This window comes from Streptomyces sp. ITFR-6 (assembly GCF_031844725.1).
In the GTDB taxonomy this organism is placed as follows: Bacteria; Actinomycetota; Actinomycetes; order Streptomycetales; family Streptomycetaceae; genus Streptomyces.
The window spans coordinates 57672-114526 of record NZ_CP134613.1; the positions used below are offsets into that span (position 1 = coordinate 57672).

The following is a 56855-nucleotide window of genomic DNA, read 5'->3' on the forward strand; positions in this document are numbered from 1 at the left end:
CCGCAGCCAGGCGGGCCTGCTCTACCGCCTCGACGAGACGGACACCACCAGCACCCTCCTCGTCCAGGCGAACCGCCTCGACTCCGCCCGCCTGCCGACCGGGTACGGGCAGGCAGACATCAAGAGCCTCACCCCCATGTTCACCGCCCTGCGCAAAGGGCTGGCCGTTCGCTACCGCATCGTCCTCAACCCCGCCAAGCGCGAACGCCTCCCGCTGGAGGCAAAGGGCAAACGCGGCCGGATCACGCCACTGTCCGGCGCGGACGCCGACCAGTGGTGGCTACGCCGCGCCGCCGACTCAGGCCTGCACGTCCACATCCTGACGCCCAGTAACATGCCGCCGATCCGCGCCCGCAAGCAGGACCTCGACGGCATGCGGCACAGCCTGATCCGCTACGACGGCACCGCAACGGTCACCGACCCCGAAGCCCTCCACGAGGCCGTCCTGGCCGGCATCGGACGCGGGAAACCGTACGGAGCCGGACTGCTCAGCCTGGCCCCCGCACCGTCCGCATGAGCGCGCCGAGGAGAGGAGGCGATGCCCGGCGGCGCCTCGCCTCACCCACCCTCGCCATGCTGCCCCGCGTCGCCGACTCCCTGTCATTCCTCTACCTGGACATGGTCCGCGTCGTCCAGGACGACACCGGAGTCTGCGCCCAGATCCAGGTCGACGCCCAACGAACCGAACTCGTCTACATCCCCACCGCAGCGCTGTCCTGCCTTCTCCTCGGCCCGGGCGTCTCCATCACCACACCCGCCCTGAACACCCTGGCCCGCCACGGCACCAGCGTCATCTCCGTCGGATCCGGCGGAGTACGCGCCTACGCCGGCATCCTCTCCGACTCCCTCACCACCCACTGGCTGGAACAACAAGTCGCCTGCTGGTCCGCCCCCGAACGACGCCTCGACGTCGCCGTCCGCATGTACCGCATGCGCTTCCAGGACGCCGACCTTCCCGAGGCCGTCGACCTCGACAAGCTCCGCGGACTCGAGGGTCAGCGGATGAAGGCCTTCTACAAGATCCTCGCCCAGCAGCACGGCATCGGCCGCTTCCGCCGCAATTACCATCCCGACCAATGGGACTCCCAGGACCCCGTCAACCTCGCCCTGTCCGCAGCCAGCGCCTGTCTCTACGGCATCGTCCACGCCGCGCTGCTCGCGCTCGGCCTGTCTCCCGCCCTCGGATTCGTCCACACCGGCAAGCAACACTCCTTCGTCTACGACATCGCCGACCTCTACAAGGCCGAAACCACCCTCCCCCTGGCCTTCGCCCTCCACAACTCCGACAACCCCGAACAGGAAGCACGCCGCCGCTTCCGCGAAGACCTACGGCTCCTCAAGCTCCTCCCGCGCATCGTCCGCGACGTCCAAAGGCTCCTGACACCACGCTCCACGAACGCCACCGACGGAGCGGCCGACGAAGAAGAGCCGCAGGAGAAGCGCGACGTCAAGATGGTCCACCTCTGGGACCCCAAGGCCGGCGTCCTGCCCGCCGGCGTCAACTACGCCGCCCGAGGTGAATGATGCCGACCATGCTCGTCATCGCCACCACGGCCGTTCCGGACCACCTGCGCGGAGCACTCAGCCGCTGGACCAGCGAGGTCGTCCCCGGCATCTTCGTCGGGAGCGTCTCCGCCCGCGTCCGCGACAAGCTCTGGCAAGCCGTCACCGACACCGTAGGCAACGGCGCCGCCGTCCTCGTCCACCCCGCCCCCACCGAACAGGGCTACGCCATCCGAACCGCCGGCACCCGACGCCGCGTCCCTACCGACTTCGACGGCCTTACCCTGATCCGTATGACCGCCGCACCAAAGGCAAAGGAAATGCAAAGCCCCTCCTAAGGTGCAGGTCAGCAAGTGTCCTCCCCGCCGACGCGGGGGTGCTCCGACGCCGGGGCGGCTGACGACCGGATGCTGCACGTCCTCCCCGCCGACGCGGGGGTGCTCCCCGGACGCGAACTTCACGGCGGGCCGCATCGCCGTCCTCCCCGCCGACGCGGGGGTGCTCCGTAGAGGTCGAAGGCGAGGGTGCGACGGCCTTCGTCCTCCCCGCCGACGCGGGGGTGCTCCGTTGTCGCCGTCGTCGATCCGGAGGGAGGCGCTGTCCTCCCCGCCGACGCGGGGGTGCTCCGGTCCTGCGGCTGTCGTGGGTGATCGTGTTCGGGTCCTCCCCGCCGACGCGGGGGTGCTCCGAAGTTCGGCCACCGAGTGGCCGACGTCTTCGCGTCCTCCCCGCCGACGCGGGGGTGCTCCGGTGGTCCTGGCCGTATGAGTGCAGCACGACCGGTCCTCCCCGCCGACGCGGGGGTGCTCCGCCACCCCTTCTCGGACGCGGCGGCAGGGTCGGGTCCTCCCCGCCGACGCGGGGGTGCTCCGGTCCACGACCTCCCCCCGGACGTGCACGTCGGGTCCTCCCCGCCGACGCGGGGGTGCTCCGCCGTGGGGGACTCCGACGCGGGCGCGGAGGGGGTCCTCCCCGCCGACGCGGGGGTGCTCCGTACTTCGCGGCCGGGCCCGCTGTTGAGGTAGCGTCCTCCCCGCCGACGCGGGGGTGCTCCGGATCACCACAGGTTCGGTGCCCCTTCCGGCTCGTCCTCCCCGCCGACGCGGGGGTGCTCCGGCCCGCCGCTGGGTGCTCACCCACGACGACGAGTCCTCCCCGCCGACGCGGGGGTGCTCCGATCGCGGCCGCCCTCCTGGACGACCCCGAGAAGTCCTCCCCGCCGACGCGGGGGTGCTCCGTACTCGGCGACCGGCGCGAGGTCGTTGACCCGGTCCTCCCCGCCGACGCGGGGGTGCTCCGTCGTCGGCTGGAGCACCGGCCGGGTGTACCTGGTCCTCCCCGCCGACGCGGGGGTGCTCCGTCCGGATGTACAGCGCGCGGCGGTCGGCCTGCGTCCTCCCCGCCGACGCGGGGGTGCTCCGCGGCCGAAACCCTGGAGGAGGGCGACGTCAACGTCCTCCCCGCCGACGCGGGGGTGCTCCGGCGCCCACGATAGTCGTCACCAGGCCGACGCCGTCCTCCCCGCCGACGCGGGGGTGCTCCGCAGCAGATGGAACGCGGGTCGCTCATCGCGGCGTCCTCCCCGCCGACGCGGGGGTGCTCCGCGTGTGGAGGCGATCAACTGGGAGCACAGGGCGTCCTCCCCGCCGACGCGGGGGTGCTCCGCCTTCGGTGCAGGCGCGTTCCGGCGCGGGAGCGTCCTCCCCGCCGACGCGGGGGTGCTCCGATCTGCCCGACGACGCCCCGGAATTTCATGGCGTCCTCCCCGCCGACGCGGGGGTGCTCCGGCGCCGAGGCGGTCGTCGCCGTGGTGGCGTGCGTCCTCCCCGCCGACGCGGGGGTGCTCCGCCCGTACTTGGCCGACAGGATCAGCACCCGCCGTCCTCCCCGCCGACGCGGGGGTGCTCCGGCTCACCGCCAGGAGCGGCTAACTCCTGGAACGTCCTCCCCGCTGACGCGGGGGTGCTCCGGTGTACCACTTGCCCTTGTAGGTGCTCAGCACGTCCTCCCCGCCGACGCGGGGGTGCTCCGGTGGCCAAGGATCTGCGGTGGGCCCAGCTCAAGTCCTCCCCGCCGACGCGGGGGTGCTCCGGCCATCGGATTCGAGGGCCTGCGCCGGTTCTCGTCCTCCCCGCCGACGCGGGGGTGCTCCGCCGTCGTCCGAGGTGAGGACGTGACCCTGGATGTCCTCCCCGCCGACGCGGGGGTGCTCCGATGAAAGGCGGCACGGCGCTGCCGGCGGCCAGTCGTGGAATTGCCATGGTCCCGGCCACGGAACAGGACAAGCAGGGGGGCCGGATCATCGGCTTCTACAAGCAGGAGCGCGTCATGGACAAGGATGGCTTCTGGGTCGCGGTCTGACGCGACACGCGTGTTTCATGCCGCAGTCCCACGCACCGGTTCGGGTGTGTGGGACCGCAGCATGGTGTCCGAGGTGGAGGATCGGGGAGTGATGGCGGTTCAGGGGCCAGGCCGAGTGCGGGTTTCGCATCATCAGTACGTCATGGTCGACACGGATGCCGAGGCGCCGGAGCAGGGCATCGACGTCAGGCTCGAAGGAAATGGGTTGGTCCGCGTCAATGACGAATCGACCTACGCCTCGGTCCTGACCGGCACCTCCTATGGCGACGTCGATGTCGTTTTCGACGTGACCGGCGTCGAGCCGCCGCTGGACTGCGAAGGCTGGGACGAGGTCGTCGAGGTCAGTCTGTATTTCCCGGCTGAGGGCCCCCTGGTGGGCGATCCCCTCTCCGACGACCTGGACGAGGTGCCCCTCCTCGGAGATCCGGAGGAGTACCAGTGGTGGAGGTTCCGGATCCACGCACGCGGCCGGGACACGGCAGCCGCCGCCGGCGACGTCTACGCGGATGAGGGCGACACGGTCCTGGAAGAGCACCTCGTCCAGATTTGGGCCGCCCCGAAGAGAGCCGAGATCCGGCACCGGCTCACCGACCAGGCCGGCCGTCGAAGTCGTAAGGCCGACACCGATAAGTACGCCGAGACAAAAGCCGCGGAGACGGACCACGCGGCGCTGCCGCCCACCCCGGACCAGTACAAGCACCTCACCCCGCAGCACACCGAACTGAACGCTGACACCCCGGACGGCACCGACAGTCCCGCGTAACCCCGACACCCGGCCGTTGGCAGCTCTTCCCCGAGCCCGAGAAGGGCCAGGGCCGGATCGAGCTCCAGCTCTGGATCGATGAGCCGAGGCAGGCCGACCGGTGGGACACCGACGGCACCACCGTGAGCTTCCCGGCCCCGCTCCGTACACCTGGCGCCCTCACCGCGCACCGCGTTGGTCGAACCGCCGGGCCCGGCAGGGAGCCAAGGCTCGCGCTTCGTGCGGCTCTTGCTGTCACGGGTGGAGGTTGCCGGTTCCGGCGCGGTTCAGAGCATGGTTGAGGGCTTTGACGGTCGTGGGTGGTGCTGCGGTGTCAGTGATCACGGTGCGGCATAGTGCGGTGGTCTCCTGCATGCGGGTGCAGGCGCGGGCGAAGTACTCCGCTGTTTCGGCAGGGTGGGGGCCGGGTTCGAAGCTGGTGCGGTTGATGGTCAGGGTGTCGCGGTGGCGGGTGAGGTCGGCGCGTGCGATGAGTCGGTCGCCGGCGAGGAGCGGGCATACGTAGTAGCCGTGAACACGGCGGTCGGCGGGTTTGTATGCCTCGAGTGTGTGGGTGAAGTTGAAGAGGCGTGTGGTGCGTGGCCGGTGCCAGATGAGGTTGTCGAAGGGGGCCAGGAACATGGCTTGGCCGGGGTCGTGTGGTTGGTCGGCGGTGGGCAGGGTGTGGGGGTGGGTCCATGCCGGGCTGTTCCAGCTTTCGACCCGGGTGATCAGGAGTGGGGTGTCGGGCAGGAGGCGTCGTGCGGTGGCTGTGGTGATGCGGAGGTAGTCGGCGAGGTCGTCGCAGGTGGCCACTCCCAGGGCCCGGCCGGCATGGGTCAGCAGTGTCGTCAGGCAGGCCTCGTCCGTGAGGGCGTCGGTGAGGAACTCTGCTGGGATCGTGCGCTCGGGGAGGTTGAACCGGCGTTGCCAGCCGGTGCGGTGGGTGCAGGCGAGTTCTCCGGACCAGAGCAGGAATTCGACGGCGGTTTTGGTGGGTCCCCAGTTCCAGCCGGTCGGCTCGTGTTCCGTGCGGAGCTCGCGCAGGGTGAGGGGCCCCTGGGTGTTGATCTTGTCGAGGATGGTCTTGCGGAGTTCGGGGGTGGGGTATTCGTGACGGTTGCGGCTCGTGCGGCGGCGGAAGGCCCACAGCGGCCAGTGGTGGAGCGGGACGAGCGCGAGGGCGTGTGCAGGGTATTCGAAGGCGATCGGATCCGTGGTGTCCCAGAGTGCGGTGTCGATGTCCGCGGTGGTGGTCCCGGTGCGTGTGGCGAGGGTGAGTTGGTGGGCGCGGGCCAGGGTGTTGATGGTGTCGAGCTGTACGGCGTTCAGGCGTGTCAGGACGGCGGCGGTATCGGTGTGTGTGGTGGTGGGGCCGGCGGCGGCGACCGCGATTCGGCGGGCCTGTGCCAGGGACAGGGAGACTTCGGGCGTCTCGGGGCGGGTCATGAGGGGCTGGGGGCGTGGTCGGTGGCGGGGCCGGCGAGCGGTGGTTGAGGTTCGGCGTGTGCTGGGGGGTGGTCGTGGCGGGGTGAGGTGAGGGCGATGAGGACGCCGGCGGTGGCGCAGCTGGAGAGCAGGAGTAGGGCGGTGTTGAAGTTCTGGTGGGCGGTGAGGGTGCCGATGATGATCGCGATGATGCCGTTGGCGATGTCGGTGGAGGCTCCGACCCAGGTGTTGGCTTCGATGCGGATGTCGTCGGTGGCGGTGGCGTCCAGGAGGAGGAAGGCGTTGATGAAGAGCGGGGTGACGAAGAGGCCGCAGAGCAGGAGGAGGAGTGCGAGGAGCCAGAGGGGGTGGGCGAGGACGAGGAAGCAGGCCGGCAGGGCGAAGCCGAGGGTGAGGAGGCGGTATTTCTGCCAGAGGGGTTGGTGCCAGGGGGTGGTGGCGTAGAGGAGTCCGCCGATGACGCCGCCTGTGCTGGTGGCGGCGAGCAGGGGGCCGATCCATGTGGTGGCGTGGTGGGCTTGGGCGTAGGCGGGGAGGAGGACGCCGGTGCCGCCGAAGACGGTGCCCATGACGAACAGCGGCAGCATGATGGCGAGAATGCGGGGCTGTGCGAGCGGGCCGAGCCAGGCCTTCCGGCGTCGTCGGCCCGGATCGTACAGGGCGTCGGTGTTGGTGGTGGGTTGGCGGGTGAGGTTGTAGTGGTGTGCGGCGGTGAGGTAGGCCGTGACGACCAGGAGGTAGCAGGCGACGGTCGCTTCGTAGGCGCGGGTGGGGCCGAGGAGGGCGATGGCGGCTCCGGCGGTGAGGGGGGCGAGGACGAAGCCGGCTTCCTCGAGGATCGAGTCGGCGGAGTGGACTGCTTTGAGCTGGTCGGGGCCGGTGGTCAGTCGTCGCCAGGATGCGCGTAGCGCGGCGTTGAGCGGGGGAGTGGTGGAGCCGGCGGCGATGGTCAGGAGCAGGGTGGTCCACCAGGGCCAGCGGGCTGCGGCGCTGATCGCGACGAGGGTCATCAGGGTCATGGTGGTGGCGCCCATGAGGACCAGGGCGCGGCCGGTGCCCCAGCGGTCGAGGATTCTGGCGCGCAGGGGTGCGAGGAAGGCGAGGACGAGGGTGTAGCCGCCGTTGACGGCGCCGGCCCGGGCGTATCCGTAGGTGTGGGCGAGGGTGAGCAGGAGGGTGATGGGCAGTGCGGCGACGGTGACGCGGGTGAGGAAGGCGATGGTGAGCAGGGGCAGTACCGGCATGCGTGTCAGCAGCCGGCGCGTGCCGGCCGGTGGGGGAGTGGCGGCGGTCTGGGTCTGGGTCATGAGGCTTCACCGGGCTGGGTGTGGGTGGCGTTGGCGCGCAGCGTGTCGGGGTGCAGGAGGACGATGCGGGCGAGTGGGTCGCCGCGGTGGAGGGTGACGGGGGCGGTGGGCCGTACGGCGATGCTGATGCCGCCGGGGCCGTTCATTGCGTTGAGGGTGTGGGCGGCGATGATGCCGACGGGCACGTCGAGGTGCGGTCGTGGGGTGGGCGGTGGCATGACCATGAGGAAGCGCTGGTCGGGGATGCGGGCGCTCCAGCCGAGCCGCCACTCGACGGTTCCTGCCCCGTTGGGCAGGAACATGGACTCCCAGCCGTGGGGGGTTCGGTAGTCGTGCAGCCGCAGCCAGGTGGTGTTCGCGGTGGCGATCCAGGCCCGGCCGTGTTTCCACATCTGGGTGCGCTGGGCCCTGCGGGCCACATCGGGCACGTTCTCTTCGTCCGGGACGCCGAAGTCGGTGTCGTCCAGCGGGGTCAGGGTCGCGGTGATGGGTGAGCGGACGGTCCAGCCGAGTTCCTGTCCCAGGACCCAGGGCGGGCAGTCCGCGGGGAGGCGGGCGATGCGTTTGTGCCGGAAGCCGGCCTCGTAGGCGTCCCGCTCGGCCCGTGCTGCGGCCCGGTCGACCCGTAGTTTGTCAGGGGGAAGGGCCCACGGTTGCTGCGGGCAGAAGGTGATGTCGGCCATCGGCACGAAGGGTGCGCTTTCTGTCGGGGGGCATGGGCGTGTCCGCCCCCGCCGCACGGGGCGGGGGCGGACACGGTCATACAGGGGGTCAGGCGTCGGTGCTGGCGTGCTCCGCCCGGCGTGCCCGTTCCTCGGCGGAGAGGGTGTCGAGGTCGAACAGCACGACGCTGCAGGGTCCGTACCCGACGTGGACCTCCTCGTAGGTGAACGTTCCCTCGTCCCGGTCCAGCGGGGCGGAGGTCAGGTCGACCATGGTCAGGGTGTTCGGGCCGTACAGGGGATGGTTGTCCCCGCTGTGCATCATGTTGGCCCGGGCGAAGTTGGTGATGTAGGCCGTGTCGTCGCCGGGGTCGATGACCAGGCCGCGCGGACCCGGGCCGACCGGCACGTGCCGCACCACCTGCAGGGTTTCCACGTCGATGACGTAGACCCGGCTGATCGACTCCACCGTGACGAGTGCGTGGCGCCCGTCCGGGGTGAAGGCGACCGCGCGGCCGCCGATGAACCCGACATCGACCCTGTGGGTCTCGTCCGTCTCGGCGTCGATCACGGTGACGAAGGTGGCCTGGGTGTTGGCGACGAACACCTTCCGGCCGCTGGGGTCGATGGCGAGGCTGTAGGGGTGTGCCTCGCGGTCGACGGGGATCCGGCTGATCTCGGTGATCGCGGCCGGGTTGTCCGAGCCCAGCGCGCTGATGTTGAGCTTGCTGACGTAGCCCTCGCCCCACACGCACACCCAGGCGGTCTTTCCGTCGGCGCTGATGCCCATGTGCCGCGGGTCGCGGCCGGTCGGGATCTGGTGGACCTCGGTGTTCAGTTCGAGGTCGACGACCGAGATGGTGTTGGACCCGGAGTTCGACACCAGCAGGTAGTGGTCGCCGGGCACCATGCCCTGTCCTCGGGGCCCGTGCCCGACCTCGATCCGCCGCACCTCGGTCAGGGCGACCGCGTCGATCTCCGAGATGGTGTTCTGACTGGTGTTGCAGACGAAACCGCGCCCATCCTTGGTGAACTTGACGCCGCCGCGCGGAGCGTTGCCGACCGGGATCTGCGCGACCCTGCGGTGCTCGCCGGGGCCTGTCTTGGCGACGACGGAGACCACACCGTCATCGGTGTCGGTCGAGAAGAACTGAATGTTGCGCATGGTTTCTCCCTGTGATGGTGATGCGGATGGAATTCAGCCGTGGACGGCGTAGTTGAGGTTCCAGGAAAGCGAGATCCTCTCGCCGTCGCCGGTGTAGGGCGGGACGCCGTGACGGAGCCAGCCGGGAAAGATGACGAGTTCTCCGGGCAGGCAGCTGATCCGCACGCGGTGACGATCCCCGGCGAACGAAATCCCCGAATCGAAATAGTCGACGTACGGGCGCGGGTCCAGCAGATCGAGCTCGCACGTTTTCGGGGCGCTCACGTAATAGATCGCGGCGAGAGCGGTGTTCGGATGGAAGTGGGCCTCATGGTCGTCGCCCAGCCGGTAGACGCTGGCCCAGCTGCGGGAGACCGCGACCCCCACCCGCGCCTCCCGCTCCGTGCCCACCTCCGCGGCGCCGGCCTCCCGGTGCAGGGACTCCGTGTACGCGGCGGCCAGGGTCTTGCCGGTGAGGGCCTCCACGACCTGGTGGGCCGCGCGGGCCACCCAGCGGGTCAGACGGTCCACGGACGGATCCCCCCACGAGGTCAGCTCACCCGACGTCTCCGCCTTGTAGCTGAACGTCTTGCCCGACCCGCCGGCCCGCTCCACCACCAGTTCCGCGAGCAGGGCATTGATGTCCGCAGCGAAAGGGCACACTATTCTCGCCACCGGAGTGCTGAACATCTGCGAAATAGTCGCAGTGCCCGCCTGGGAATTTGCCGTTCTGCCGGTATCAGTCACGGACATGACTGTCCCCTCGAATCAGTAACTGCCCTGCTGCAAAAGCCTATTGCGGGAAACGCTCATCAGTGTGCAGGCACGATTTCAGGGCCGCAAGCTATTCGATCCTGCTCGAATTCGGCACACCCTGCGGCAATACGCAAGAGGCAACGCCCTTTCGCTCCTGCCCCATCCGTCCTGCCCCGGACCAACCATCCCGCCAGCCCCACATACCGCACGTCCTCACAGTCCCGGGACAACCGTGCACGGCGCCAGGAGTGCCTGGTTCCCGCGACGTCAGACGTCCTGGCCCCGCTGACCGAGAAGGCTCTCGCCCAGCGGGGCCAGCCGGTGATGCACGCTCCCGCCGCTGCGCTGCGTGGTGATCAGGCCAGCCTGCCGCAGCACACCGGTGTGGTGAGACGCCGTCGCAGGAGCGACCCTGGTCGCCCGCGAAATCTCCCCCGTCGTGCTGCCCGGCCGCTGGGCGACGGCACGCAGCACTATGGCCCGGGTCGCCCCCAGCAGCGCATCGAGTGCACGGGCATGCGCCGTACTGCCGAGGGAGCCGGGCTCCTGCCCGGGTCCGGAACTCTCGCGCATCGTTCTTCCTGCCGTCGCTACCGCTGGCCAACTCCCGCGAAAGGCACAAACGGTCCGGCGCGCCGGGCACCTGGCCCGCGGGCGTCAGACCGGCCAGGGTATGGACGAAGGCAGCCCGGCGAGACAGGCACCGCCGGGGCCCGTAACGACGTCCAGGTACTCGTACTGAGGTGCACCGTCCTCGTTCGACACGACTCCCAGCCCGCGAGGACCCCGGCCGACACGGATCCGCTCCCGCTCCCGCTCCCACCCGAAGACCCAATCCAACTCGGAGACACGGCTGCCCGTGCTGCCGTTCGCCGCAAAGCCCCGCCGACCCAAGGCCGGGAGCGCACCGTGCGGGCCGTTCCCGGCACGGACGGACGCCCAAGGCCAGCAGGCGCAAGGCCCGTGCTTGAGGACGAGGGGCACCTGGCCGGCGGCCGTGTCAGTGGAACAGAGCAGAACCGGCACAACGCCCCCAGCCTCGGGCGCAGCTCGGGCCTTGCGCGGTACGCCACCGGACGCGAAGTGCCGGTGCCCTGGCACCCGTACAAGGCATACTGCCCGCCATGACCCTCCCCGCGAGGAATATCCCTGAAGCGTCTCTTTTGCAGCCTTAAATGACTGAACCGGCCGTCTAGACCGGAACCACACGATCCGGTATACGCTGCCGACCCGCCCAGACCGCCAGCAGCCGAATTCAGGAGGACAGAATGCCCAGCGACACCCAGGACGAACAGGCCCCGAAACACGGATCACTCCATCACGTGGAAATCTGGGTCCCCAACCTGGACCGCGCCATCGCCGACTGGGCCTGGCTCCTCGAAACCCTCGGATACACCCTCCACCAGACCTGGGCCAACGGGCGCAGCTGGCGACTGGACACCACCTACCTCGTATTCGAGCAGTCACCCGCTCTCACCCAGCACCACCACGACCGCCTCGCCCCCGGCCTCAACCACCTCGCCTTCCACATCGACACCCCCGACACCGTCGATCTACTCACCGCCAAAGCCCAGGAAAACGGCTGGACACTGCTCTTCCCCGACGCTCACCCCCACGCCGGCGGCCCCCAGCAGCACGCCGCCTACCTGGAGAACACCGACCACTTCGAAATCGAACTCGTCGCCTCACCCCAGCCGGCCGGCTGACAGCGTCACTCTCTCGACCGCGAGGACCTCCGACATCCCCGCTGGAGAGCGGGCAGTGCACCGGCCGTCCGGAAGGTATTGACCGCGCCAGTGCCCGTACAGAACGGCACCACCACCGACAGCAGCACTCCGGTCACCAACGCTCACCGGCCTGACGGGAGTCGACAAGATCGCGACGGCGACCAGCGGCGGCTTCAGCCTCGCCAACTGACACGCCCTCTGACCTGGTCCGGTGCCCGCGCAGCCCCGTGACCAGGTCAGGCGGCCACTCCCGAGCTCACATATATCCACCGGAGCCCACACCCCAACGGTTCTCCGGATAGTGCAGTTAAGGGTGAAGATCCGACGACTCGGACACCACCGACGCGCGCCGTCGGTACGCCGAGTACCGGGCCCCGCTCTACCTCCTCGTCGTCCGGATCGAGGGCAGCATCACATGTGTTCCAGGGCGTTGTGCTCGGCGGGAGCTGACCAGGAACGGGCGGAGTGCGCGCCCGCGGCTGACGCTAACGCAGTCCGTCAGGCACTGGGATGCGAGGAATGCGGGCAGCAGCAGGCCGGTGGGCTATGCGAGGCGTGCGGCTACCGAGGCCCTGATCGTGGCCGTTGTCAACGACCGTGCGGGACTGGGGATATGCCACGATCCGACGGTCACCCTCAGTATCGGCACCGACTACCTCCTGGCTGCCATCCGCGAGGCGCCCGTCACTCTCGATCCCGCAGCTCGGGACCGCGCCGCTGCCCTTGTACGCCGCGATCACGTCTTCCAGAGCAACCGCCGCCGCACGCGCGAGTGAGGACACCCGTCGAGGCGCCGGCAGCCTCATCCAAGGGGTCGCAGTCCCCACTTTCACACACATCGCCTACCGCTCGGCTGACCGGGACCGCGAGCCGCGCGGCTCGTCGCGGTTACCAGGTCTACAACAAGACAGTGTGCTGTTGGACCGACGAAGACCGACCGACCGTAGCCGCCGGGCCGGAAGCCGGCCGGCCGGACCTCGCTTCGCCTGCCGCCGAGGAGAGCGGTCTGCTGCGACGAACGACTCAGCCGCAGTCGTTGCGGTTGATCCGCAGGGAGCGGGTCTGGTCGTTGAGGTTGTAGCCGCGCAGGTCGTGGATGGAGCCGCCGCCCTTGGTGACGCACACCCAGCGTCCGGAGTAGCTGCGTTTCTCGTACACCCGGGCGGTGCGCCCGGAGTTGTTGCGGATCGAGCTGCCCCGGTCACGGATCGCGGAGGGCAGCTCCTTCACGCTCCCGTCGACGGCGCGCTTCACCCACGGCTGCCCCCCGAAGTTGATCTCCGGGTAGATGCACACGTATCCGTCCGGGCAGTCGATCTCGGCGGCGGCCGGCGTGGAGTGCACCACGGCGGCCATCGAAGGGGCGGCCAGCCCGGGCGTGCCCAGGGCGAGCAGGCCGAGTGCCAGGACGGCGGTGGTCATGCTGCGTTTCGATGTGGTCATGAAGGCACGAAACCGCAGGACAACGACCTACGAACCTGAGACGACCCCCTGCTCACCCTCACGTGTACCGGCCCGCCCGGCAGAAACGATGCCCCCGCCCCAACGGGTTTCGCTGGGTACGGCACGCCTGCGCAGAGCCAGCGCTCGGCTGCTTCCAGCCCAGCGGACCCAGGTGGAATCGCCGGTGCACTTCGTGGCGTTCGATCTGCTGCGGCTCTCGAGTACGGACAGCGCCTCCTTCCGCTGGAGCTCTGGTTCGGCTCGGGGCAGACGTGCTGGCATCGGTGTTGGACTGCTTCGGGCGTTGGGCCGGACGGGGGTATTTGCCCGCGGAGAAACGATCATGCGTGCCGGGGACAATCCGGGACGCTGTGAGGGGCACCGTATTCGCTGTGCCAACGGGGTCTTTAACGAGTGAAACCCGTCATGCGGAGACCATCGCAGCCGAGCTCGGGGATCACCGCCCAGGCGGGTTCGTCCGGCGTGACGTCTCCACCGGATACCACGCGCGACCTGCGTCTGCGGGGTGCTGATCTACAACGGTCAGCACCTCGCGGTCGTCGCCGCCAGGATCCCTATCGGTCGAATTGTCAAGGAATACGAGCTTCTACGCGTGCCGGCATCTCAAGCGAGAGGGTCGCCCCCCTGACCAGCATTACGCCGATCGCCGTGGTGTTAGGGAACGTGTTGGTAGGTAACCGTGGTGCCGGTGCAGTCTTCCGCTGTACCGAGGAGGGCCTGGCGTTCAGCGTCGTCGACGGCAAGGTCCCAACGCAGTTTTGTAGCCACCCAGGTTGCGGCGTAGGCGCAGTGGTAGGTCCCGTCCGCGGGCATCCAGTCCGCCGGGTCCTTGTCACTCTTGGACCGGTTGGAAGCTGCCGAGACCGCGATCAGGGTATCCGCAGACCCCTGGTCGTTCGCGTATGCCTCACGCCGCTCGGCACTCCACGGCGTCCGCTCGGAGTCGAACACCTCTGCGAGCGGTACGAAATGGTCGACGTCGAGCTTCGCCGCGTCGGTCACCACCAGGCTGTCGTATGCGCTGCGCCACGAACCGCCCGACAGTTTGCAGCCGGCCTCGACAAGAGGATCTTCAACGGCCTCGGCCAGGATGACCTCCTTCCGCGTGTTACACCCGTCTGCGGCGTTCAGCCCGGGGTTCCAGTGCTTGTACAGGGTCCGCTGGTAGCCCTCGCGGTGCTCCTCGGCGACCGGAAGCCGGTCGATAGCGTCGAACAGCGCCAGCACCACCCGGGAGCCGGGGGCGCCGGCGGGAGCCTGGGGCGGGGCATAGGAGGTAAAGGGCAGCTCGTTCGTCGGGACGGGGGTCGTCGGAGTACCGGCGGAGGCGGGGGACGCGAGCAGAGGCAGAGCGGCGAGGACGAGCGCGGGCAGTCCACGTCGCATCAGGGAGATCATCACGTCCTGTGATGTAGCAGCCGTTCTCTGCTCGCAGCGAGGATGCTGGCATTCCGTCATCCGATCGAGGGCACGGATTTACCTCAAGAAGAGCACAGCGGCCGCCGTACAGCGCTCGGACGGCGACCCGACTCTCAGCCCCTGAGCCGGGTTGTCGTGGCTCTTCCCAGAACGGGGAGCGCTCTGCCGGGCTCGCCTCGTACGCCCATGCAAGGGCTGTCACTACGACACCGCCCAGCACAAGCCGCAGCCGGGCGCTCGGACCGAGGTCAAGTGAGTTGCCGTTTTCAGTTTCGGTCCCTGCCTTCAGTCCCTGTGTAAATGACCAGGTCACAGTGGGTTCGGCGACCTGAACAGGGACTGAAGGGACTGAAGTTAAGGGTTATAGCCTGAGTATGGGCGCGTATGTGCGGGCGCATGAATCATTCCTTCTCGATACTCAGCTGGCTGATAATGAGGAAGTTGAGTCCCTTCAGTCCCTGTCTAGCTGCTGAAGGAGCTTTGACCTGCGGAAACGCTAAGGGACTGAAGGCAGGGACTGAATGGCTGGCGCACCCTTCAGGCCCTCTTCCCTTTTGGACAGCTCCACCGAGGGTCGGTTAGTTCCCCCGGCCCACCCTGGACGGTGCCCCTCCTCCGGGCAGGGGCAGACAGGGACTGAAGGGACTCAGTAACGAAATGACGGCGCGCGGGGGGATACGTCGCGGGAGATCCGGTGACGACGGCCTACACTCATTCCGAAAGAGAGTCCCTTCAGTCCCTACCTCGCGGGGTGTGACGTCGCTGACCTGCTCTTTTGCAGGTTCGTCGCTGAGGGTCTGAACTGGCATGCAAACTTGACGGACGAGGAAAACTACGTGCGGCGCCGCAGTGAGACGACCCCAGAACCGGGTCAAGCAGTGCCGCCCCTTGCGCTCGCCCGCTGGTGTGCAGGAAACGGCTGGCCAGTTCCCCCGCTGGCCCCTGACCGGAAGACGCCAGCCAGGAACCACGCGGCCCGCCCCCAGGACACTTCCCGGAACGAGAAGATCATTCACGACGGTCTCGCAGCAGGGGCCGCCCAACCGCTTCACCTCAAAGGACGCTCATGAGCAGCAGCGCCGAAAGCCCGCGCTTTGACGCAACTGCCGCCGCTCAGCAGATGCTGGCCCTCGAATCCGCTGCTGAACCCGTCACAGCTCCCACACCTCCCTTTCCCACCCAGACCGGTGCTGCCGAGGCGGCCCCCACCCCGGCAGCATGGCTCCCGCCCGGCGAAATCCCGGGAACCCTCACGGACCGAGGCAACGCCAAGCTGTTCGTCCGTCTCTACCGCGACCGGTTCCGGCACGTGGAGGGCCTTGGCTGGTACTCCTGGGACGGCTACCGCTGGAAGCGCACCGGGGGCGAGAAAGCAGCTTTGTGGGCAGCAGGGGAGATGGCCGAGGAGATCCCCGACACCGACCCCCGCGGCCTGTTCAGCGAGCGGGAACTCCACCATCACAAGAAGCGCACTATGTCGACTACTGGCATGAAGGCACTCCTCACCCAGGCCAAGGCGTCCCCCGACCTCTCTGTGGATCCAGACACTCTCGATGGTGACCCCTACGCTCTGTGCACACCCGATGGCGTGGTCGATCTCCGCACCTGCCTCATCCGCAAGCCCGACCCCACCCGTGACTTCCACTCCCGGGCCACCAGCGTCGCCCCACAGGAGATGCCGACCCCTCGCTGGCACCGCTTCCTCAACGACACCTTCGGCGAAGATCCCGAAGGCCGGGAGATGATCGACTTCCTCCACCTGCTGCTCGGCTACTCCATCACCGGAGACGTCGGAGCCCAGGTCCTGCCCTTTCTCCACGGCCAGGGCAAGAACGGGAAGTCCGTCCTGCTCGATGTGATGATCCAGATCCTCGGTGACTATGCCGACGCCGCTCCGCCCGGCTTCCTGATGGACCGGGGCGCTTTCTCCGAGCACTCCACCGAGCTCACCGAACTCCACGGGCGACGCCTGATCGTGTGCAGCGAGCTCAAGCCGAACGACCGCTTCGACGAAGCCCGCGTCCGGCTCCTCACCGGGGGAGACAAGATCAAGGCCCGCCGGATGCGGCAGGACTACTTCTCCTTCACGCCCACCCACAAGCTGTGGCTCCTGGGTAACCACCGCCCCGAGGTTTCCACCGGAGGCTTCGCGTTCTGGCGCCGCATCCGCCTGCTCCCTTTCGAGCGCATCGTTCCCGACGAACGCAAGATCGACAATCTCGCCGTGGAACTCGTCAAGGACGAAGGGCCCGGCATCCTGCACTGGCTCACCGAAGGTGCCCGCCGCTACCTCTCCACCCGAGATACCCTCGCCGGCCCGGACCGCGTCCGTATCGCGACCACGGCCTACGCGAACACCGAGGACCACATCGGCCGCTTCCTGACCGAGTGCTGCATCCACGACCCGGACAACAACGATCTCCGCGCCGAGCAGGGCCTCCTCTACGCCTCCTACAGCAACTGGTGTGCGAACAGCGAAGGCATCCGTCCCGGCACTGCGCGCGCCTTCGCTACCCGGGTCCGACAGGAGGTCGGACTGGCTTCACCGGCCGACATGATCAAATCGAACGGCCGCAAGTTCTACCCCAACCTCGCTCTGGCGGCAGAAGAATGAACAACCAGCACGCTGCCCCGCCTGCGCGGGCGCAGAGCCCTCTGCTGCTGGATACCGATCCGTTTTACGATGGCAGGACGCTCCGCCGCCTGACGCCCCTGCCTTCAACCCAGGACGCCCTCCGAGCCCCGAGCCCCCAAGGCGGCGAGCACGACTGCTCTGCCCCGTCTCAGGGAACAGATACATCACGCAGGCGCCAGCCCACTCGGTGCACGCCGACGAAGGAGAGGTCGCGGCCATGAGCTCGCTACTGACCGACAGTGACCTCATCCACGAGGCGAACGTGGTGTGGCTCGAAGACCTCGAACACCTCGACTACGTCCGCCAGGCCCTGGACAAGACACCTCGTCGCAAAAACAAGCCCCGCTACGCCCGCGACGGCAGGATGATCGGTTACATCGAGCTCGGCGCCGAGGCTGAAGCCGACCCGGACAGCGGGTTGTACAGACGCAGGGTGTTCTTCCTCCTGCCCCACGACCGGGACTCCGACCCCGAAGGCGTCTACCGGCAGGGCGCCCCCGGAGAGGCCGTCGACCCCCGGACCATTGAGCCCAGCCACGTAGGCGTAAAGACGCCCCGCTCTCAACAGGGCAGCGCCGCCATAGCGGCTGCTGGCTCGTAGAGTAGCCCGGGCCCGCGCGGCCGCCGACACAAGGCTGCTCCTAGCCTGTTCGCAGCGCGCGGTCTTGTGGAGCTGGACGGCGACAAGTATTGGCCGCTGCTCCACCAACTCCCGCTCCCCGTCGTAGAAGAGATCCCTCGAACAGAGCCCCGGCTGTCAGTGCAGACCGCTACATTTCGAATGATTGCTGCCGTGCCCGGGGCCACGGGGGTCTTCCGGGGGAGAAGCAGTGGTCAGGAAGGACCGGAATGACCGAACGGTCCGATGGGGGAGGCGACACTTGCGCCTACCGCAGGATGGGCGCCTATCCGGTACGGGGGGCATGGAAGCTCAAGAAGCTGACGGTCCGCGAAAGGGAAGTGCTTCTTCTGGTGGGCACGGGTGCAGGGAATCGCGATCTTGCAAAGGAGTTGGGGATCTCGGAGCGCACGGTGAAGGCCCACATTGCACGGATCGTGGAGAAGCTGGAACAGCAGACGCGTCTCCAGATCGCGGTGCTGGCCGTGCTGGCCCACGAGAGGATTTGCTCCGATCTTCTGTGCGAGTGCCGTGAGGCCAGCGTCTCACCGGTGTTCTGAGAAGGGGTGCCGTGCCCGTGAGGACCGGTTACGGGCCGCCACCGCGTTCGGGGGACTGCCGGCGTAGGGGGCCAAGGCGATCTGCATGTTCCTGTCCCTGGATTGTCCGGGGATATCCCATTGTGAACAGTTAGATCATCGATACCGGCCGGGCCTGGGGCCGGCCGGTATATGGCTGCCCCAGGGGATTGCAGGTGGATGACAGTTGTGGGGCGCGTATCGGCGTACGCCGATACGCGCCCCACAACGCTGTCAGTAGTGCTCTTCACGGTAGACGCCGTCGGAGTCGGCTCCGTGGCTCCAGTCAGCGAAGTTCGTGTTGCCCAGTTCCGTGTTGACAGCGAGGGATCCGGCCGCTGCGAGGGTGATCCTGAACGGCTCGTCGTTGTCGTCGGGCAGGTTGTTCACGGCCAGGAGCGGAAGCTCTGCGGAGGCCAGTGCCCGCTCGTCGGCTATGAGGACGAGAGTGCTGTCGGGCCAGCCTTCGTTGTCGTGTCCGATCCGTGCCTTGATCTGGTCCGCTGTGAAGTCCGCGTAAGCGCGGTTGTCGATGACGGCGAGCGAGTCGTATGCGTCGCTGCCTCCTTCGAGGGCTTGGAGCAGACGTGCCCACCCATCTGGGTGTGAGAAGGACGTCCGCACCAGAAGCGGGCCGGTGAACTCCTCGATCGTGGGGCAGGGCGGCTCAGGTTCGGCCCCCGTACGCTCGCCGGGGATGACCTGGATGAGGAAGCGGGGCTTTCTGCCGTCTACCGACCGGTCACTGGCGTGGACGCGGATCAGGTAGGGGCCGGTGCCTGCGGTGGCTAGATTCATTTTGCGCAGTGGCTTGTATCCGCTGTCGCACAGGGCGAGGAACCCGGTCGTGGAGGTCACGGTGATCTCCTCGACCGTGTCCCAGCTGCTCTCCACTTCCGGGTCATCTCCGGCATAGAGGGTGACGATGGGGTTCTCCAGGGCGTCGCCAGCGTCGATGCGCAGCCAGTCCTTCTCGGCCGCCAGGAACCCGCGTCCGCGCGGCTCCTTGCCGGCGTCGGGGTCCATGACGGTCAGGTCGCCCCACTCCTTTGTCTTGAGAGGCCGCGTTCGGCCTTCAAGGAGCGGCCAGTCGGAACGCTGCATGGAGAACCCCCATCGTGCTTGCCGTGCCTGCCGATTACATCTCGGAAGGGTAGACGGGACCTGCGAAGCACGTTGCGCGATCTAGATCTACTTGATGCCGACGTAGTAGCCGTCGCCGTTGAGGACACGCTGGGCCTTGTAGAAACCGCCGAGGCGGGCGCCGGCGCTGCGGTTGTCACCTGCCGAGATGATACGGGTGCTGCCGCGGGCCGGGTTGCCCCCCTCCTTGCTTGCGGCGAACGGGTACTCGTCGCAGTCGTACTTCTTGGGGTCGGGGTTGCGCACCTTGGCACACATGGCCTTGCGGTGGGCGCTGATGGTCTTCTCGTTCGTGATGCGGTGCAGCGGGGTAGAGGCGCCCGGGTGACCAGCGATCTTGCGCTGGGCATCGAGGATGTGATTGGCGGACTGCTTCACCTTCGCGTCGCTGCGGGAAAGGCTGAACACAGGAGAGGCGGACGGGAAGACACAGCCGGGGTTCTTGGTGCGCTTCTTGGGTCCCCAGAACGTGTCGTCGCAGCGGTACTTCCCGGAGTTGTAGGTGAAACCGCCGGTCGTGTAGCCGGGCTTGGTGAAGGTGAACCGGTAGGAGGCCGGGCTGGTGAGCTGCTTCTTCTTCCCGACCGTGGCGGCGTACCCGATGGTTCCCTTGTGGGCGGCGCCGAGGGTGGACCCTTGCGGGAATTTGACGGCGGTCTTGACGCCCTTGCCGCCGCCGACGGACAAGTTCATGCGGATGCCCCCGGCATTGGCGAGCTTTGCCTTGCCGACGGTGAAGCTCTCCGTCCACTTCAGCTTGCTGGTCTTCAGCGTCATGGAGTGCTTGATGTCGAAGGTCGCTGAGCCGACCGGCTTGCCGTTCTTGAGCAGGTCAACGCGGGCGCCGACATCCATACACATGCTGGTGCGTGTGAGGGTGATGGTGTTGATCTTGCAACTCGCGGCCGCGAGCGTGTTGACGTAGACGTTCTTGACTGCCGGGGCCTGGACGACGGTGACCCTGTACTCCGCCGGTGCGGCCTGGGCGGTCGCGGTGCTGATGCCTGTGAGGAGAAGGGTGCCGAGCGTGGCACCGATGACGGCCTTTCTGGGCGCGCTGATGCGCATGGTTGTATCCCCCTTGTTCGTGGACGGGCGGGACCTGGTCCTGGGTTCCGCCCGCAGAGGGAGCACGATATGTACTTCAACGATCGTGTATCTATTGGCTGTTGGGACACTGCCTGTTGGGACAAGTCGGTTTCCGGACCCCAGGGCTGGTGCCCGAGGTACCCGATCGGCTCGCTTTGCTGGCACAGCAGCCGCTGGTGATGGGACCCGGTCGGCCGGGGCGAAATGAAGCTGTTCCTCTACCGTCTGATGATGGTGATGACGGCCGCGATGGCGGCGACGACCGTGACGATCCCGCCGACTACTGCTCCTGCGGTGGTCAGGGGTGTCGCGGTGGAGGGATGCTCGTAGGCCATGTACAGCGTGCCGACGCCGACTAGCATCAGGACGATCAGGCCACCGGTGATCAGCGAGATGATGCCCCACAGGGGGATCGCCGGGCGCGGCTCGGGCGCCGGGGCCGGCAGGTCGGAGTCTGGCCGGTTGGTGGTGGACAACGGGTTCTCCAGTAGGGCATGAAGGCCGCAACGGGAGCGGCTGCTCCGTGGTGGCGTGCTGTGGTGAGTGGTGCGTGCCGGTGCTCGGTCAGCCGAAGGCCTGGGTGAGAAGGCTCGGCCGGGGTGCGGCTTCCTGAAGTGCCGTCCAGTGGCGGTGGATCCGATCGCTATCGCCTCGAAGGGCCACTGTCAGCGCCTGGGTGGCCGCCCAGCTCAGCTCCCCGGCATGGTGGGCCGCGGGCGCTCCGAGGATGGCCTTGATGACCGCGGTCTCGTGCCAGTGGACGTTGGGCAGGGCGTCGGCAAGGACATCGGGGTCCGGGCGGGCCTCTGCCAGGTGCAGGCCGCGCAGGGCACCCTGGAACCGGGCCAGTGCCACTTCGAAGCCCGAGTCAGGCAGCGGTTGTTGCTCCTGTCCCTCAGCGGCGTTCCACAGGTCGACCAGGTCGTTGGGGTCGCCGTCGCAGGCGAGCACGAAGTTGCGCACGCTCGTCCAGGACGGGCGCCGCTCTCCTGTCGTCAGCCGGTAGACGTAGGAGGGCGAGAGGCCTGCCCGGACGGCGACCGTACGGACCGGGAGTCCGCTGAAGCGGTGAAGGTGTGAGAGGGCACGGGCCAGAGCGTCTCGGGGTCCCCACTCCTGCGGGTTCCGCCCGTTCGGCTCGTCGTCGGCAGCGGATCCCAGGGCGACCTCTGCGGCCGGGGCCACGGGCCTGCGGGGACGCCGGCCACGGCGGGCATTGACGGTCCTGGAGACCTGGTCTGTGGAGTACCGGCTCTGCAGCTGGCTCACCGTCAGCGATGTCACCTCGGCGATGTCCTCCCACTGCGCTCCGCGGTCGAGTGCCTCGCGGACGGACACGGCGATGAAGTCGTCCAGTTCCCTCTTGAGCGCCACGGAGTGCCGCAGCGGTTCCAGTGGCCAGAAGGGGAGAGACCGGGAGGAGGACTGGGCCACCATCCGGGCCCGGGTGGCGACGGCCCGGCCGATGCGCTCGGCATCCTGGGAGAAGTCGGCTTCCTCGGTCTCCGCGTTGCGGAGGCGGAAGGCGGCAGAACGGCACTGCGCGGAGCAGTACTCGGGGCGGCGCCCGGTCGGGCTCCTCCTGGCGAAGGGGTGGGCGCAGTTCTTGCATTCGATCTGGTCAGATCGGCTTTTGGACATGGCATTCCGTCGTACTAGGTGATTTGGGAGGAAGGGAACGTCTGACCGCTGGGTAGCTCTTAACGGGCGATTTCGTTCTCTCGGCTCACGCGATTGCGCGAAACGAAAGGACGGTTCGAGCCCGTAGGGCGCCGTGCGGAACCAACGGCGCACGCCGGGCCGGCCGTGCCGAGCTCCCGCGAAACCGGGAACGATCTCACAGGTCAGAGCGACAGGGGGCAGACAGCCCGGCACCTGACGCGCCGAAGTGGCCCCTTTCCGGGGTCACTGGCCCCGTCACGACAAAGTGGTGCCTCACCAGTCGACACTCATTGCGCCCTACAGCCCTCACGGGCTCCGTGCTACGTTCGAGCCCACTGGTCGAGGACTGAACACTTTGGCCAGGCGAATGCGGAACAGGGGTCATCTCAGTCTCCTTTCGTTTCGCAACTGCATGTAGACGGAGAGGTCCTGAGGCAGGTTCCTACGCCGTTGGCTCGGGACCTCTCCGGTAAATCAGGACCCTAGCTCAGTCCGTGCACACAGAGCTACGCAATCACTACAGCCGCAAGTCCGTTCGGGAATCGCCGAGTCCAGTACGCCTTGCCCTGGAGCCCTCGATCACCCCGAGGCTGAAACCAGGACCAGGAAGAATGGCTCCTTTGCGGCGACGCTCCTAGACGTCGTGCGTAGCGGCAGCAAATGACCCTCCGCACGGACGGCTCCCCCCTTTCGCGCCCCGTGGTTATCCGGGGCAGGGGGCTTTGAGGTCCGGTCGTCCCCACCGTGCCGCCGGATCGCGGACGGTGCGGGCCATCCAGGCTCCACCAGGTAGATGCGCAGTTTGAGCTCATATCTGACTAAATGGACCGTTTTTCTCCCCATGAGAGCACGACCATGAGTCGCGTGTTCGATTCTTGTTCGAGTATTCTGGTGTTCCAGACGGTTGGTTTGGGTTGTTTTGGGGGTTATGGGTTCGGAGGGTGTGATGGATGGTGGGGTGCAGCTGCATGTCGCCAGCGGCTACTCGGCCCGCTTCGGCGCCTCGCACCCGCACGCCCTCGTCGACCGGGCCGCCGAGCGGGGGATCGAGACGCTCGCCATCACCGACCGCGACACCGTCACCGGCGCCGTCCGCTTCGCGAAGGCCGCGGCCGAATCCGGCGTACGGCCGGTCCTCGGCGTCGACATCGCGGTCGCCCCGCACGCGCCGGCACCGGCCGGGCCCCGGCCGCGCACCCCGGTGCGCGGGGGAGCGCACGTGATGGAGGCCCCGCTGCGGGTGACCCTGCTCGCACAAGACGGCGCGGGATGGGGAAGCCTGTGCCGTCTCGTATCCGCCGCACACGCCACCGCCGGGGACGGGCCGCCGACCGCGACCTGGCCGGTCCTGCAGGAGTTCGCCTGCCAGGGCCTCACGGTGCTGCTCGGCCCGGCCTCGGAGCCGGTGCGGGCGCTGTCGGCCGGCCGCCCGGATCTCGCCGAGCAGCTCCTGGCCCCCTGGCGGGAGGTGGCCGGGCAGAACCTGCGACTGAACGTTCTGTGGTGGGGGTTGCAGGGATTGGGCCCGGGATCGCTCCGTCTGGCCGCCCACACCCTGGGCCTGGCCGACCGCCTCGGCATCCGCACCGTGCTGACCAACGCGGTGCGCTACGCCGATCCCGGCCAGCACCGGCTCGCGGATGTCCTGGACTCCGCCCGCCTGCTGCGCCCCATCGACCGGTCTCGCCTGGACTGCGGTGAGCGGTGGCTGAAGGGCCCGGAGGCGATGGCGGCCGCGGCCGAGGAGATCTGCCGCGCCGCGGGTATGGGTCCTGGCCGGGCGGCCGCGCTGCTCGCCGAGACCGCCGCCACTGGTGAGGAGTGTGTGATCGATCCGGTCGCGGACCTCGGGCTGGGGCGCACGCATTTCCCCGAGCCGTCCGTGGTCGGCGCCGGTCCGGGGGTGGGCGGGGCGATGCGGCTGCTGAAGCAGCGGTGCGAGGCCGGGATGCTCGCCCGCGGCCTGGACCACGACCGCCGGGCGATGGACCAGCTCGACTACGAGCTCGGCATCATCGGCCGCCTCCGCTACGAGCCCTACTTCCTGGCCGTCGCCCAGGTCGTCGCGGACGTCCGCGACATGGGAATCCGGGTCGCCGCCCGCGGCTCCGGCGCCGGATCCATGGTCAACCACTCGCTGTTCGTCGCCACCGCGAACCCGCTCGAACACCACCTGCTCTTCGAGCGTTTCCTCTCCGAGCGGCGCTCCTCGCTGCCGGACATCGACATCGATGTGGAGTCCGCGCGCCGACTGGAGGTCTACGACCGCATCATCGAGCGGTTCGGGACCGACCGGGTCGCGGTCACCGGGATGCCGGAGACCTACCGGGCCCGCCACGCCCTGCGCGACACCGGCCTGGCCCTGGGCATGCCCCCACACGTCGTCGACCAGGTCGCGAAGGCCTTCCCGCACATCAGGGCCTGCGACATCCGCGACGCCCTGCACAGCCTGCCCGAGCTGCGGCACCTGGCCGCCGACGCCGCCTCCTACGGCCCGCTGTGGGAGCTCGCGGAGGGCCTGGACAAACTGCCGCGCGGCATCGCCATGCACCCGTGCGGGGTCATCCTGTCCAACAACACCCTGCTGGACCGGCTGCCCGTCCAGCCGACACCCGGCGGATACCCGATGGTCCAGGCCGACAAGGAGGACGTCGAAGACCTCGGGCTGCTCAAACTGGATGTGCTGGGGGTGCGGATGCAGTCGGCGATGGCGCACGCCGTCACCGAGATCCGCCGCACCACCGGCCGGCAGATCGACCTCGACAACCCCGACCAGGTCCCCCTGGACGACCAGTTCGCGTTCGCCCTGATCCAGGACTCCGACACGGTGGGAATGTTCCAGCTGGAGTCACCCGGCCAGCAAGATTTGGTGGGAAGACTGCAACCGCGCGATCCGCAGGACGTCATCGCCGACATCAGCCTCTTCCGACCCGGGCCCGTTCAGGGCGGCATGCCCGCCCTCTACATCGCCGCCCGCCACGGCGCCGCCCCCGCCTACCCCCACCCCGACCTCGAACCCGTACTGAGCGACACGTACGGGGTGACGATCTGGCACGAGCAGATCATCGACATCCTCGCCGTGATGACGGGCTGCGACCGCGCCCTGGCCGAATTCGCCCGCCGCGCCCTGGCCGACGAAATCCGCCTGCCGAAGCTCGAAGCCTGGTTCCGCCAGGAAGCCGGGGCCCGCGGCTACAGCACCGCGGTGCTGAACGAGGTGTGGGAGATCGTCGCCTCGTTCGGCGCGTACGGGTTCTGCCGTGCGCACGCCGTCGCGTTCGCCGTCCCGGCCCTGCAGTCCGCCTGGCTCAAGGCCCACCACCCCGCCGCCCTCTACGCGGGCCTCCTGGAGCACGACCCGGGTATGTGGCCGGCGCGCGTCATCGTCTCCGACGCCCGCCGCCACAACGTGCCGATCCTGCCCGTCGACATCAACCGCTCCCGCCCCGCCCACACCGTGGAGAAGACCGCCACCGGGTGGGGGGTGCGGCTGTCGCTGTCCTCGGTGAAGGGCATCAGCGAGACCGACGTCGCGCAGATCGCCGCCGGGCAGCCCTACAACTCGCTCCAGGACTTCTGGCAGCGGGCCCACCCCGCCCTGCCGACCGCCGAGCGCCTCATCCAGATCGGCGCCCTCGACCAGGTCAAGGGCGACCTGACCCGCCGCGATCTGCTGCTGCAGGTCACCGAACTCCACCGCGACACCCGCACCCGCCCCGGGACCGGACAGCTCCCCCTGGACCCCGCCCTCATCACCGCCGGCCCGTCCGGGCTGCGGGAGATGTCCAGCCGCGACGTCATGGACGCCGAGCTCAGTGTCCTGAAGATCGACGTCTCCCAGCACCTGATGACCCACCACCACCGCCTGCTCCGCGAGATCGGCGCCACCGACGCCGCCCACCTCAAGGCCATGCACCCCGGCCAGCAGGTCCTGGTCGCCGGCGTCCGGGCCTCCACCCAGACACCCCCCATCCCCTCCGGCAAACGCATCATCTTCGTCACCCTCGAAGACGGCTTCGGACTCGTCGACATCGCCTTCTTCGAAGACAGCCACGACAACTGCGCCCACACGATCTTCCACAACGGAATGCTCCTGGTCCGCGGCACCGTCGAGGCCCGCGGCCCGCGCCGCACCGTCGTCGGGAACATGGTCTGGGACCTCGACGAACTCGCCACCGCCCGCCGCGACCACGGACCCCAGCGCGTCCTGGAACTCCTCGGCCGCACCACCCCGGCCCCCACCCCCGCCCAGACCACACCACCCGAGAACACCCCGGCACCGGGCGGACCGGAACGGACACTGCCCAACGGCACGGCCGGCGCGCGGCTCCACCCCTACGCCGACCTCCAGCCCGCCGGCACCCGCTCCGCCGACCTCAACCGGCTCGGCCACACCAGCCAGGGCAGCGCCGGATGACCACAAGCCCCCGCACCATCGCCCGGATCCACTTCCACGTCGCCGACCCGCCCCCCGGGCTCTACGACCAGCTCCTCGCTGTCCTGGAAACCGTCACCCCGCGCATCGAAGCCCACCCCGCCGACTGGTCCGCCGACCTCGACCTCACCGGCGCCCTGCGCTACTGGGCCCGCGACCCCGCCGCGCTCGTCGACGTCATCCGCCTCCGGATCCTCGCCCTGCACGGCGTCCAGACATCAGCCGGCGCCGGACCCAACCGCACGATCGCCACGATGGCCGCCGCCGTCTCCCCGCCCGGCACCGCCACCGTCATCGGCCCCACCCCCTACGACACCGCACAGTTCCTGCGCCCCCGCCCCGCCGTAGCACTCCCCGGAATCGGACCCGCCAGCGCCAAGTCCCTTACCCGGTACGGAATCCACACCATCGGCGACATCGCCGACACCCCGCTCCTCACCCTCCAACGCGTCCTCGGCGCCCCCGCCCGCCAAATACACGAGCGCGCCCACGGCCACGACGAACAACCCGTCACCCCCGCGGCCGCACCCCGCTCGATCAGCGCCACACACCCCTACAGCCACGACGAACTCAACCCCGCCCGCCACCACGCCGCACTCCTCGGCCTCACCGAAGAACTCGGCGCCCGACTCCGCACCGAACACAGCATCACCCAGGCACTCACCCTCACCGTCAGCTACGCCGACCGGACCACCACCACCCGAACCCGGGCCCTGACCGAACCCACCGCCCACACCCCGCACCTCACCCGCACCGGGCTCGAACTCCTCGACCGCCTCGGCCTCCAACGAGCCCGCCTCCGCGCCATCTCACTGCGGGCCGAACGCCTTCTGCCGGCCGAGCAGGCTGTTCACCAACTGACCCTCGACACGGGCGACGGCAAGGCCCGCGACCTCGAAGCCGCCCTCGACCGCGCTCGAGCCCGCTACGGATCCGGCATTGCCGCCAGCGCCGCCGCATACCGCCGCACACATCACTGACCCGAGCAGCATCCACACAGAGGCTTCGTTCACGTGAAGCAGCAGCGATTGATCAGTGGTGTGGACAGGCTCGGCGGGGTCGGCGCAGAACTTGTAGCCGTCCTTCCAGGTCCAGATCAGGGGCGGCCAGCCGCGTTCGGTAATGGTGTCCCGCAGGCAGGCCAGGCCGGAGCGACTCCGCCGCCGCGAAGGAAGTCCTCTTCCGCCTCCGTCTGACCCATCCCGAGATCACGCTCGTCTGGGCCGACCGCGCTTACGCAGGCAAGCTCGAGACCTGGGCAAAGAAGTATCTGAACCTCACGATCAAGACGATCTCCCGGCCCAAGGACACCACCGGGTTTGTCGTCCTTCCCCGCCGCTGGGTCGTCGAACGATCACTCGCCTGGATGATGAACGCCCGCCGCCATGCCCGCGACTACGAGCGGCTCATCCAGCACTCGGAACTCACCTGGGCCGCCATCACCCTCATGACCAGACGCCTGGCCACGAGCAAGGGACGCCGTCACTCAGCAGGACCTGCGGCCGACGTCTGACGCGCCGGTGGGGCCGGCCACCGGCCGACCCCACCGGAACCAGCGGCCGGTCAGTCCTTCTCGTGCTGCGCGAGTGCGAGTCCCAGGCCGAAGAACGTCGGCGCCCACTCACCCACGAAAATCCCCCACCGGTCAGCACGGTCCGTACCCGCTGCCTCTCCCTTGACCGACGCCGTCCACGACAGGAACGACAGCCCGATCGAGACCACAGCAGCCGTATAAGCGTGATCACTACGCAAACCCGCCTCGTGCAACTTCTTGATGATCATGACCAAACTCCTCTGACGGAGATCTGCAGACACTGCCACCGTCACCCCCGTCAGGCATATCCGCTCACTCCGCACCGCCAAACGGGTGGCCCCAAAGGCAGCGCTCACAGCCCTCGCCCTCGAAAACAGCTTCTGAGGTTCTGCAGCACGTTGTGGATGAGCCGGTACCTACGGCTATCCGTCCGGTGCTGCTCGATCACCCCGGCCACGTCCTCGCGGTAGAGGCTGCGCCGCTCCTTCAGCGTCGGGTGGATGAGCGCGCTGAGAAACCGCAGGGCCTCACGGTTCGTCGCGAGCATGTCCTCCAACTTGGCCAGGCTCGGCCGGCCACGGGGTGGCGCGGCGACCCAGGCGACCGCACCCGAGACCAGCGCCAGCGCCGCGCAGGTGATGTCCACCCGGAGGAACCGGGAGGGTGAGCCCCAGGCCAGTACGGTCCATAACAGGCCCGTCAGGACCGCACCCCCGGCCACGGTCAGGGCCACGCCCACCGTGCGGACCCTTCTCCTTCGCCGCACCAGGTCCCGCTCCGTCTGCCTCACCTTGCGCCTCAGCTCGCGCAGCGAGGCGTGTTCGTCGGCTTCGGCCTGCCGTTGTTCGGCACTCAGCTGGTCATCGGCGTCGCTGGTTCGGCGGGGCGCGTCGTCGTCAAGGCTGCGGGCCACGGCTTCACTCCTCTCGTCTGCGCAGGTCACTGCCCTGCCGGCAGGCGCTCCTGCTCACCTGCCGGACGGCCCGTGCAGGGGCCGGGAGTGCGCCGCAGGTGGTGACCTCCGGGCCGCATGATCGTTTCACCATTCGGTGAGCGGGGTGTCCGGCAGGGTACGGAGCCGCGTCGAAGCCCGCTCGCGGATGGTGCATCTCGATGAGGAGGCTTTACGTGCGAGGTCGTTTTGCTGCGGTGGCAGCCGCAGCTGCTGTGTTCGTGACGGGGGCGGCAGGCGTGGCCGGTGCCGCGACGGTGCCGGTGGCTCCGGCGCAGGTGGCGGTGCAGGTGCCCCCGGTGAAGATGCATTTGGCAACCATCGAGGAAAGGGTCGTGCGCATCGTCGTCGAGCAGTTGGGGGTTACGCGAGAAGCGGTGACTCCCGATGCCCGCTTCGTGGAAGACCTCGGCGCGGACGACCTGGACCTGGTCGAGATCGTGGTGGCGCTGGAGGAGGAGTTCGACACCGAGATGACCGACGAAGAGGCAGAGAAGATCGTCACCGTCCAGGACGCCATCGACTTCATCAATGCCAGCCATCAGTAACGGCTGGGTATGCCCGGCCCGCGGATCGTGGCCGCCCCGGACCGTAGCCCGAGGGCATAGCGCAGGGATCGGGCGCTGGGATTCGGCGGGCGCGGGTGACGGCGGAGCCCCCGGGCCAGCAGCCTGATCTGCTGGCCCGGGGTGAGCCGGGCCGCGGCGAGACCGTACGGCACCGTGGCCAGCATGTCCCTGGTGACGGGCCCCATCCCGCCCGCCCGTCGGCAGCCCGGTCGCCCGGGGGCGTGTGGTCGCAGTCCGCCGACCCTCCCGGGCGGCCATCAGCCGCCACGGCCTCCGCCAGGACAGCGGCACTTTCCTCCCACGTCTTGTACGGCGGATCAGCAGAGACAGGGGGGTGCCTCTATGTCCTTCGTCAAGGCGGCCCTGTCGGGTTTGGTGTGGTTCGGGTTGCTGGGGTTATGCGGCGAGCTCGATGTCCTTCGGTGTCCGGGATTCGTAGAAGGTGCCGTCGCGGAGCATGGCGGACAGGACGCTGATGCGTTGGCGGGCGAGGCGGAGGAGGGCTTGGGTGTGGGTTTTGCCGCGGGCTCGTTGTCTGTCGTAGTAGGTCCGGGAGGCCGGATCGGCGTTCATGCGGGCGAAGGCGGAGAGGAACATCGCGCGTTTGAGCTGGCGGTTGCCGCCTCGGGGTGCGTGTTCGCCGTGGATCGAGGTGCCCGACGACTTTGTCGTCGGTGCGAGGCCGGCGTAGGAGGCCAGGTGTGCGGCGGTGGGGAAGCTGGTGCCGTCGCCGACGGTGGTCAGCAGGACAGCGGCGGTCCTGACGCCGACGCCGGGCATCGAGGTCAGGACCTGGGAAAGAGGGTGGGCCTCCAGCAGGGCGTTGATCTGGGCTTCCATAGCCCGGCGTTGGGTGTGCACGGCGGTCAGGGAAGCGGCCAGGGAGGGGACGACGATGTCGAGGGTGCCGGTGCCCGGGACGACGACGGTCTGCTCGTCGAGCGCGTCGAAGACCTCATCGATCAGTCGAGCGGCCATGCGTGGGGCCTTCGGGCGGATCAGTTCCACGAAGCCGGCTGCGGCCGGCCTTGCGCAGGGCGGCCGGGGAGCCGTAACGCTCCAGGAGCCAGGTGACGGCTTGGTGGTCCAGGCGCGGTCCCAGGACGCGTTCCAGGGAGGGGTGGAACTGGGTGAGCAGGCCGCGTATCCGGTTGCTGGTGCGGGTGGCCTCGGCGGCGAGGTCCTGGTCGAAGCCGGTCAGTACGGTCAGCTCGGCGGTGATCTCGTCGGTCAGTTCGAGCGAGCGCAGGGTGTGCGGCATGGTTCGTGCGGCGTCCGCGATGACGGCTGCGTCCTTGGCGTCGGTCTTGGCCTCTCCTGGGTAGAGGTCGGCGATGCGGCGCATGGCCAGGCCGGGCAGGTAGGCGACGCGGCAGCCTGCGTCGCGGGCGACGGCCAGGGGCAGGGCGCCGATGGAGGCGGGCTGGTCCACGATGACCAGGACGGTGCCGAACTTCGCGGTCAGCTTGTCGAACACGGCCCGCAGCTTGGGTTCGCTGTTGGGCAGCGGCTTGTCGAAAACCTTCTTCCCGGTCGGGGTGAGTCCGTGTCCGTGGTGGGCGGACTTGCCGACGTCCAGGCCGAGGAACACGCCCACGTCTTCGATCTCGAACATCGCGCCCTTCCAGGGGTTTTGACGGTGCTGGCCTCGGCTCGGGTGTCGTGCTCGCGCATCCACGTTATGCAGACCTGCCGCCCGCGAACTGTCCGGCGTTGCGCCGGACCGGACGGTGGCCGGACCTCTGATCAGCGTCTCCGACGAACACCCCCGGGCCCGGTGACACCACCCCCCAGGTCATGTCTTCGACAGGGGGACACAGTCATGCCGGGCCCGGAGGCCAGCGGCCCCATTGCAGGACCGCGAAAAACATAACGGGGGGGGGGCGTGCCTCAGCCCGCGTAGTCGAGGAAGTCGGCCACGGCGGGGATGTGGCGGTGGTCGCGGAGCTGGTCACGGAGCTCTTCGAGGGTGCGGGTGGTACGGGCGGAGTCGACACCGCCCATGGTCTCGCGCGTCGCGCGTCGGCTCAGCTCACACCAAAAACACATCGGTACCGCATTGGATGCAGCCCCGTGCGCCGGGCTGCGCCATTGCCTTGCGCGCCTCGGCCTCTGATCTGATGTCCTCGGCCCCGGGCTGGGTGTCCTGCGCCTGCCAGCAGTCGGCGCGGTGGACCACTGTGCGCGGCGGCACGTCCACGTCCGTACGGCGACGCTCCACTGTCACGCGCCACGCCACCGCAGGCTCCACCCGGCTGACCGGGGGAGCGGGCGCCTCGATGTACGAGGGCAGCCGCTCCACCGGTACGGCGTCATACGTGGCGCCCTCGATCCGGTGGACGTGCTCAGCAGGCGTCCATGACCGGTACTCGCCCGGGGCGGGGACGTCGTCAACGGCTTGCCAGAGCACCAGGCCCACCAGCACCACCCACCCCTCCTTGGTCTGCCGCTGCGCGTACAGACGCCCCCGCAGCCGCTGGCCCTCCGGCGTCGTCACGACGACCGGGGGCGCGTCGACAGGATCCGGGATTCGGGAGGCGTCGGGCATACCTCCACCGTAGGACGCGCCTGGGAGCGCGATGTCAGGGGACGTCGCCTTCCCACACCCACGGCCCGTCGAGACGGCTGAGGGTGGGTGCGTACGCTGCCCGGCCGCCCGGCCCGTACGCGCTGTGAGCAGTGATCAGGTAGGCGCCGGTCATGATCTGCTCCTGCGTCCACCCGGTGACATCGATGAGCAGTCCGTCCAGCGGCCCGCCCGTGAGCTCCCGATAGTCGTGCCCCGTCTCGGCGTAGGGGTGGGGGTCGTCGTGGTCGGATCCGTAGACCCGGCGGCGCGGCTCGGTCATGTCGATCAGCGTGCCACCCGCTCACCGGCGGTGTCCTCGGAAGTCACCGGCACCACCCGGTCACTGCCCGGGGTGGGTCTTTGGTTCTGGGTCCTGGTGGGGGAACCGGTCTGCGGCGGCGGGGGCGGGGTCGTCTGCCGGCGGAGGGCGCCACAGCATCGTTACGCCGTGTGCGTCGCAGTAGGCGCCGGTCTCGTCCTCTTCGGGGAACGGGTGACGCCCGTACGGGCAGCGGCTCATGAGCGCGCTCTCCGCCAGGCACGGCCGAGTACAACGGAGACGGAGCAGGGGCCGCCCGCCCGGCATGTACCGCACCGCACCGTGTGCCCGTACCACCGCCGGTAGGCCCTCTCCCCGGCCGTGTCCGGCAGGGGAATGAGCGTGGACATCGTCGTCATCAGCGCTTCCTCCAGCATCGCTCGCAGCACCGCGGATACATCAACCCACCGTCTGGTGTGGGGAGTTCGCCGAGGCTGCGGGCGGTCCCGGCAGGTAGGCCGGAGGCGCACCACACGCATAAGGCGCCGCGCCGCTGCGCGTCGGACAGCTCCTTCACCGGAGGCACGACCACGTGAGTGCGTGCGGTGGTGTCGGACATGAGTGACCCCCGACGGTCGGGTTGGGAGCGGGCCGGGCTCCCGACGGGGTACGGGAGCCCGGCCCGCGTGGGTGTGACCGTATCTCTACGCAGGGTCACCGGCCAGGGGCAGTGTCCACTACTCCAAGGGCTGATCTGGCACGGGGTAGGACGTCACGTCCTACAGCGACGGGTCGACACCGAGGCGCGCCGCGAGCCGACGGAGCGTCGCATTGCGGCGCCGCTCCGTCTCCAGCATTTCCCGGACTGTGGACGCGGCGAGCGTCTGATAGCGGATCCATTCCGGCTGGTCCGCTTCGACTTCCAAGATCTGGGCCAGAGCGCCGGCGCTGTCGCCGGTCTGATGCCGGGCCTGCGCGACGTCGAGCCGGTGAGAGGCGGAGTGCACGGGCCGGGTGATCGCGGCGACGTCGATGCCGGCCGCCGCGTCGAGCGCTTCGGCCGGGCGGCCCGTGCCGCCCGCGAGCGCGATGTTGACCCGCTGCGTCCGGACGTCCGTCACGGAGAAAGCACTCCCGTAAGCGCGGACGGGGCCGGACCGGGTCGCCGCGGCCTCCGCCACGGTGAGCAGCTGCATCGCCTCGTCGAACTGGTCGCGCCGGGCGGCCGGAGTCGCGGCCGCGATCAGCAGATTCCCGTACACCGCCAGATGATCTGGCTCCCCCCTCCGCAGCGAGGGTTCCAACTCGTCCGCCCGACGCTCCGCGACCGCTTGGGCCTGCTCCCACCGGCCCTGGCGTAGCAGTACCCACGACAGGGTGGATACCGCCATGCCCGCCATCAGGGCGTCGGAGGCGCGGCCGGCTGCGGTGAGCTGACGCTCGACTGCCGTGTATGCCCAGTCCGGATGACCGGCCTGGGTGGAGAGCGACGCCGCGAGCTGATAGGCGAGCGCGAGGCCCTGCCATACCGGGACGGTGTCGTGATCACGGCTGACGGCCCGCCCGTCGCGCAGCAGTAGCGGCAGAACCCCCGCGAGTTCGGAGTAGGCGCCCTCCCAGTACAGGGCGGTAGCGGCCTCGACCTGGGCAGTCCATTCCGCCGGCGGGGGCGGGTCCTCCAGATTCGGTTCCTCCATTCCTGGGAGGCCGCTGGGGTCCTGGATCGCGTCCCGCAGCGCGAGCAGTCCACCCCCGGGCTCGGAGAGGCGCTGTGTGACCGTGGGTGTTCCCACCAGCCGCTCCAGCTGGACATCCAGCGAGGCGGCGAGACGGCGCAGGGTCGTGATCCGCGCACTCGTCCGCGCGCCCTGCTCGAGTTTTCGGACGGTGTCGATGGAGACCCCGGCCCGTGCCGCGAGACCCTCCTGCGTCAGATCCCGGAACTCGCGCAGGGCCCGCACCCGGGTACCGATGTCCGTGCCGTCGTCGTGCATGTCTTGCCCCCGCGCGAGAAGTGGCCACCACGGTACTGCCGTTCCGCCGTCTCTGGGGTCGTGCGGAGCACGAAGGATGACAGTCAACTTTAAGTGATACTTGAAGTTGAGTAGTGGGCGTGTCATCCTCGCCCCATGAACGAACCGGATTTCACAGAGCTTCGGAAACGAGTCGACAAGGCAGAGAAGGCTGCCAACGACTGCAAGGCTCAGCTGTACGAGGCGGCCATCACCGCAGCGATGACCTCGACCAAATACGGTCACGTCTCCGCCGTTGCTCGGGAGGCAGGCATGAACGTCCAACACCTGCGCGACCTCATCAACAAGGCCCACCCCGGATGGCTGGCTCAAGCATCCGAGGAGCGCGAAGCCAGCAAATCGCGGAGGAAGACGGCGTGAGGCCGCGGCCGCCGGCATCGCACGCCCGGGAAAACGGGTGCACTGATGATTGGCGGTCGGCCTACAGCACCCGCAGGACCTGCTCGGTCTCCGCGTCCATGGAGGACCCCAGTTCCAGGAGTAGTTCGTCGAGCTGCCGGATCGACGATTCGAGCGCGGCCTCTTCACCGAGGAGAGACAGCGCTCGGAACTTGTGGCGCCACAGGCACTCCATCTCCCGTGCCACGGTCAGGCCTCGGGTAGCTGCCCACAGGGCGTTGCGTGCGTCACCGTCCCCCAGGTATCCCTCGGCGAGTTCGTCGGCGGCGTCCACGATTGCGGAGACCATTTCCTGGGCGAGCGACTCTGCCCACGCGTAGCGGCGTGAGGGGATTCCGGAGAAGGGCCGGCCGTGAACGAGCTCCAATGCCTGGCGCAGCAGCACCTTGCTGTCCAGGCCGTCGACAGTCCGGCTGGCGTGGACGAGTTCCTGGAACCGGCTCCAGTCGCAGTTCACGCCGACGAGCCGGTAGAGCTTGTCCGGCTGGGAGCTCACGTGAGGAAGATGCTTGTTTCCCTGGTCGTCCGTACCGAGCCACCGGCGGACGTCTCCGAGGCGGGTGTTGCGCGTATCGCGGGTGACGAGTCCGCCGGGTGCGAGGACCTCATCGAGCTGATGGTGGTTCGCCCCGGGGTGGACCACCAGCCAGGCCGTCATCTCCAGCGCGAGGGTCCGCCGGTTGGACTTGATGGAGCCGCGGGCGCCGAGGAGATCGACGGTCCCGAGGAGCTGCACCAGCGGGCGGTCCGGATCACTGGCAGGGGCGGGCTTGCCGGGCTGCTCGGACGGGAGGGCCGCATCGAGCGCGGGCGTGACGTCTTGAGGGGGGGCGGGCACCGGAATCCGCGAGCTGACCCGGGGAGCGGGGCTGGGCAGCGCCGGCAGTACAGGCGTTCCGGGTGACTGCGACGCAGTGGGCAGCGGCTCCGGACCTTGCTCGACGTCCTTCTCATCGGGCGCCTGTTCCTCGGTGTCGTGGTCGTCGTCCAGGTCGGCGAATGCGGCCATCAGCCCCGGCTTACGGACCGCCCCGGTAATGATGCCGGGGGTTGTCTGCGAATCCGGGAGGGGCACGGAGAGGGAATCGTGGCTCTCTACCGTCTCCGCAGCCGCAGCCGGCTCTTGTACGGGGGCGGGTACGTCGCCGGGTGCATCCGCGGTGAGCGCGACATCCAGGATGTCGGCGTACTCGGCATCGGAGCACACCGACAACGCGACACGAACCGATGTACCCGGAACGGTGACGTGCGACAGATCGGTGTCCACCGACCACGCCCTGTCTGCGTCCTCCGGCACGGCGGTGCTGCTCGTGACCACGGCCACCGCTGACCGCAGCTGCTGACCCAGCACCTCCCACAGAACTGTCTGCGTTCCCTCGGGCGCCGGGCATGAATCCAGATCGGCCACGACGACCAGCGGCCACAGATCTCCGGCCTGCGCCTCATGAGCCGACGCCAGACCGGCCCCGTCACCGAGCCCGTCCAGGGCCAGCTGCTGTTCCGCGTGATGAGCCTGAAGCGCCCGTACAGCGCCGGCCAGGTCCGGGTACGGGGTGACCCGGTCGCTGTCCAACATCGCCAGACCGGGCGCGGTTTCCTCCCCGGCGACCGCGATGTCCAGCTGCTCGGCGAGCGGTGAGAGCGCCAACGTCAACGCGAGGGTCCGCAGGACCTCGGTGCGCAGCCCGCCGGTGAGGTGGAGCGCGCGGATGTGTTCGAGGTCGACGAGCACGATCGCGCCCTGGTCGTCCTCGCCCAGCGCGAGCAGCCCCGGATAGGGCGGGTCGACTTCGCGGCTCTCATCGGGGGGCAGCAGCTCCCCGGAATCCGCCGGGCACCACCACACCGTGCTCTGCGACGGGTCAGTGGTGAACGGGGCGACCGCCGGGACGGGGGAGCCCAGGTGCAGCCGGACCCCCTCGGTGCCGAGCTGCACCGCAGCCAACGTGGGCAGCGGCCTGCCTTCCTCGGCGAGGGCGGCGGCCGCGGTCCGCAGAGCGCGGTCCAGCACCGCCAGTTCCACGCCGGCGTCCGCGCTGCGCAGCGCGATTTCTGTGAGGGCGGTCCGGTCGGAGGGCATCGGGACCCGGCGTCCGCGACGTCGGCGGCGCTGCTGCAGGATCCGCCGGGTGGCCAGGGTGCCCACGAGTCCGGCGGCCAGGACTCCGGTGGCTCCCAGACCGATCATGCCGGCCCGCATCCCGGTCGTCGTCTGCTGGTCCTCTGCGGCGGAGACGGGCGACGGGGTCGGTGTGCCGGGTGCCGGCCTCCGGGTGTCGGGTGCGGGTGTCACGGTGGGGGAGGGCGCCGTGCGACTGGGGGAGGGCGCGGCGGTTGACGGTGATTCGGATACCGGGGCCGATCGCGAGGGCGATGGAGTGTCCGCCTTCGGCGGCGCCGACTCCTCGTGCTCGCCGGTGGTGGGCGCCTTCTCGGCGGAGTCGGCATCGGAGCCGGGGTGCTTCACGGCTGGGTCGGTTCCGGTGTGCGGGGCGCTGACGGGCAGCGCGAGTTCCTGGCCCGGATAGATCCGGTCGGGATCGTCGAAGACCTGCCCGTACGGCTGCTGTGTGCCCTCGTTCGCGTCGTACAGCTCGGGCCACCGGTCTCCGTCGCCGAGCTTGTCCTCGGCGATCTTAGACAGGTAGTCGCCCGGCTGGACGGTGTACGACGTCTGAGGTTCGTCTGCGTTGTCCGGTGCCCCGGCCGTGGGGCCTGCTGACTTGGCGGCGGCGGAGGAGGCTTGAGCGGTGGTGGTCGCGGCGGGGCGCAGTGCGTCGGCGGGCAGGGTGATGATCGCGCCCTTGGGCAGGTACTGGTCGCCGGCTGCGAGTTCGGGGATATCGGGGTTGAGGGCGGCAATGTCCTTCCACCGGGGCCCGCTGCCGAGATATGTCTGCGCGAGCTCCCACGGTGACTCCGTGACCGAGGTGACGGTGTGCCGCAGCCCTGCCTCGTCCGGGCGGGTGCTCTCGTGCTTCGCCGAGACTCCTGCAGCGTCCTGCCCGGCGTTGTGCGTCGCGGTCGCGGCAACTGCGGGCGTGAGGGTGGCGGCGGAGGCGACGGTCGGGGCGAGCAGCAAGATCCCACCGACCAGGGCGCCTGCGAGGGACTGCATCCCGCCCAGCCCTCTGATGCGCGGTGCGGAGCGGCGGCGCAGCACAGCCACGATCTCCACCAGGACGGAGAACGCGAACGCCGCCCACGCCACCCAGCCGATACAGGTCAGGACTACGAGGAACAGCGATCCGTCGTCCTGCTGGGTCAGCAGGTCCAGGCCGCCGGAAAGCTCAGCCGGCTGGTGGCCCACCTTGAGCAGCAGATACGGCACGCCGCCGACCAGGGCCGCCAGGAGGGCCAGGCCGAGCAGCGCCCGCAACAGGGCACCGACGGCGCGCAGCGGGGCGGGGATGCGGTGGGCCATGGGGATCAGCCTCCAGCTTGGGTCTGCAGATGGGCCGTGGCAGTGCCGGTGACGTTGATCGTTGCCATGCCGATGAACTGGGCGAAGTGGGCGGTGTAGCTGTCATGGACGGTGACGTGGAGCGTCTGGCCGTTGTCGCCGATGCTGACGTCGCCTTGGACGTTCGCGGCGGCGAGGTAGTCCTGGGCTGCGCCGATGGCGGCGTCCGGGTCGATGGTGATGGCGGTGCCCTCGATGGCCTGGGCGGGATCGAGTTGCTGGCCGGCTGTGCGGGCGGCTTCCTGGGCGAGGGAGGTGGCTCGGTTGCCGGCGTTCAGGGCGCCGCCGCCGTCGACCAACAGGCCCATCACCATCAGGATGGCGATTGTCGTCAGGGCGAAGAACACCGACATGGAGCCGCGGTCACGCCGCCTCCATGCGCTGTGGCGCGCGGTCGTCCGCTGGTGGAGTCCGTGGATCATTGACGCCCCCGGTAGGTGTCGATCGGGCTGGTCCACGAGGCGCGGAGCGTCTTGCCGCCAGGCAGGCCGGGCAGACCGATGTCGGACAGGTCCGCGGTGCAGGCGATCGTCGCCGTGACGTTGGCGGCGGCCCCGATATCGAGCGAGTAGCCCGCGGTGTCCACCGTCACGCTGGACGTCCGGCACGTGATGCCCTCCCCCTCCAGGCTTCGCGAGGCCGCGGCCTGTGCCTCGTTCTGGGCGCTGCCGGCATCGCGTTCCAGGGAGGCGGCGCGGGCAGCGGCACGGGCGGCGGAGTCCACGGCGCCCTCGGCGTCGATCACCCGGCCGAACGCCACCATCAGCAGCAGCAACGCGATCATCACCGGGGCGAGAACCGCAGTTTCCACGGCGTAGCTGCCCCGGTCACGACGCGGAACAGACAGTGCTCGGCGGTGGTGCGTGCGGGCGGTCACGGGGTGGTCCAGCGTTCGACGGGAGCGTCGGCGTACTGGGTGACGTGGAGCTCCAGGCCGGGGACGAGGGTGGCGACGCTGCCGCGCACGGTGATGCGGACCTCCTCGGCGGTACTGCCCGCCGAGGACACGCTCGCACCGCGGACGCTGCCCCCGAACCGGGCAAGGAAGTCCTGCGCCTCGGCAACGCCGTCACCCTCGCCGGAGCCGAAGGCCCGCCCTGCCTCGACTCCATGGCGTGCGGCGGACTGGGCCACCTTGCGGGCGTGGAAGTACAGGCCGACCTGGATGGTGGTGAAGACCAGGCCCAGCACCACCAGGGCCAGCACCGCGAATTCGACGCTTGCGAACCCGCGGTCGTCGCGCCGCCGGGCGCATGCCCGCCGCCTGTATCTGCGTAGCCGGGTTCTCACGCCTGCCCTCCCCTTCCCGTTGAACTGCCTGCCGTGGTCTTGTGTCAGCCGCCGCTGATGATGCCGACCTTCTCGGCCACCTTGGTTTTGATGGCCAGGGCGACTCCGGCGGCCACGACGATGACGACGGCGGTGATCACGGCGACCTCGGTGGTGCCCTGCCCTTCGTCTCGGGCGGTCTTCAGCCGGTGCCAGTGGGCCTTGAGCAGCAGGGTGAGCGCTTCGATGTTCACGGTCTATGTCCTTCGGGTCAGCTGACGAGAATGGTGAAAGTGAGGGGGATCATGACGAAGACGAGCATGAGGACGACGCCGAACGTGACGGGCAGGACCATGGCGGCTGAGGCCTCGTTGGCCTGCGCCTTGGCGTCGGACAGCATCGCGATCCGCAGCTGCCGCGCCTGAGCCTGCAGAGTCGCGTAGACGGCTGCTCCGTCTCCTGCGAGGGCCAGGGTGTCGGCGGGGCGGGTGAGTTCGGGGATGTCGAGCTCGTCGCCGAGCTGCTTGAGGGCGTCCCACACGGTGACGCCGGCGAGGTCGGCCTGGTGGAAGACCTGCCGCATCCTGACGAAGATCCAGCCGTCGCCGACTTCTGCGGTTTCGGTCAGGGACTGGGCTGCGCCCGAGTTCGCGATCCGCGCCAGCGCGACGCGCTCCAGGTACGAGGCCGCGGCGTGCCGGACCACGAGGCGGGCGGCTGCTGCCTTCCGGGCGACCTCCCGGCCCGGCAGGATCCAGAACAGGGCTGCCAGGGCGAGCGAGACGACGAGCGGGATGGTGAAGGAGAACGCTGCCCCGGCCAGCGCGAGGAGCGCTTGCATCAGCTGTGGGAGCAGCAGTCCGTACAGGGAGAACAGCACGCGTTTGCCCAGGTGTTCGGCCGGGCTGATCCGGAGCAGGTTCAGGTCCCTGAGCGGCAGGGCGATCCGGCCGCCGAGCTCGCCGAGCAGCCTGTTCCCGGCGCGTTCGCTCAGCGAGTTGGTGAGTGCGGGAGCTGCGGACGGCAGCGCGGCTTGGGTCTTGTTGACGTCGAGCCGGTCCAGCACGGAGGAGAGGTCGGGCTTGGCCGGCCAGGCTGCCCGTACGGCAAGGCCGATCAGGGCGCCGGCTGCGGCTGCGGGAAGGACGGCCTGCACGGGGATCACCGGGCACCTCCACCGGTCGGGACGTCGATGGGCAGGGTGTCCGGCCGCCGCGGTGCTGCGATACCGGGCGCCGTCGGCAGCGCAACGGTGGGCAGCGGAGCCAGGAGGCGGGGGTCGGGTTTGGTGCGGGCGATGCGACGCAGCCACGACAAGGTCCAGGCGAACATGACGCCTAGGACGGCCAGCACGATCTGCCCGGGCGGTGACTGGTACCAGCCCGACCAGCCCTCATTGAGCATGCACCCGACGACGACGATCGAGATGACGACCGAGACCATGCGCGAGGATTTGCGGACCTTCGCCCGGTCGGCCTCGATGTCGCGGGCATCGGCCGCCTGCTGATGGATCGTGACCGCGAGCTTCTCCAGCGCGTCGGAGAGGCCGGGCCCCTTGTATACGGCGTGGCTCTGGAAGAGCAGGACGACGTGGTCGGAGACGCCGTCGGCGAGCTCGTCCGCGAACAGGGCGAACGCGGTGTGTGCCTCCACCCCGGAGCGCAGCCGCTCGGACAGGGCCCGTACGTTCGCGGCGATCGGTGCGGGGGCGTTCTTCGCCGAGGCCCGGATGGTCTGGGGCAGGCTGATTCCGGCGGTGTGGACACCGGCGAGATGGTTGAGCCACTGCCCCAGCGCTTCGAGTCGGTCGATGCGGTGCACCGCGGCGGTGCCCGGGTTCAGGATGAACGGGAACCCGAGCACGGCAGCTCCGGCGAGGAGCCCGTGAACAGGCCACCCCGTCCACGCCCACACCACCAGGGCGACGATCGCGGCCGCCATGACGAGGTGGCGCCAGCGGTGCTGCCACTTCTCCGGCAGCTCGGACCGGGCACGCTCGATCCGGTCCGACAGACGCGAGGCGGGCTTGACCGGGTCAAGGAAACGGCCGCGGAACTCACGGACCGCGGCGAGGACGGCCAGCAGGCCGAGAACGGTGCAGCAGGCCGCTACCAGGGCCATTTGGGATGTGGTCATCGGGTGCTCACTGTCTGCAGGGGCGGGCCCCACCAGCCGTGCGGGTTCTCGGTCAGCCACTGCCTGGCGAACTTGCCGGTGCGCTCCAGCTCGCCGATGAACGACGGCATGTTCTTGTACACCGCCCGAACTTCGGATTCGTGCGGGGCGAACAACTCGGACGTGGTGGGGCGCCCGCCTTCCCCGACGACATCGTGGATCTCGTAGATATGCGACACGTACCGGTGCTTCTTGCCGCCGAGCGCGGTCTCGTCCAGGTACGTGAGGTAGACGACGACGTCGATGGAGGACGCGATGAGGTGGTGCGCGGCCTCGGTCGCCATGCCTGCCTCGGTGCACAGCTGGACCAGGCGGCTGATGATGGCGTGCGGCCGCCGGACGTGAAGGGTGCACATCGATCCCGACCCGCCCGCGGACATCGCCTGCAGCATCGGCACGATCTCCGTGGACCGGACCTCACCGACGATGACCCGGGTCGCGTTGTAGCGCAGCGCCGTGGCGAACATGTCGCCGATGGTGACCTCGCCGGCCAGTTTGTCGCCGTGGCGCTCGCCGTTGGACTGCCGCGCCTCGAACGCGTAGGTGACGGGGCCGGGCTTGGGGCCCGGCTCGTCCAGGTAGAGCTCACGGTCGGATTCGAGGGTGACCAGGCGTTCTGCTGGTGGGATCTCCCGGCCCAGCGCCCGCAGCAGCGACGTTTTGCCCGCGCCCATGTCGCCGACGACCAGGACGTTCATCTTGGCGTGGACGCAGGAGGTGAGGAACGCTTCCAGCAGGGGGTTGATCGACCCCCACTGGACGAGTTCGGCGATGCCGTGCTGGCGGATGCGGTGCTTTCGGATGACGACGGAGGGCCTGGTGGTGAGCAGCGAGGCGGTCACACGGGAGCCGTCGGGCATGCGGAAGCCGACCATGGGCGTGGCCTGGGTGAGGGCGCGTTCCCCGTGGCCGGACAGCCGCGCCATCCGGTTGACCCATGTGATCAGCTCTTCGTGGCTGTCGGCGACCTTCTCCACGGTGCGACGCGGCCGGTCGTGGTACTCGACATGGGCGCGCAGCCCGTCGACCATCACGTCCTCGACCCCGTCTTCGTCCAGGAGGGACTGCAGCCGGCCGCCGCGGTACATGGAATCGAAGACCGCGGCGCCGATCGCTCCTTCCTGATCGGCGGTCAGCGGGGTGTTGCCGTGGGCGTGCTTGGTGGACCAGTCCGCGACCGCGGTGGTGACAAGGGACCGGGCGAGGGCCCGGCGGTCGGGCTCGGGCAGGTGCTTGTCGGGATCTTCCTCGCTCAGAGCCTTTGATACGTCGCTCTGCAGGGCCTCGATCACGTCCCAGCTCACCGGGAGCTCGCCGGGCAGTCCGGCCAGACGCGGCACAGCGGCCGGACTCACCGCCGGGGCGGCGGCCGGCGGTTGCGGTGACTGTGCGGGTGCAGGGGCGCGGCGCTGACCGAGATGCCCGGACAGCAGCGAAGCGAGCTCCTGGCGGCCCAGCGGGTCCGGATGCCCGTTGGCGCCGGGCCTCTGGTGGGTGTCAGCCACGGCTTCCTCCACGCTGTACAGCGAGTTGCTGCAGCACACCCGCCAGCTGCAGGTTCGCCGGACGGGGCGGGTACTCCTGCTGGATTCGGCGGCGCGAGGTGGCCGCCTCGATCTGTTCGGTCGCGGTGCGTGCGTGGCGGAGCAGGGGACTGCGGGCGTAGCCGCGCGGCGGCCGACCCCCCAGGGTGAGGTACTGGGCGGTGTCCGGGTCCCAGGGCAGGACCCCCAGCACCGGCACCCCGTGAAGGGCGTCGCTGACCTGGTGGGCCCGGAAGGTACCGCCCTCGATGAGGAGCAGACCCAGCGCGTCGGCGCCCGAGCCGCGTTCCTGCAGCTCGGTGCGCAGAGGGTCGATGACGTGGCGGGCCAGGGTGAGGGACTGCTCGGTGCTGCGGACCACGAGCAGGACCAGGTCGGCCTGATGCAGCAGCGGTGCGGGAGTCAGCGTGGGATGCAGGTGCCCGGACTCCAGCGCGAGGCGCCCGGCGTCGATGAACACGTCGTATCCGGCTTCGGCGGCCAGGACGTGCAGGACATCCGACAGAGCCGGCCACGTACGGCCGAGCGCCGCCGCCTGGGCGGGATCGGTCAGACCGGGCAGCAGCTTGCGGTGCCCGGCCTCGTCCAGCGGCCACAGGTGATTGGCGAATGCATTCGCGAGCGCATCGTGCCCAGTGCGCTCGGCGGCGGCCAGGTGGTAGAGGCCGTACCCCGCGGTGGCGCGTCCGTCCAGGAGCCCGGCACGGATGGTGCCGCCGGCCGGGTCGCATTCGGCGAGCAGCGAGGGACGTGCCGAGGCCATGGTCAGGGCGAGCGCGGACGCGGTGACGCCGCAGGACTTGGCCGAGACAAGAGCGGTTACGGGCATCGTCAGTTGCTCCGCGGTTCGCGGACCAGGGCGATACGCCCCGTGGATGCCCTGGTCGCCAGCAGTGGCCCGTCGGTGGGGGAGACGGCGAGGTTGACCACAATCGTGCCCGAGGCGTCCGGGCGGGACACGGAGACCACGACAGCGTTGATCGACGACGGAGGTGCCTCGGCGCCCTTGGCGTCGGGCTGCTCACCCTGGGCCGGGGTGGTGACGGCGAGCACCTTGTCACCGGGGGCCAGGGCGCCGGCCGGGGCCTGGCCCCGCTTCACCTGTACACCCACCTGCTGCTTGTCGTCGCCCAGTCCGGTGCCGGCGGACAGCTGGGAGGCAGTCAGCAGCCCGCCCCTGCGCAGATCCACGGCGGGACGCTTTCCGATCATGCTGCCCCGGGCGGAGGCCGGGACCGGCGCGAGATGCGCATCGGCCGACACCTCCGCCACGGTGAGATCGTCATCCGTCAGCGCCTGCCCGGCCGGGACATCCCGGGCGACGGCAAGAACCCGTGCACGGTCGCCGGCCGACGTGACCGCCGCCGCCGCGCCGAGCCCGGCGACAGCCGCCAGGACGATGCAGAGCGCGACCACTGACCAACGGCGCTCCCGCTTGACCGGGGCCGTGGTGGTGATGGGGATGTCAGGGCGAGCCGGGGCGGGCCGGGGCGCCGGCGGTGCGACGGGGGACTCCATGCTGTGTTGCCTCTCGGATTCTGCGAAGAGAACGTGTTAGTTGAGGACCTGGACCTCAGCGACGGTGATGTCCACGGTGCTGTCACGGATCTCGGTGAGCTGCCCGGTCTGGCCGCCGCCGGTCCAGTCGATCGTCCAGGTCGACGTCGCGGTGACGTGGTACTTCCCGGACTCAGTGGAGGAGGACGGGGCGGTGTAGCGGTGGCCGCAGTCCGGCGACGACTTCTTGCCGTACTCCGCCCTGTACGGCGTTCCCGCGGTCGTGCACGTGACGGCTGTACCGTCCCCCATCGTCCACACGATCTTGCTGACCTTCGCAGTAGCCGTGACGGTGACAGCTCCGGCCGTGGCAGAGGCCTGGTTGGGCCCGTACGTCGCGGGCCCCTTGCCGGTCCACATGTAGACCGGCATCCCGACCACTCCCTTACCACCCGGTTTCGGAGTGATGCCGATCTGCGGGCCCTTCAGCAGCATCTTGTCCACGGCCTGCTGGGCCACGACGGCGGGATCAACTTGAGCCGCGGGAGGATCGGCTGCCCACACCATGCTTGTGATGGTGAAGCTGTCATCTCCGTTGTACATGCAGGTCTTCTCGTACACTGCGCCGTCGCCCGGCTCATGCCCTTCCCAGTCCAGACCTCCAGACGGAGGCTGCGGGTCAGCGAGCTTGTACGTACAGGTCTTCTGGGTGGAGTTCGAGCTGCCTGCTGACCTGCCCGCTTCGTTACGCGTGCCGGTAGGCCTACTCCTGCCTGGAGTGCCGGGGTCTTCGGCCGTCACGCACACGTAGAGCCCGCAATCGTCTGCGCCTCCGCCGGGGCCGTCCTGCGCGTGGGCCATCCCCGGAACCGTGAGAGCGGTCAGGGCCATGGCGGCGGACAGGCTGCGGCTCAGCACTTCTGCCCCTGCGGCTCATCCTTGATGACCCGCCATCCCTCGGGCCAGCGCTCAACGGTCGAGACCACTACATAGCGGGTCAGCCGGTTCGAGGGCAGGGCGGCCGGCTTCTTGGTGGCGGTGTCGACGACCGTCCACTTGGTGACATCCAGGCAGCTGGAGATCGTCGCGTTGGGAATCTTGCGGTCGATGTCGACCTTGGTCACGGTGGGCGTGACGACCGCAACTCGGCCCGTAATGATGTTGCCCTTGGCATGCATGGCCGTGGCGTCCGCTGTGGCGCCGGCGAGGGCGGCTCCAGCCGCGTACTGCTTCAGTCCGATCGAATTTCCGCGGCTGTCTGCGTAAACCCGTTCCATCTCCCGCCAGTACTTCTTGTACGTGGTGATGGCTTCGGCCTTGGCCGTCTCGGTGGGGTCCGCTGGCTTGCTCGGGGTCTGCTTCACGGAAGCGGATGGTGAAGGGGCCGCTTTCGGGTTGTTTTCGTTATCGGAGCTGCATCCGGTTGCGGTCGTGAGTGCGCAAGCGGTGACGAGCAGGGCTACCGAGCCCACACGGTTTCGTTTGCGAATGTTCGAGTTCCTCGGTCGCACTGACTGCGTCACTGTGCCTCCCCATGTGTATGCCACGGTGCCCCGACCTGCGGTGCGTGCTGCGGGTGGCAGCATGCGTGAGACGTGATCCAGAAGATACCGTGTGGTCTGGTTCCATATGCTACGCAAAGTTCGACCAACTTCCCATCCAGTTCGTGCAGTTCAGGCCCATGGTGTGCGCCGCAAATCGCCACAATTCCGATTGGCGGGATTCCGGTGCCAGGGATTCCGTGTTCCGTGTGCGGCACGGTGCGAAAGCTGAACGGGAAACATCGCGGATGCGGAGGGCCGACTTTGTCGACTCATCGGCAATTGCGAGGTATTCCTATTCACTTCCTCGTTCCCGGTTCGGCATGCGGTGTCAGCAATACGTCGGTGGGCTCGGCGTTACCCGACACGGGCGTGAAGATGGGTGCGAAAGGGCCGTGTCTGTATAGGAGTTCGGCGGTGGTGATTCCGGCACGCAGCTGGCTTCCCTGCGTGCCGCCGAGGTTGGCCGAGGCCAGCGCTTGCAGGTCCTCGACCCGGCGCTTCAAAACCCGGTCAGGCGCTCCGGACAGGACGATCAGGAGGCGAGGGAACGCGGGATATCGCTCGCGCCATGCCTCGCGGGTACTTGCCTGCTGACGGCGTCCCGTCGGCTGCGGTGTGTAGGAGGCGTAGCGGGCGTACGTACCGAGCTTCCGGCCGAGGCGGGCCACCTGCATGGTGGCCCGGTCGATTTCGAGGAAGAACGTCAGGAGCTGGCGACGGCCCTCTGGTGTGGTGCGGGTGTAGCGCAGCACCGCGTCCGGCACGAGGAACGCGTCGTCGCCGAGCCGGCTGTCGCCGTCGCGGACACGGTGCGCGAGTTCCGGCTCCCAATCCAGCGAACCGCACTCGTCCCCGAGGCGGCCGGCCCACTCGGAGAACGCGATACCGGTCTCGACCACGGCCAGGGTGTGCTCCTGGAGCTGGGAGGCGGCTGCTCTGGGACTGATGCGATACGCCCGAGCGGTTACCTCGTCGCTGGCCTCCACGACCTCGTAGCCCAACGGGGTGAGGTACCAGAGCAGTTCGCAGCGTCCCATCTGGCTGACGCGTCGGTCGGTGGACTCAGCGAGTCCCATCGAGCGCAGGTAGCCGAGCTGGCGCAGCAGGTAGACCGGGCGCCGGGTGTGCGGAGTCAGGAGCCGGTGGAGCTGACCGGTGGCGACGAGCCGGTGCTGATACAGGATCGGCAGCAGTTGCTGTCCGATGCGGGACAGACCGGCCGTGCGGGCCTGTGGGGTGGCAAGGGACATCAGGCGACCTCGCTTCGTCCGGTGGTCCGGGCCGGCCCGGCTGGGGTGCGGCTGGTGAGATGGGCGAGCAGCAGGTCGTCCAGGCCCGGGAGCCGGCCGTCGTCCCCATCGAGGACGCGGAGGATCTCGCCGACGGGCCTGCGCCTCAGGCTGTGGTCGATCGCGGCGTCCAGGGTGGTCAGGAGGTCGGGGCGGCGGTAGTCGGCCAGGACCTGATGGACCGCGACCCCCCGCACCCGGAAGGGGGAAGAGCGCTCCCCGTGGAGCATCGTGGACACCACGTACTGGTACTTCGCGAGCTGTTCCAGTACTGCCGGAGCGACGCCGGCCAGCCGCTTGGTGACGAAGGCGGCTTCACCGCTGTCGGCCCCGCTGGCGGACAGGAGGGACTGGTTCTGCATCAAGGCCTGCCGGGTTTCCTCCGACAGCCGCATCACCATCTGTGTGAGACCCATCAGCCGTACCTCGTACTTCCGCAATTGCTCGAGGATCGCGGCCACGTACCCGCGTGAAGCGCCGTCGATTGCAGTCAGCTCGTCCGCGAACGCGAACATTGTCTCCAGGTCCTCGGGAGGCACTCCCTCGCGGGAGAGCCCGGCCAGGAATAGATCGAACAGCAGCAGGCTCGTGATGATCTGGTCACCGCCCCCGGTGCCCGAGCAGCGCAGCAGCACGATCTTGTTCTCGTCCATCGCGCGCCGCACGTTGTAGCTGGAGCGGGGTTGTCCGAGGAAGGCCCGCAGGGAATCGGAGGTCTCCAGCTGCTCCAGCATCTGCGTCACGACCGGCACTGCGGTTCCTTCGTACTTCGGGAACGTCTGCTGCCAGAAGCGCGACAGCCGCCGCGGCAGCCGCTGCAGGACCTGGGCCCGCCACTGCTCATCCGTCAGCAGCCGTGTGATCGAGAACAGGGTGGGTTGCAGGTCGGGCCGGCCCTGCTCGCACATCAGCAGCGCGAGATGGGCCAGGACCTGCACGGCGTGGGACAGAATCGCCCTCGCCCGCGGTGCCCGGTCGCCCCAGCCCTGAGCCGAGGCCAGGCCACCGACGACCGCGCCCACCACGTCCTGCACCTGTGTGGCGTCCCGCCCCTCCATCGACAGCGGGTTCCACGCACCGATCCGTGATGCCGGATCCTTCACGCTCACATCAATGAGCTGCACCCGGTGGGCGATGGCCGGGTGCGTCAGGTAGGGCAGCGCACGCTGAACCGCGGCGCCGTGCGGATCCAGGAACCACACGCCGAACCCTGCGTACGCCAGCGTCAGCGCCTGGAGGAGCGCGAGCTCCGACTTCCCGAATCCCGATCGCCCCAGGCTCGCGCCGAACAGCACATCCTCCTGCGGGACAGCCCCCAGCCGTACCCGCCCGTCCGCACCGGTCACCAGCCCCAGCGGCACCACACCCCGCTGCCCGGTCCACTCCGGCAACCGCGACGGCGCCGAGGGCACCACACCTCCGGTACGCACGACGTTCGTCGGCGTGCAGTGCACCGACGGCGGCTTGAGCAGCGCGGCGATCTCCCGCGAGGTCACCCACTGACGACGCGAAGGCGCGAACTCACCCGACGCGAAACGCCGCTCGAACCCCGCGCGGCGCCACCACACGCTGCTGTACGGGCGCCACGCCCCCACCCGCGGTCCTACCGGACGCCACCAGTTCTCACCCGACCACGCATCCATCACCGCCATCACCTGATGCAGCAACCCCTGCGCCTGCGCCGGATGAGCAGCAACCGTCCGCACCATCACCTGCACCGCGAACACCTGGGCATCCGCCCCCGGCAGGAACTTCCCCACCCCCTCGGCCAGATCCGACGACCGGGAAACCCGCCCCGACGTCCGGCCCTGCCGATCACGCGAACCGCCCCCGCTCAGGCCTGCGACGGCCTGGGACCAAATCCGCCCGCCAGCCCTGGCCCGATCCGCGCCGGCCAGCTGCTCGCCGAACGCCGATGGGCCACGCTGCTGCGCACGCCGTACTAGCCGACGCCGCCACCGCGCCACCCGCCGCCCGGACACCGGCACCAGATCCACGACGAGCTCAACGTGCTCGCCGTGCTCACTGTCCGCGTGAGCGCACGCAGCCGCCATCAACTGCAGAGGGTCGGGATCCAGTCCGGCAGCCGTCAGCTGACGATGGTCGGGCCGGGCCAGGACCAGCTCCGCCCGAGCCACGTACAAGCCCCCGGCCTCTCCTACCTCCACGTCCGTACGCTCATCCACGCCCACGCCCACGCCCTCGTCGCGCGAAGCCTTCTCCAGCCGGATCGTCACTCGTCCTCATCTCCCTCGTGATCGTCCCTGCCGAGCGGCGGCACACCGTCGAACCGGATTTGGGGCGCCTCATGACGCACCCCGGGATCCACGACATCGACATCCGGATACGACCGGAGCCTGAGCAGCGCCGCCGCCCGTCCCGGCCCTTCCAACCGGTACGAGAGCCGGCCTTCGTCACTGGACAGCCGGATCCGCACCCCCACCGCCCGCTCCGGCGCCCACCCCACGACCGCCGGAACCCTCGCGAGCCGCGCCGCGTGCCGTTCGATCTCCTCCAGCGACGGGTCGAAGCCCGCAGCTGGCACCAGAGCGACAACCGACCGATCCAGCAAGATGGCCCGAGCCCGCCGAAGCCACCACCACCGCACACACCCCCAGACGCACACGGCAGCCGCGGCCCCGGCCAGCACCCACCACCGGACACCCCACAGCGCCTCCGGCAGCCAGCCTGGATCAAACTCGCCGACAGACGAGAGCTGCCCCATCACAGCCGCCACCCGCGATGCCGGGCCCGTGGATCTATCCCACACACCAGGTCAGCCAGAGCGAGCCACGCCCAGCGTGCGCTTACCGCACCCAGCGCCGCGGCCAGGACCGGCAACGCCGGCCGGCCCCACGGCTCGCCGACCGCCTCGGCAGCCGGGCCGCCCAGTCCCCAGGGAAGGTTGTGCAGATCCCCGCCCCACCACCATCCGCGGATGAACCCGACCACGAACACCGCCGCGACGAGCCACCCGCACAGGCTGATCACTGTTTCGACATCCCTGTCCAGTCGACTGCGCTGTGCTTCGTACCTGAACTCTGTGGTGTGCCGTGGCATACGCACCTCCCGCACCGGGCAGCCCTGTTGCCGCCTCTCACCCACACAAGGAGTCCGCCGGCCCGAAACGTGACAGGGGCGTGGGCAAGATTTCTGCGTTGTCTCTGCCGAGGTCGGTCAGCGAGGGTAGGGATTCAACGGCGGGCTCGGGGCACTGCTCTGGTCATCGGTGACTCATCGGCGCAGTTGGGTGGGATCGACCGTGACAGGCCAGATCGTGACGGTGTCGCCGTCGTGGCTGACGAACTGACTGGGGTGGGACGCACGCAGAGCACCCACTGACCAGGTGTCAAAGGCGCTGCCACGCAGGATCACCAGGCCGTCGTGGTGAGCAGCGACGTGACGGGTGGCGGCAGGCCAGACGGTGATGACCTCACCGTCGCGAGTCACCTGCCGGCCCGGAAGGGAATCCCTGACGGTGGTGAGGTCCTCGTCGGTGAAGAGGCCGATCAGACGGATGAGGGTGCCGTACCGGCGGACGTCCTGTGTACGAGGCGGCCAGGCGTGACCCGCGGATGTGGTGGTTGCTGATCCGGCGTGGCCGGATGGGGCCGAGGATTCCCGTGCGCCGTCGAGGACTGTCGGGCGGGGGTAGGAGGTCACCGCCCCCGATTCCCGTTCGGCAGAGGCGTACAGGTCGTCCACGAGTGCTTCCCCTTCCTTCGCGATGTGTTGCGATATGCGAATCTAAATGACGGGCGAGAGGTGATGGGTCTCCAAGTTGCATGCAAATAGGGCGAGTTGTGCCGTTGTCGCGCTCACGCAAGGAAACTATATCGTTGCGATCGCAAAGGCAAGTGGGGTTCCTTGGAACTCTGTGGTGTGCCGTGGCATACGTACCTCCCGCACCGGGCAGCCCTGTTGCCGCCTCTCACCCACACAAGGAGTCCGCCGGCCCGAAACGTGACAGCGAAGCGGCAACCAATCCTGAGAAGGCAGCGGGCGGCGGCATACCGAGGCGAGACGTGGCCATCTCGCCGACATGAAGGACCCAGGGCCCAAGGGCGTTAAGCACCTGTGCATGCCCCCCTCTTGAATCTCGCTCGCTGTCGAAGGGCTCGTTGAGTGGGACAAAGGAGGCAGGATGACGTCCATGGACCAGGGGGTAGCGGCCGTCATAGCGGCCGGAGTAGCGGGTGTCGTCGGTGTGACAGGCAGTCTCATCGGCATGAGGATGGGGCGCCGGCAGGTGAGCGACGAAGCGCAGGTCGAGCACGAACAGTGGCTTCGCGGGCAGCGGCAGGCGACGTATGTCGCCGTTCTGGATGCCTGGGACACCGTCGTGAAGCACCTTCGACGGATGATCGAGGAAGAAGCCGAGAACCAAGTTCTCGGTGCTCGCTACGAGGCAGAGCACGACGGCATGCAGGACGTCTGGGGCCAGCTGGGCGAACAGGTCCGTGCGGAGGTAGACGACCTCAGCGTCGACGCATTCACGGTGCTGGAGCGGGTACAGATCCTCGGCCCCGAATCCGTCGACAAGGCGGCAATCAACCTGGAGGATGCCCTCCACTCCATGTGCGGGGCGATACGCGCCAGAACGGGACTCTCGGAGTGGCCGGACTACGCCGGTTTCGCAGAGTCCGTCCGGGGAGCGACCAACGCACGTCGGGAGTTTATGAACGCGGCGCGGTCCGTCCTGCGCGCCGCGCCGCATCCCGGGAAGCGATAGCCCACCACCTTCTCTGACTGAGCCGACGCGGCGTACTTCGATGTGCCCTTCGATCACCTCGCGGTGTAGGTCTTGCACCACAGATCTCCTTGCGGGTAGTTCACCCCGCTCAACGAGTCAGAGACGGTGCCGTTAACACACCGAGCCGTCAGCTGCTTCTGGGCGGCGCCCTTCTTGCGCGACCGCGGTGGTCACGGCCAGCTGCGCAACACCTCACAGGACGCGTCGAACGTCCCAGTCGTACCGTTCCCAGTAGCCGGTCGTGGGGGTGGTTTCCACGGTCTTGCCGGGTCTTGGTGCGTGGATCATGGTGTTGTTGCCGGCGTAGAGGCCGACGTGTCCCCAGTTCCCGTCGTTGTTGATGACGATGAGGTCGCCGGGCTGGATGTCGGAGCGGGCGACTTGGGTGCCGGAGTTCCGCATCTGCTGGGAGGTGCGGGGAAGCGTGATGCCCCCGCCCTTGTGGAACGCGTAGAGCATGAGGCCCGAGCAGTCGTAACCACCCTTGGTCGGGCCGGTGGTGCTGCCGCCGCCCCAGACGTAGGGGGTTCCTCGTTCGGCGAGGGCGGCATTGATGACGGCGCGGGCCCGGCCGGTCGCGGTCGTCGGCGCGCCCGCTTCGGCGGCGGGGATCTGGTCGTACTCGGTGATGTGACCGGTGACGTCGTCCACGTACGTGTCGGAGTGGTTGTACCGGTAGACGGCCTTGCGGAGCTGGCCGGGCCGGGACAGATCGGTCGTCCCGGTGCCACACAGGTAGACCGCGGTGCCGAGTGCGGCGTCGAACGCGTTGTGCGGGTTCTTGATGCCGTCGTTGTTGCCGTCCTGTCCGCTGGGGCCGTTCCAGGTGGAGGGCAGGAACTGCATCGGGCCGACTGCCCGGTCGTAGGCGGTGTCACCGTCGAGCTGGCCGCGGTCGGTGTCGGAGAACGTGCTGGTGTTTCCGCCGATTCCGGAGCCGTTGAGCCGCACGCCGAGGATCCGCGGGGTGATGTCGCCGTTGACGGCGATGGTGCGGCCTGCTGCGTGGTTGGACTCCACCTTGCCGATGCCGGCGATGACGGACCAGCGCATGCCGGTGCACTTCGGCCGCACCGTGCGGGTACTGGCAGCGGCGCGGGTGTAGGCGGACAGCATCACCGGGTCGATGCCGTCCACTGCTCCCGGGGCACCGCCGGCACCCGTGGCACCGGATGGGTGGTCCTCCTTGTGCCCGGTGGCCCCGTTGGCAACGGCGGAGATGAACAGGATCAGGAGGCCGAGCACGGTCACAACCGGGACGAGGCAGCCGGCGGAGCCGAGCAGCCTCTTGTGCGTGTTGTTCATGGCCGGCCCGGGCGGCGAGGTGCCCGTCGGGGACGGGGCGTGGGCGGAGGCGTGGGGGCGGGCGGGGCAGGGGTGGTGTTGGCCTGGCGGATGCGGTGCAGGCGCTGCTGCAGGAGCGCCTGCGCGGTGCTGGCGGGCGGCTGTGCGACACGGGGCGGAGCGGGGCGGCGCCGGCGGACCGGCGCGATTACGGGGGCCGGTGGTGGGGTGGGCCGAGGAACAGGCGTGCGGCGGGGCGTGGTCGGCCGGGTCTGCGGCCGGTTGGGGGGCCGCGGCGGGGTGTACCTGCCGAGCCCCGGCCGCCCGCGGACGATTCGGCCGAGGGACCGCATGTTGTGCCAGCCCTCCCCGCCGAGCTGCAGTGCGGGCTGGACGTAGCTTCGGTTCAGAGCCTGGGTGTTCTGCTGGACGCTCTGCACGGCGCTGGATACCCGGCCGGCTGCTTGGCCGGGCAGAGCGGTTGCGGCGGCGCCGACCCTGCGGGCGGCCCGCGGACCGTACACCGGCAGTCCGACGGTGGCCTTGAGGCCGAGAACCCCGGCCTTCGCGGTGCCCTTGGCACCCGCCTGGACGGTACGGCCAGTGAGCTTTGTCAGCCCGGCGACGGCGCGGCCGCCGCCACGGGCGAGCCGGCCGCCGAGGCTCGCTGTGAGCCGGGCGGATCCCATCCGGCCGGCGCCGCCGAGGACGGCGCCGGTGCCCCCGGTGGCGGCCGCGGCACCGAGCATCAGCCCGCCGAGCAGCAGTCCCCTGCCGAGACCTGTGCGGCGCGGCGGGGTGACGGAGGCGGGGGAGGCTTTACCACCGAGCGGGCTGTTGCCCAGGCGGTCGCGGGTGCGGGCGACGATTCCACGTGTGGAGCGGGCGAGCTTCTTGCGGTAGATGAACGCGGCGACGCATACACCGTCCAGCACGATGAACCGCACCGTGACCCCGCCGGGCAGGTCGCTCTCCGGCGTGTTCAGCACGGTGTTCACGATGACGATGAACACAGACAGCGCGACGACGCAGGCGAGCATCAGCGCCAGGGCGCGCGCGATGGCAGCGGCCCGGTCCCACAGCCAGGCCCGGCCGGGGCCGGGCAGGATCCCGGCCGCAAGGGCAACCTTCGCGATCATCGCCTCGATGGCGATCTGCACCTGGGCGAAGAGGAATCCGCAGTCCAGCACGACGATGAACGCACAGGTGAGGAACGCGGCCAGGAGCATGAACGCTGCGCCGCCCACCTTGTCCATCGACGCCTTCTTCAGCGCACTGGCCTGCGGGGCGCAGGCCTTCTCGAACGCCTTGATGGGACCGGATGCCTGGAGCTGCTCCCGGACCTGTTCGGCGGTCAGGTCGACGGCAGTGCCGACCAGCCAGTCGTTCACCTTGTCGGGCAGCGGCACCCCGAAGGTGAGAGGCAAGTACTTGAGTGCGGACTTGGCCTGCTCCTTCGGCCCGTTGATCTTCTCGTCGATCATCTGGTCGAACACGGCCTGTTGGATCCGTGAATCGCGGAACCTCTTTCCACACGTTCCGTCGAAGGTCCGCCCGTACGACAGGAGCATCGCCGGCCGTGCCACGAACGCGTCGACCAGAGCGTCGGTGATGGGCCGGGCAAGCGCGCTCGGCGCGGAACGGACCTGCGCCCCCACACTCCCGCCCGTCGCCTTCTTCTCCCACTCGTTGTCGGTGGTCGGACGGCTCGTGTCGATGGCTTCCTTGTCCAGGACCAGCGCAGCCGTCTCCACGGCCAGGGACCGCACGGTGCCCACGACGCCGGTGTCCTTGCTCAGCAGGAGCTGCGGGGGCGAGGCCAGCGCGCCGAGCGCGAGCGCGGAGATGACCAGGGCCGCAGCCATCTCGCCCCAGCCGCGGACCCGGTTCCCGAACAGCAGATGCCAGGACGCGACGACCATCGTGAACGTCAGGAACAAGGTCGGCAGCCCCAACTGCACGATGACCCCTCCATACAGCGAGGAGGACACCTGCAGTGCCGGCTTCAGCAGCAGCCCGGCCAGGGAGAACGACAGACTCCAGCTGATCAGGAAGCACGCGAAGCTGACGAGCCACTTGTTCCCGAGAAACATCATCTCGACGAGGAACCCCTCGACGCTCAGGTCCCAGTCGTTCCAGTCCCCGGTGTCGGCGTAAATGCGGTACGAGCTGACCGGGTTCCCGTCACGGTCGGTCACCTCGAACGCGGACAGTACCCCGCCCTGCGCGGCCCGGTCCTTCTTGTACTTTTCGACCTTCTTGTCGAACTCGGACCGGGCGGCCTTCTCCTGCTTCTTGGCCTCCTTCTTCGCGTCCTTGATCAGAGGGGAGTCCTCCGGCGGGGCCGAGGTGCCCGGCTGGGGGACAGGGGGGCTCGGCTGGGGGACGAGCGGGCTCGGTTTGAGAGGGTTGTCCGGGCCGGGGAGCGTCGGGCCCACCGAAGGCGTCGGAGCCGGCGTGGGCGTCGGGGCGGCGGTGGCTGACACGGTGGCCAGTACCAGCGACGTCAGGCACGACAGCGCCAGCAGCACCAGGCCGGCAACCATGCTGCGCCCGGGGCGCAGCCACCGCCGTGCCCCCCGCCATGCACGTACCCACCGGCCACGGCGCGGTGATGTCGGTGTTCCCGCCCGTGCGGCGGCCCGCCGGCTCATGCCGTGGTGCTTGTCATGGGCTGGGAGTGGATGTGAGCGACGGCCTGTTCGTCGGCGGGCAGCGATACCTGCATCGCGCCGATCCGGCCGGTCAGATCGCGGTGCAGGCACTCACCGGCCCGCGCCGCTCGCTCCTCCTCGTTCAGATCGGGGCTGTTGGGGGAGAGCCCCGTCGTGACGAGCGCCAGGAGGTCCTCGTCGTCCGGGTTGCACCCCAGAAAGGCCAGCGCCCGCCGGGCAAGGTTCGTGTCGGTGTGCCGGAAGACGAACTTTCGGGGGATCAGACCGCGCAGGATCTGCCCGTCCTCGGTATCGGCCGAGCCGATGTCCTCGTCGTCATGCGCACCGAACAGGGCGCCGGCGCCGTGCTTAC

At 69.1% G+C, this 56855-nt stretch carries 50 protein-coding genes, 2 pseudogenes and 1 CRISPR repeat array (2 of these 53 cut by a window edge); of the genes and pseudogenes, 14 read left to right on the forward strand and 38 right to left on the reverse strand.

What is annotated here, in order from left to right; genetic code table 11:
- The 4 genes from cas6e to RLT59_RS38030 form a co-directional block, all read left to right on the forward strand.
- Positions 1 to 517, forward strand: partial view of a type I-E CRISPR-associated protein Cas6/Cse3/CasE gene (gene cas6e, locus RLT59_RS38015; protein WP_311308052.1) — the 3' portion only. Its footprint begins 134 nt before the window's first position; 517 of the gene's 651 nt are visible here — the last part of the coding sequence; the start codon falls outside the window, past its left edge; its stop codon occupies positions 515 to 517.
- A gap of 56 nt (positions 518 to 573) precedes the next feature.
- Complete coding sequence (gene cas1e / locus RLT59_RS38020) at positions 574 to 1524, forward strand: type I-E CRISPR-associated endonuclease Cas1e (RefSeq protein WP_311308107.1); 951 nt, start codon at positions 574 to 576, stop codon at positions 1522 to 1524.
- Positions 1524 to 1841 (forward strand): type I-E CRISPR-associated endoribonuclease Cas2e, encoded by a 318-nt coding sequence (gene cas2e / locus RLT59_RS38025; protein WP_124286775.1) that lies wholly within the window; start codon positions 1524 to 1526, stop codon positions 1839 to 1841. The genes cas1e and cas2e overlap by 1 nt, the downstream gene beginning before the upstream one ends.
- 17 nt (positions 1842 to 1858) lie before the next feature.
- A CRISPR array of direct repeats spans positions 1859 to 3717; the repeat unit is 29 nt; unit sequence GTCCTCCCCGCCGACGCGGGGGTGCTCCG.
- A 289-nt stretch (positions 3718 to 4006) separates the two neighbouring features.
- Positions 4007 to 4627: a hypothetical protein gene (locus tag RLT59_RS38030; RefSeq protein ID WP_311308053.1), complete on the forward strand. Its 621-nt coding sequence runs from the start codon at positions 4007 to 4009 to the stop codon at positions 4625 to 4627.
- A gap of 234 nt (positions 4628 to 4861) precedes the next feature.
- Here RLT59_RS38030 and RLT59_RS38035 read toward each other — a convergent pair whose 3' ends face one another.
- The 6 genes from RLT59_RS38035 to RLT59_RS38060 form a co-directional block, all read right to left on the reverse strand.
- On the reverse strand, positions 4862 to 6055 hold the full coding sequence (locus RLT59_RS38035) for a winged helix-turn-helix domain-containing protein (protein WP_311308054.1): 1194 nt from the start codon (positions 6053 to 6055) through the stop codon (positions 4862 to 4864).
- Positions 6052 to 7362 carry an MFS transporter gene (locus RLT59_RS38040; RefSeq protein ID WP_311308055.1) on the reverse strand — a complete coding sequence of 437 codons (1311 nt, stop codon included), beginning with the start codon at positions 7360 to 7362 and terminating at the stop codon, positions 6052 to 6054. The genes RLT59_RS38035 and RLT59_RS38040 overlap by 4 nt, the downstream gene beginning before the upstream one ends.
- Entirely contained in the window at positions 7359 to 8045 is a 687-nt protein-coding gene (locus tag RLT59_RS38045; RefSeq protein ID WP_311308056.1) for a hypothetical protein, read from the reverse strand. Before RLT59_RS38045 ends, RLT59_RS38040 begins: the two co-directional genes overlap by 4 nt.
- Positions 8046 to 8133: 88 nt before the next feature.
- Positions 8134 to 9189: a YVTN family beta-propeller repeat protein gene (locus RLT59_RS38050; protein ID WP_311308057.1), complete on the reverse strand. Its 1056-nt coding sequence runs from the start codon at positions 9187 to 9189 to the stop codon at positions 8134 to 8136.
- Between the two features lie 33 nt (positions 9190 to 9222).
- Positions 9223 to 9831, reverse strand: a complete 609-nt coding sequence (locus RLT59_RS38055; RefSeq protein ID WP_311308058.1) for a TIGR02466 family protein — start codon at positions 9829 to 9831, stop codon at positions 9223 to 9225.
- A gap of 360 nt (positions 9832 to 10191) precedes the next feature.
- Positions 10192 to 10497 (reverse strand): ArsR/SmtB family transcription factor, encoded by a 306-nt coding sequence (locus RLT59_RS38060; RefSeq protein WP_311308059.1) that lies wholly within the window; start codon positions 10495 to 10497, stop codon positions 10192 to 10194.
- Positions 10498 to 11192: 695 nt separating this feature from the next.
- On the opposite strand from RLT59_RS38060, the gene RLT59_RS38065 reads away from it, so the two are divergent.
- Complete coding sequence (locus RLT59_RS38065) at positions 11193 to 11630, forward strand: VOC family protein (protein ID WP_311308060.1); 438 nt, start codon at positions 11193 to 11195, stop codon at positions 11628 to 11630.
- A 1044-nt stretch (positions 11631 to 12674) separates the two neighbouring features.
- Here RLT59_RS38065 and RLT59_RS38070 read toward each other — a convergent pair.
- Positions 12675 to 13094 (reverse strand): peptidase inhibitor family I36 protein, encoded by a 420-nt coding sequence (locus RLT59_RS38070; RefSeq protein WP_311308061.1) that lies wholly within the window; start codon positions 13092 to 13094, stop codon positions 12675 to 12677.
- Positions 13095 to 13769: 675 nt separating this feature from the next.
- Positions 13770 to 14513 carry an HNH endonuclease family protein gene (locus RLT59_RS38075; RefSeq protein ID WP_311308108.1) on the reverse strand — a complete coding sequence of 248 codons (744 nt, stop codon included), beginning with the start codon at positions 14511 to 14513 and terminating at the stop codon, positions 13770 to 13772.
- 1087 nt (positions 14514 to 15600) lie between these two features.
- Here RLT59_RS38075 and RLT59_RS38080 point away from each other — a divergent pair.
- From RLT59_RS38080 to RLT59_RS38090, 3 genes are all read left to right on the forward strand, one after another.
- Positions 15601 to 17148, forward strand: coding sequence for a DNA primase family protein (locus RLT59_RS38080; RefSeq protein ID WP_311308062.1), 1548 nt, complete (start codon positions 15601 to 15603; stop codon positions 17146 to 17148).
- Between the two features lie 238 nt (positions 17149 to 17386).
- The gene (locus RLT59_RS38085; RefSeq protein ID WP_311308063.1) at positions 17387 to 17770 is read left to right on the forward strand and encodes a DUF6009 family protein; all 384 of its coding nucleotides are present in this window, start codon (positions 17387 to 17389) and stop codon (positions 17768 to 17770) included.
- Positions 17771 to 18018: 248 nt separating this feature from the next.
- On the forward strand, positions 18019 to 18348 hold the full coding sequence (locus RLT59_RS38090) for a helix-turn-helix domain-containing protein (RefSeq protein ID WP_311308064.1): 330 nt from the start codon (positions 18019 to 18021) through the stop codon (positions 18346 to 18348).
- A gap of 252 nt (positions 18349 to 18600) precedes the next feature.
- On the opposite strand, the gene RLT59_RS38095 is transcribed toward RLT59_RS38090, so the two are convergent.
- The 4 genes from RLT59_RS38095 to RLT59_RS38110 all read right to left on the reverse strand — a co-directional run bounded on the left by RLT59_RS38095 (position 18601) and on the right by RLT59_RS38110 (position 22239).
- Positions 18601 to 19392 carry a DUF6924 domain-containing protein gene (locus RLT59_RS38095; protein ID WP_311308065.1) on the reverse strand — a complete coding sequence of 264 codons (792 nt, stop codon included), beginning with the start codon at positions 19390 to 19392 and terminating at the stop codon, positions 18601 to 18603.
- 165 nt (positions 19393 to 19557) lie between these two features.
- Positions 19558 to 20577, reverse strand: a complete 1020-nt coding sequence (locus RLT59_RS38100) for a NucA/NucB deoxyribonuclease domain-containing protein (protein ID WP_311308066.1) — start codon at positions 20575 to 20577, stop codon at positions 19558 to 19560.
- Positions 20578 to 20816: 239 nt separating this feature from the next.
- Positions 20817 to 21074 (reverse strand): hypothetical protein, encoded by a 258-nt coding sequence (locus tag RLT59_RS38105; RefSeq protein ID WP_311308067.1) that lies wholly within the window; start codon positions 21072 to 21074, stop codon positions 20817 to 20819.
- A gap of 88 nt (positions 21075 to 21162) precedes the next feature.
- A complete protein-coding gene (locus RLT59_RS38110) occupies positions 21163 to 22239 on the reverse strand; it encodes a helix-turn-helix domain-containing protein (RefSeq protein ID WP_311308068.1) in 1077 nt (358 codons plus the stop codon).
- 967 nt (positions 22240 to 23206) lie between these two features.
- On the opposite strand from RLT59_RS38110, the gene RLT59_RS38115 reads away from it, so the two are divergent.
- From RLT59_RS38115 to RLT59_RS38125, 3 genes and pseudogenes are all read left to right on the forward strand, one after another.
- A complete protein-coding gene (locus RLT59_RS38115) occupies positions 23207 to 26677 on the forward strand; it encodes a DNA polymerase III subunit alpha (RefSeq protein WP_311308069.1) in 3471 nt (1156 codons plus the stop codon).
- On the forward strand, positions 26674 to 27675 hold the full coding sequence (locus RLT59_RS38120; RefSeq protein WP_311308070.1) for a DNA polymerase Y family protein: 1002 nt from the start codon (positions 26674 to 26676) through the stop codon (positions 27673 to 27675). The genes RLT59_RS38115 and RLT59_RS38120 overlap by 4 nt, the downstream gene beginning before the upstream one ends.
- A gap of 173 nt (positions 27676 to 27848) precedes the next feature.
- Positions 27849 to 28199, forward strand: a pseudogene (locus RLT59_RS38125) (transposase); the annotation flags it as partial.
- A gap of 59 nt (positions 28200 to 28258) precedes the next feature.
- Here RLT59_RS38125 and RLT59_RS38130 read toward each other — a convergent pair.
- Together RLT59_RS38130 and RLT59_RS38135 are read right to left on the reverse strand one after the other, a co-directional pair.
- Positions 28259 to 28477, reverse strand: a complete 219-nt coding sequence (locus RLT59_RS38130) for a hypothetical protein (protein WP_311308071.1) — start codon at positions 28475 to 28477, stop codon at positions 28259 to 28261.
- Positions 28478 to 28581: 104 nt separating this feature from the next.
- Positions 28582 to 29142 carry a hypothetical protein gene (locus RLT59_RS38135; protein ID WP_311308072.1) on the reverse strand — a complete coding sequence of 187 codons (561 nt, stop codon included), beginning with the start codon at positions 29140 to 29142 and terminating at the stop codon, positions 28582 to 28584.
- A gap of 350 nt (positions 29143 to 29492) precedes the next feature.
- Between RLT59_RS38135 and acpP the strand changes: the two genes are divergently transcribed.
- The gene (gene acpP, locus RLT59_RS38140) at positions 29493 to 29729 is read left to right on the forward strand and encodes an acyl carrier protein (protein WP_311308109.1); all 237 of its coding nucleotides are present in this window, start codon (positions 29493 to 29495) and stop codon (positions 29727 to 29729) included.
- Here the strand turns inward: acpP and RLT59_RS38145 are convergent.
- From RLT59_RS38145 to RLT59_RS38165, 5 genes and pseudogenes are all read right to left on the reverse strand, one after another.
- Complete coding sequence (locus RLT59_RS38145; RefSeq protein ID WP_311308073.1) at positions 29723 to 29935, reverse strand: hypothetical protein; 213 nt, start codon at positions 29933 to 29935, stop codon at positions 29723 to 29725. The genes acpP and RLT59_RS38145 overlap by 7 nt on opposite strands.
- A gap of 211 nt (positions 29936 to 30146) precedes the next feature.
- Positions 30147 to 31365: pseudogene (locus tag RLT59_RS38150) on the reverse strand (IS110 family transposase).
- Between the two features lie 417 nt (positions 31366 to 31782).
- Entirely contained in the window at positions 31783 to 32298 is a 516-nt protein-coding gene (locus tag RLT59_RS38155) for a DUF6233 domain-containing protein (RefSeq protein WP_311308074.1), read from the reverse strand.
- A gap of 34 nt (positions 32299 to 32332) precedes the next feature.
- Positions 32333 to 32605 carry a hypothetical protein gene (locus RLT59_RS38160; RefSeq protein ID WP_399127105.1) on the reverse strand — a complete coding sequence of 91 codons (273 nt, stop codon included), beginning with the start codon at positions 32603 to 32605 and terminating at the stop codon, positions 32333 to 32335.
- Between the two features lie 752 nt (positions 32606 to 33357).
- Entirely contained in the window at positions 33358 to 34572 is a 1215-nt protein-coding gene (locus RLT59_RS38165) for a type II toxin-antitoxin system RelB family anti-toxin (protein WP_311308076.1), read from the reverse strand.
- Between the two features lie 135 nt (positions 34573 to 34707).
- Between RLT59_RS38165 and RLT59_RS38170 the strand changes: the two genes are divergently transcribed.
- Positions 34708 to 34971, forward strand: a complete 264-nt coding sequence (locus tag RLT59_RS38170; protein ID WP_311308077.1) for a hypothetical protein — start codon at positions 34708 to 34710, stop codon at positions 34969 to 34971.
- A gap of 61 nt (positions 34972 to 35032) precedes the next feature.
- Here the strand turns inward: RLT59_RS38170 and RLT59_RS38175 are convergent, their stop codons facing one another.
- The 16 genes from RLT59_RS38175 to RLT59_RS38250 all read right to left on the reverse strand — a co-directional run bounded on the left by RLT59_RS38175 (position 35033) and on the right by RLT59_RS38250 (position 51496).
- Positions 35033 to 38434 carry a LysM peptidoglycan-binding domain-containing protein gene (locus RLT59_RS38175; RefSeq protein ID WP_311308078.1) on the reverse strand — a complete coding sequence of 1134 codons (3402 nt, stop codon included), beginning with the start codon at positions 38432 to 38434 and terminating at the stop codon, positions 35033 to 35035.
- A 5-nt stretch (positions 38435 to 38439) separates the two neighbouring features.
- A complete protein-coding gene (locus RLT59_RS38180) occupies positions 38440 to 38826 on the reverse strand; it encodes a pilus assembly protein TadG-related protein (protein ID WP_311308079.1) in 387 nt (128 codons plus the stop codon).
- Between the two features lie 65 nt (positions 38827 to 38891).
- Entirely contained in the window at positions 38892 to 39350 is a 459-nt protein-coding gene (locus RLT59_RS38185; RefSeq protein ID WP_311308080.1) for a TadE/TadG family type IV pilus assembly protein, read from the reverse strand.
- Entirely contained in the window at positions 39347 to 39763 is a 417-nt protein-coding gene (locus RLT59_RS38190; protein WP_311308081.1) for a TadE/TadG family type IV pilus assembly protein, read from the reverse strand. Before RLT59_RS38190 ends, RLT59_RS38185 begins: the two co-directional genes overlap by 4 nt.
- Before the next feature lie 44 nt (positions 39764 to 39807).
- The gene (locus RLT59_RS38195; protein ID WP_311308082.1) at positions 39808 to 39996 is read right to left on the reverse strand and encodes a hypothetical protein; all 189 of its coding nucleotides are present in this window, start codon (positions 39994 to 39996) and stop codon (positions 39808 to 39810) included.
- 17 nt (positions 39997 to 40013) lie between these two features.
- Entirely contained in the window at positions 40014 to 40907 is an 894-nt protein-coding gene (locus RLT59_RS38200) for a type II secretion system F family protein (protein ID WP_311308083.1), read from the reverse strand.
- A complete protein-coding gene (locus RLT59_RS38205) occupies positions 40904 to 41878 on the reverse strand; it encodes a type II secretion system F family protein (RefSeq protein ID WP_311308084.1) in 975 nt (324 codons plus the stop codon). The genes RLT59_RS38200 and RLT59_RS38205 overlap by 4 nt, the downstream gene beginning before the upstream one ends.
- Positions 41875 to 43422: a TadA family conjugal transfer-associated ATPase gene (locus RLT59_RS38210; RefSeq protein ID WP_311308085.1), complete on the reverse strand. Its 1548-nt coding sequence runs from the start codon at positions 43420 to 43422 to the stop codon at positions 41875 to 41877. The genes RLT59_RS38205 and RLT59_RS38210 overlap by 4 nt, the downstream gene beginning before the upstream one ends.
- Positions 43415 to 44290: a MinD/ParA family ATP-binding protein gene (locus RLT59_RS38215; RefSeq protein WP_311308086.1), complete on the reverse strand. Its 876-nt coding sequence runs from the start codon at positions 44288 to 44290 to the stop codon at positions 43415 to 43417. The genes RLT59_RS38210 and RLT59_RS38215 overlap by 8 nt, the downstream gene beginning before the upstream one ends.
- A gap of 2 nt (positions 44291 to 44292) precedes the next feature.
- Positions 44293 to 44979: an SAF domain-containing protein gene (locus RLT59_RS38220; RefSeq protein ID WP_311308087.1), complete on the reverse strand. Its 687-nt coding sequence runs from the start codon at positions 44977 to 44979 to the stop codon at positions 44293 to 44295.
- Between the two features lie 36 nt (positions 44980 to 45015).
- Positions 45016 to 45525, reverse strand: coding sequence for an ATP/GTP-binding protein (locus RLT59_RS38225; protein WP_311308088.1), 510 nt, complete (start codon positions 45523 to 45525; stop codon positions 45016 to 45018).
- Between the two features lie 344 nt (positions 45526 to 45869).
- On the reverse strand, positions 45870 to 46322 hold the full coding sequence (locus RLT59_RS38230; protein WP_311308089.1) for a secreted protein/lipoprotein: 453 nt from the start codon (positions 46320 to 46322) through the stop codon (positions 45870 to 45872).
- A gap of 476 nt (positions 46323 to 46798) precedes the next feature.
- Complete coding sequence (locus tag RLT59_RS38235; RefSeq protein WP_311308090.1) at positions 46799 to 47752, reverse strand: replication-relaxation family protein; 954 nt, start codon at positions 47750 to 47752, stop codon at positions 46799 to 46801.
- Positions 47752 to 50028: a type IV secretory system conjugative DNA transfer family protein gene (locus RLT59_RS38240; protein ID WP_311308091.1), complete on the reverse strand. Its 2277-nt coding sequence runs from the start codon at positions 50026 to 50028 to the stop codon at positions 47752 to 47754. Before RLT59_RS38240 ends, RLT59_RS38235 begins: the two co-directional genes overlap by 1 nt.
- Positions 50025 to 50516: a hypothetical protein gene (locus RLT59_RS38245; protein WP_311308092.1), complete on the reverse strand. Its 492-nt coding sequence runs from the start codon at positions 50514 to 50516 to the stop codon at positions 50025 to 50027. The genes RLT59_RS38240 and RLT59_RS38245 overlap by 4 nt, the downstream gene beginning before the upstream one ends.
- 509 nt (positions 50517 to 51025) lie before the next feature.
- Positions 51026 to 51496 (reverse strand): hypothetical protein, encoded by a 471-nt coding sequence (locus tag RLT59_RS38250; protein WP_311308093.1) that lies wholly within the window; start codon positions 51494 to 51496, stop codon positions 51026 to 51028.
- A gap of 439 nt (positions 51497 to 51935) precedes the next feature.
- Here RLT59_RS38250 and RLT59_RS38255 point away from each other — a divergent pair, with 439 nt between their 5' ends.
- On the forward strand, positions 51936 to 52523 hold the full coding sequence (locus RLT59_RS38255; protein ID WP_311308094.1) for a hypothetical protein: 588 nt from the start codon (positions 51936 to 51938) through the stop codon (positions 52521 to 52523).
- A gap of 213 nt (positions 52524 to 52736) precedes the next feature.
- Here the strand turns inward: RLT59_RS38255 and RLT59_RS38260 are convergent, their stop codons facing one another.
- The 3 genes from RLT59_RS38260 to RLT59_RS38270 all read right to left on the reverse strand — a co-directional run.
- The gene (locus RLT59_RS38260) at positions 52737 to 53849 is read right to left on the reverse strand and encodes a C40 family peptidase (RefSeq protein ID WP_311308095.1); all 1113 of its coding nucleotides are present in this window, start codon (positions 53847 to 53849) and stop codon (positions 52737 to 52739) included.
- Complete coding sequence (locus tag RLT59_RS38265; RefSeq protein WP_311308096.1) at positions 53846 to 56374, reverse strand: hypothetical protein; 2529 nt, start codon at positions 56372 to 56374, stop codon at positions 53846 to 53848. Before RLT59_RS38265 ends, RLT59_RS38260 begins: the two co-directional genes overlap by 4 nt.
- A gap of 104 nt (positions 56375 to 56478) precedes the next feature.
- Positions 56479 to 56855, reverse strand: the 3' end of a protein-coding gene (locus RLT59_RS38270; RefSeq protein ID WP_311308097.1) for an ATP-binding protein. It continues 2218 nt past the right edge of the window; only the last 377 of its 2595 coding nucleotides appear in the window; its start codon lies off the right edge, out of view; its stop codon occupies positions 56479 to 56481.

Excerpts from the sequence above, each read along its gene's own strand:
- cas1e (WP_311308107.1), top strand. The coding sequence starts at position 574 with ATGCTGCCCCGCGTCGCCGACTCCCTGTCATTCCTCTACCTGGACATG.
- cas2e (WP_124286775.1), top strand. The coding sequence starts at position 1,524 with ATGCCGACCATGCTCGTCATCGCCACCACGGCCGTTCCGGACCACCTG.
- RLT59_RS38030 (WP_311308053.1), top strand. The coding sequence starts at position 4,007 with ATGGTCGACACGGATGCCGAGGCGCCGGAGCAGGGCATCGACGTCAGG.
- RLT59_RS38035 (WP_311308054.1), bottom strand. The coding sequence starts at position 6,055 with ATGACCCGCCCCGAGACGCCCGAAGTCTCCCTGTCCCTGGCACAGGCC.
- RLT59_RS38040 (WP_311308055.1), bottom strand. The coding sequence starts at position 7,362 with ATGACCCAGACCCAGACCGCCGCCACTCCCCCACCGGCCGGCACGCGC.
- RLT59_RS38045 (WP_311308056.1), bottom strand. The coding sequence starts at position 8,045 with ATGGCCGACATCACCTTCTGCCCGCAGCAACCGTGGGCCCTTCCCCCT.
- RLT59_RS38050 (WP_311308057.1), bottom strand. The coding sequence starts at position 9,189 with ATGCGCAACATTCAGTTCTTCTCGACCGACACCGATGACGGTGTGGTC.
- RLT59_RS38060 (WP_311308059.1), bottom strand. The coding sequence starts at position 10,497 with ATGCGCGAGAGTTCCGGACCCGGGCAGGAGCCCGGCTCCCTCGGCAGT.
- RLT59_RS38065 (WP_311308060.1), top strand. The coding sequence starts at position 11,193 with ATGCCCAGCGACACCCAGGACGAACAGGCCCCGAAACACGGATCACTC.
- RLT59_RS38070 (WP_311308061.1), bottom strand. The coding sequence starts at position 13,094 with ATGACCACATCGAAACGCAGCATGACCACCGCCGTCCTGGCACTCGGC.
- RLT59_RS38075 (WP_311308108.1), bottom strand. The coding sequence starts at position 14,513 with ATGATCTCCCTGATGCGACGTGGACTGCCCGCGCTCGTCCTCGCCGCT.
- RLT59_RS38080 (WP_311308062.1), top strand. The coding sequence starts at position 15,601 with ATGAGCAGCAGCGCCGAAAGCCCGCGCTTTGACGCAACTGCCGCCGCT.
- RLT59_RS38085 (WP_311308063.1), top strand. The coding sequence starts at position 17,387 with ATGAGCTCGCTACTGACCGACAGTGACCTCATCCACGAGGCGAACGTG.
- RLT59_RS38090 (WP_311308064.1), top strand. The coding sequence starts at position 18,019 with ATGACCGAACGGTCCGATGGGGGAGGCGACACTTGCGCCTACCGCAGG.
- RLT59_RS38095 (WP_311308065.1), bottom strand. The coding sequence starts at position 19,392 with ATGGACCCCGACGCCGGCAAGGAGCCGCGCGGACGCGGGTTCCTGGCG.
- RLT59_RS38100 (WP_311308066.1), bottom strand. The coding sequence starts at position 20,577 with ATGCGCATCAGCGCGCCCAGAAAGGCCGTCATCGGTGCCACGCTCGGC.
- RLT59_RS38110 (WP_311308068.1), bottom strand. The coding sequence starts at position 22,239 with ATGTCCAAAAGCCGATCTGACCAGATCGAATGCAAGAACTGCGCCCAC.
- RLT59_RS38115 (WP_311308069.1), top strand. The coding sequence starts at position 23,207 with ATGGATGGTGGGGTGCAGCTGCATGTCGCCAGCGGCTACTCGGCCCGC.
- RLT59_RS38120 (WP_311308070.1), top strand. The coding sequence starts at position 26,674 with ATGACCACAAGCCCCCGCACCATCGCCCGGATCCACTTCCACGTCGCC.
- RLT59_RS38130 (WP_311308071.1), bottom strand. The coding sequence starts at position 28,477 with ATGATCATCAAGAAGTTGCACGAGGCGGGTTTGCGTAGTGATCACGCT.
- RLT59_RS38145 (WP_311308073.1), bottom strand. The coding sequence starts at position 29,935 with ATGGGGCCCGTCACCAGGGACATGCTGGCCACGGTGCCGTACGGTCTC.
- RLT59_RS38155 (WP_311308074.1), bottom strand. The coding sequence starts at position 32,298 with ATGCCCGACGCCTCCCGAATCCCGGATCCTGTCGACGCGCCCCCGGTC.
- RLT59_RS38165 (WP_311308076.1), bottom strand. The coding sequence starts at position 34,572 with ATGCACGACGACGGCACGGACATCGGTACCCGGGTGCGGGCCCTGCGC.
- RLT59_RS38170 (WP_311308077.1), top strand. The coding sequence starts at position 34,708 with ATGAACGAACCGGATTTCACAGAGCTTCGGAAACGAGTCGACAAGGCA.
- RLT59_RS38175 (WP_311308078.1), bottom strand. The coding sequence starts at position 38,434 with ATGGCCCACCGCATCCCCGCCCCGCTGCGCGCCGTCGGTGCCCTGTTG.
- RLT59_RS38180 (WP_311308079.1), bottom strand. The coding sequence starts at position 38,826 with ATGTCGGTGTTCTTCGCCCTGACGACAATCGCCATCCTGATGGTGATG.
- RLT59_RS38205 (WP_311308084.1), bottom strand. The coding sequence starts at position 41,878 with ATGACCACATCCCAAATGGCCCTGGTAGCGGCCTGCTGCACCGTTCTC.
- RLT59_RS38215 (WP_311308086.1), bottom strand. The coding sequence starts at position 44,290 with ATGCCCGTAACCGCTCTTGTCTCGGCCAAGTCCTGCGGCGTCACCGCG.
- RLT59_RS38220 (WP_311308087.1), bottom strand. The coding sequence starts at position 44,979 with ATGGAGTCCCCCGTCGCACCGCCGGCGCCCCGGCCCGCCCCGGCTCGC.
- RLT59_RS38225 (WP_311308088.1), bottom strand. The coding sequence starts at position 45,525 with ATGGTGTGGGCAGCCGATCCTCCCGCGGCTCAAGTTGATCCCGCCGTC.
- RLT59_RS38235 (WP_311308090.1), bottom strand. The coding sequence starts at position 47,752 with ATGTCCCTTGCCACCCCACAGGCCCGCACGGCCGGTCTGTCCCGCATC.
- RLT59_RS38245 (WP_311308092.1), bottom strand. The coding sequence starts at position 50,516 with ATGGGGCAGCTCTCGTCTGTCGGCGAGTTTGATCCAGGCTGGCTGCCG.
- RLT59_RS38255 (WP_311308094.1), top strand. The coding sequence starts at position 51,936 with ATGACGTCCATGGACCAGGGGGTAGCGGCCGTCATAGCGGCCGGAGTA.
- RLT59_RS38260 (WP_311308095.1), bottom strand. The coding sequence starts at position 53,849 with ATGAACAACACGCACAAGAGGCTGCTCGGCTCCGCCGGCTGCCTCGTC.
- RLT59_RS38265 (WP_311308096.1), bottom strand. The coding sequence starts at position 56,374 with ATGGTTGCCGGCCTGGTGCTGCTGGCGCTGTCGTGCCTGACGTCGCTG.